This window comes from Paenibacillus tundrae, from assembly GCF_030812775.1.
In the GTDB taxonomy this organism is placed as follows: domain Bacteria; phylum Bacillota; class Bacilli; order Paenibacillales; family Paenibacillaceae; genus Paenibacillus; species Paenibacillus tundrae_A.
Window position 1 is genome coordinate 1 of the sequence record NZ_JAUSTI010000018.1, and the last position, 57,671, is coordinate 57,671.

Sequence of the window (57,671 nt, forward strand, 5' to 3'; positions counted from 1 at the left end):
CTTAAAAAGGATGACCCCTGTAGAATACAGAGATCACCTTCTTCAAGCCATGTAGGTCTTTTTTAGAAATGTCCTTTACATAGGGTACAGTTTATCTCCAGCGGGTACTTGTTTTTTTGCTCAAAATAGTTCAATATTAAGACATATTACAAAAGGTGATCTACTTACAATAGGTTAGATGAACGACGGATCGCTTCATACCAGGAGGAATAGACCATGGAAATCGGAATCAGTACATTTGTGGAGACGAACCCGGATGTAAATACAGGAGAATTAATCAGTCATGCACAGCGGATTCGCGACGTAGTTGAGGAAATTGTGTTGGCAGATGAGGTGGGGTTGGATGTATATGGCGTAGGTGAACACCATCGTGCCGATTATGCCGCTTCATCACCTGCTGTTATTTTGGCAGCAGCAGCTTCGCAGACGAAGAACATTCGGCTGACAAGTGCAGTAACGGTACTATCCTCGGATGATCCAGTACGTGTATTTCAGGATTTTGCAACACTGGACGGCATTTCGAATGGTCGTGCAGAGATTATGGCAGGGCGGGGCTCATTTATTGAATCCTTCCCATTGTTCGGCTATGATCTGAACGATTACGACGAGTTGTTTGACGAGAAACTGGATCTATTGCTGAAATTGCGTGATTCGGAAAAAGTAACCTGGGAAGGCAAACACCGACCTTCCTTCAACAACCTGGGCATCTATCCACGCCCAGTACAGGAAAAACTTCCGGTATGGATCGGCAGTGGTGGTAACCAAGAGTCGGTTGTGCGTGCAGGGTTGCTCGGCTTGCCGCTGGTGCTTGCTATTATCGGTGGTCGTCCTGTGCAATTTGCACCATTGGTAGAACTGTACAAAAAGGCAGCTGCTCATGCAGGACATGATGCATCCAAACTGACCGTTGCTTCTCACTCTCATGGCTTTATCGCAGATACGATGGATGAAGCGGTAGAGAAATTCTTCCCACCAGCACAAGCGGTGATGAACATACTGGGACGCGAACGTGGCTGGGGACACTACAGCCGAGCAACATTTGATGCGGCACGCAGTCTAGAAGGCGCATTGTACGTAGGTGACGTGGATACCGTAGCTCAGAAAATCATCTACCTACGCAAAGAAGTGGGCATCACTCGCTTCATGCTGCACACCCCGCTCGGCACGATGCCGCATAATGAAGTTATGCGCGCGATTGAGCTTTTGGGTAAAGAGGTTGCTCCAATCGTGCGTACGGAAATTGCACGTTGGGAAGCCGAGGGCGGCGAGAATAATCAATAACTAGAGGTATAATCGAGATATTGATCAGGTGTCCTTTAAGTTAGGTAAAGGTAATAGTGTACAACTGTAGGAGCAGATTCTACCGCATCGTGTGGTAGGTCTGCTCCTTATTTTTGTACGCCTGTGAAGAATTAATCAACGGAAGAGCCATTAATCCATATGCAATGCCGCAAATAGGATACTAAACGCAGACGCACTTAATGCAATCAATTGCGGTTTAAGACCCAGTCCTTTGAAGTCGAATACGGTGGGCAACAGCCAGTAGAGCATAAGAAGTGTCCAGCAAGCACTCGCGATACCTGCGATGAGCATTTGTTTGCCTGAAATATCCCGTACCACTGACCCCAACAGACCTGGGAACATCGTGTCACCCATTAATCTCACATTCCAATATGCAATGAGGAAGAAAATAAGTACCACAAGCATAGTACCCATAATCATCATCGTATCTTTACTCAGCCATAGCTTGATCAATGTCTGGTTTTCACGTTTCATGCCACCGAAGCCGATCAGAAAGAATATAAATCCCACAACTAGCCCCGTGCCAGACGCGGTAGCGCAGAGAATTTGAAGGATGATTCCCGCGATACCGACAATCCATACGATCATTCCATCACCTGTTTCCAAGAATGAGGCAAGCTTGAGAAACTGTACAATTGTTTGCTACGTCAGTTCGCTACTTGTTGATTTCATTCTATATTGTTATGACCCATTGTACGCCCCATCTTCGTTAGACTCAATATGAATCCACGGTATGGTAGTGCATCACAAACTAAATAGGAATGGAATAGGTGGCTACTCGTCGGCTTGTTCGTAGTTTTCCCGGTGCTCCTTCTTCATTTGCACGTAATCGGGATCAGACTTGGCAATCTCCCATTGTGCTTTGAAAATAGCTGCGGCCTCTGCTTTTACCTTATCGTTCTGATACGGCAGGATGGAGCCATCCTCTTTTGAATACTTACGTCCGCCTTTATGGTTGGTGTACCTTCTGGCTCGCGTGTACCCCATCTGGAGGAACTTGCGCGCCATGTCCATCCCCACAAAATCCCCTTGTTCTTTATATTCCAAAAATAGCTCATAAATTTTCTGCGAGGATTCGGTTGCAATCTCTGGTGTTTTGAATCGCCAATGCGGAAGGATTTCGCTCTTGTAAGGCTCAACCATGAGTACACCTTGCTCTCCGCGTCCTACGGTATACAGTTCAGGTTGCTTGCGCAGGTCAAGCTCCCTGTAATTCAGATCGTAATCGAACTTTTTCATCTGCTTGTCATCCTCCTTCATAGTCCTAAATTTGAGCCTTTTCCTATCTATACAAACATGCTGTATTCGCTTATCTATTCATTGATAACGTTATACCCTTCGATGCCCCTTATGAAAATTTATTCGGCTAAGCTGAATATGGCAGCAGTGCGTTCCTTTTTCCGAGATCCTGTATTAACGTCTCTATTCCAATGGGAGATTTCCGAGGAACTGATACATCATATAGCTCATTATCCCGATTCTTGTGTCTGAACCGAGGTTAATGGTGGACAAGAGCAATCATCGTTCAGGAGGGATAAGACTATGGGAATGTCCGGCAGATACGTTGTGGTTACCGACAAGTTAGTTGAGTCCATCAAGGCGGGAGAAGTCAGTGTACACGATTGCCCCGTCGATCTTGATATTGATAAAGTGTGGCAGATGTTGCAATTCACGTTGACGGGGAAAATGGCAGAAGGTGAGCCACCTCTCGGTTACGTGGTGCCGCTCGCAGGTGAGCAATATCTGGGGAACTACTCGGATATGGATCTGTTTCTACTTACGAACGAACAGGTATTGGAGGCCTACATGGCGATGGAGCAATTGGATCGCGATGAATTGAAGGCGCGTTTTAGCTTACAGGACATGATGGATAAAGACGTCTATCCTGTGATGGAAGGCTGGGATGAAGAGGCAACATTCCAAGAGATCATTCAAACCTTGGATGAGGTGCAGGCATTGTATCAGGCGACGGCTGGGAGCGGGAACGGAATCATCTTTTATATTTTCTAAGTGGTAACCTTAACCTGTTTGGTTCATCTATATTCGGGTTATTGATAGAAATAAGGCTTATGCCTTAATCTAAAAATCCGGTAGAAGAGAGGGAATAGGATATGACACAAGAACAGAACCAGAACGCTGAGAACGAAGAGAACAAAGCCATTCAAGACGATGAACCGGATCAATTCGAAACGCCTATAACTGCGGAAGACGAAGAGTCGACCAGCGGTAGCGATGAAAACTCTGGAGCATAAGTGAAGAGCTTATCTGATAAATAGTATTGTGACGGAGATCGGAATTATTTTCCGGTCTTTTTGGCATTTTTTTGTTAATCTGGTTTACAACAATTACCTATAGCCTTCATAATAGAAGTGAACCGTATTATTCGAAGGAGGAGATCATATTAAGAATCGAAGGTTAGCTAAATGGATCGCCGTGCCGCTTGTTTTAATGATGGTTGCGCTTACGGGATGTCAGGCTGTAGGCGGAGTTGATATTGGCAAAGCAATGGCTCAGAGCACAACGGTGAAGTCCGTTGAATCCAAACAATCACTGAAAATTAACATTGAACCAGCAACGGAGCTGGCTACTGCCAAAGACCTTGAAATGATTGAGCTTATTAACTCTATTTCTCTAGATATTAGTGATGCAAAAGTGAAAGATGCAAGCACTGCATCCATTGAAGGTGCAGTTGGTTTTCAAGGGAAGAAGTTGCCCTTCCATCTCTCCATGAATGAGAAGGAAATGGTGATTGATATGGAAGGCGCTCAGAAGCCCCTTTACATATCTCTGGACTCACTTGAGGGACAGGACGAACTGCTCATGATCGACACGGAGGCACTTGAGAAGCAGATCGAAGAGCTTTCTCCTAAATTGCTGTCCTTTGTAATGAAGCATCTGTCTAATCCGAAAAACATCTCGGTAACACCCGTGCAGGAGTCCGTAAACGGTGAAACGCTAAGTCTCTCGAAATTGCACATGGAGATTACCGGTGAAGAATTGCTCGCAATGGTGAAGCCGTTCTTGGAAAGTGTAGCGAAGGATGAGCAAGGACTGAAAGACCTGATTGGTGATCTGTATGATGTAGTTGTACCGATTATCACAGCTGTTAATCTGACAGAGCCTACCGACGGCGTTGACTTGAATGCAATGATTCCTGAGTCCAAGGAAGTTGCTGTTGCATCCATGTACGCGATGGTGAAGACAGGTCTGGACGAAATTCTGGTGAGCTATGATCAGGAGCTGGATAAGCTATTGACCGAGACACCTGAGCTGAAAACGGTGTTTGGTACAGAAACTAAGCTTGTACTCGACTATTTCCTGGACAGCAAACTCGACATTCGCAAACAGACTTTTGAGATGAAAGTAGCTCTGCCGGCATCCCAGGATCTTCCACTCCAATCTGTGACCGTATCAGGAGACAGTGAGCAGTGGAATATTGGCGGCGAAGTGACTGTGGATGCAGTAGACACATCTGCAGGCGTACTCGATATTATGACAACAGAGATCACTCCAGGTACAATGCTACGTAATTTCGATTCAAATTCTGTGATGTATCAGTTGTTAAAAGATGAAGTAGGCATCACGAACAAACATGTGATGTTGGAACCAGATGATGAGTACTTTGGTGTGGTAACTGAGAAAAATACAACATTTGTCCCGCTTCGTTACCTGTCTGAGCAATTGGATGCAGAGGTGAAATGGACAAAAGGCTCGGATAAAATCGTTGTCATTGACGATATCACAGGCAACGAAATTGTACTGACAGTAGGCTCCAATAAAGCTACGGTCGCAGGTGAGGAAGTCACACTTACTCAACCGGCTTATGTGAACAAAAGCGGCACAACTTATGTTCCACTTCGCTTTGTAGCTGAAGCTCTCGGAGCAACAGTAGACAAGGAGAAAGAAACAGGCTGGATTTACATCGTACGTCCATGAGTTAGTATGAAGCAAAGACCTTTTCCAATGTGGATTGGAGAAGGTCTTTTTTTCGCTACCCGGATAAAGTAAAGCGTTACTCTCCCTGATGTTGTAACGTTGTTAGTCTTTTTCTGAACCCAGTGCTCCCAGCCGTATAACCCATCTGTGCGTAAAACTCATGAGCAACCTTGCGCTCTGGTCGATTGCCGCTGTTCAGAGAAACTGTTGTCATCCCTTGGACAGATGCCCAATGTTCCGCAGCTTGAATGAGAAGTCGGCCAATGCCGGTGCCTCTATATTGCTGATGAACAACTAGAGCTGCAATGCGACAATGACGACCATTTTGCTCATACATATAGAATGTCTGCAATCCAATCATACCGACAGCTCGCCCGTTTAACTCCGCCACCAGTGTCGTATAACTAGGATCTGAAGCAAGGTACGTATAGCGCTCTAGCATATCTGTATACGTTGTTGGATATCCAAGCTGATCCATGAGAATAACCAGATCTGGAAGATCATCGGGTGAACTGTGCCGTATTGTAACATCTAGGCTCATCCGTTCTTCGCCTCCCGCTGGCGTTGTTGCAGGGAGAGTTCAATAATGGAATCGAGTAGTTTGGCAAAAGAGATACCGGCAGCGTCTGCACTCTTAGGCAGCAGACTATTTCGAGTGAGCCCAGGAAGCGTGTTGACCTCAAGCACATAAGGTATGCCATCTCGGATAATCATGTCCACACGTGCATAGACGCTGCATTTTAACACGCGATAACAGGTTAATGCAGCAGCCTCCACATGTTTATGGATATCGGCAGGCAATTGAATAATGCGTTCCTCGGCGCCGCCGTCATCGTACTTGGAGGCATAATCGAAGAACGCTCCACTTGACCGAATCGAAATGACAGGCAGCATCTTGCCATCCAATATGGCACATGTAATCTCTTCGCCCTCAATATACTGTTCGATCATAACGGTATCATCCCAAGCAAGTGCTGCCTCAGTAGCTTCACGTAGTGCACCAGGTTCATGTACAATCTGTGTACCAATGCTGGAGCCACCTGAGTTAGGCTTCACGACCACAGGATAGGTTAGCTGAGCTACGATTGTGGAGGATAGCTCCTCCAGATCACTGATTTGCAGCCATTCTACCGTGGACACACCGGCTTGCTGCATAATTCGCTTGGAGATATCCTTATCCATGCAGACACTACTTGCGAGCACACCACAGCCTGTATAGGGAATACCCAGTGAATCGAGGGTGCCCTGAATGGTACCATCCTCACCGTATTTACCATGTAGAGCGAGTAGCACGATATCCAGTCCTACGGACTTTTCAATTAAATCCCGCTTATTATTGATGACAACGGGGACAACCTCATATTTCTGTGGATCCAGATGTGTGATCATCTCCTGACCGGTAAGCAGAGAAATGTCCCGCTCCGAAGATGTTCCTCCCATGATGACGCCAACCTTCATTCGTAATCCTCTCCATTCCATGGAATTTTAACAACTACATTCAACCACGCATCACTGCATTGTTCTTGCCGTCTCACCTATGATCCGAATACCTTTGCGTATATTGTCATCGCTTACTCTGGAGAAGCCCAGACGCATCGTGTTTAGCCCCTGTCCGGGTTCCAGATAGAAGGTATCTCCAGGTGTGAAGGTGACTCCTTTTAGTTTGCAGGCAGCAAGTAAATCCCTCGTTCGAAACGCTGCTGGAAACTGTACAAATAAGTGCAGCCCCCCTTCGCCGGATATGCGGCACATGGGGAGATGCTGACGCAAGCAACGAACAACCAGCTCATATTTGCGTTTATATTCGGCCCGAGCGCGCTTTAGATATTTATCAAAATTACCATTACTCAGATATTGATAGAGCAAGGATTGATCCAGCGTTGAGGTATGAATGCTCCGAGCCCGTTTCATACTTTCCAGATAATCGATCAATGCAGCATCTGCGATGACCCAACCGACGCGTAGTCCTGGGAAGAGCACCTTGGAGAAGCTACCGAGATACACCAGTCCATTACCCTTGCCCATGCTGGCGATGAGGGGAGAGACGTGTGAGCCAGAGTATCGAAGCTCTTCATTGAACCCATCTTCAATCATGGGAACGTGATATTGATTCATTAAGCGAATAATTTCAGCCCGTTTGGCGGGTGATGTGACGATGCCCGTTGGGTTATGGTAAGAAGGTACCAGATAAGCGAGATCATACGAATGCTTCATCAGTTCCTGTTCCATTTGCCCTAGATGAAGACCATCTGGCTCCATTTCCACGCCGGTAAGGTGAAAATTATGAAGCTTTAGGTTTTTGATTGCCGTGTGATGGGTGGGATTCTCACATAACGCTCTACCGCTTTTTTTGCGAAGGGCTCCAAGCACAAGGTCGAATCCTTCCGTAAATCCATTCGTTATGAGGATGTCCTTGCCGCTCAGAACCACACCCTTGTTCTCCATATACTGCCGTAGATACTTCATAAGGGGGCGATATCCTTGAGCATATCCGTAATTCAGGAGCACTTCGCCTTCAAGTGACATCCGATCGAGGAAAGCCCTCTTCACATTGTGCAGATCGAACAGCTTCTCATCTGGAGCAATGCTGGTGAACGAGATTTCTCCACGTTCGGCACCAGAGCCGTGCTTCATCAGATCGTATTGCTCTGCCTGGATGGCGTAGTCGCTAACATGATTGTTCCAGTCCATTGTCCAACCCGAAGCTGACTCTGGTGTATCCACCGCAGCGCTGACATAGTTCCCTTTGCCTTTAACTGCATAGATGAGCCCTTCCTCTTCAAGCTCGGCATATGCGAGCAGAACGGTACTGCGGCTTACACGCATAAGCGTGCTCAGTTCTCGGGTCGAAGGAAGCTTCTGGTCTGCCTGGAGGCCGCCTTTGAGTATGAGTCGCTTCATATAATCTTTAACTTGTATATATACAGGGCGGTCGTCCGTCAATTGTAGATCGGAATACATCCCATCACTCCCTCTATGTGCTATCTTGCCATATTATAAATACGCCGGAAAGAACCACGATCCCTTCGTTTCGTGGCACGGGTGGTTAAGTCGCTACTAGAGGTTGTTCAAAAAGTCTGCTTTTGATTACGAAGGATGCCTGACGGCATCTCAGCATCGAATATGGCATTCAGCCGAAATGAGTAGATGCTTACGAAGGTTGTTTCCTTAGGAAACAATGTAGTTGCTCACGTAGTTTTGCCTACGCTCCGCTACTCCATTTCTATCTTCATCCCATCTTCTCGGTACTGAAAACCGCCCTTATTGAACACGAATTATTATTCAAAAGACAAACAAAAAAGCCCTGGCTTCTGCCGGGCTGTCTGGTAAAACTAGATCCTGTTTTTTCTATAGTTCTGCTGCTATAACGTTCTAAGATTGCATGGCATGACTAATCTCTCTAGGATCAAAAGCTACTTGTCCTTCTACGTGTGTCTATTTAGTTCGTACGACTATCATTGCAGGCTTTCTACATAAATCCATTTGCTATACATTTCGTCAATCTAGTACTTGCTACATTTGCTTGCTGCAAGAGGTCGAAAAGATGATAAATCTATAAGCTGTTGGCTAAGTGTAATACTGACTGTACTCTTATGTGGCCACATGACGAATTCAGTATGAAAAAGAGTGCCAATCATAGGGTACAATAGACGTGAGTAGATATAAAGACGTATGTCTTAGTGCCCAATTTCTTCCTCATACCCCTATAGTACCACTTTGAATCAGGGAAGTTAACCTTTTTTTTGAAATATTTGTCGTAATAGTTGAAAAAAGCGTGAATTGTGCGTCTAATAGTGCAAATTCAATAAGAATGGCTGGTTGAATGACATCTTTTACATTGAGATGCATTAGGCATCCGTCGTAATAAAAGTGGAATTTTGGAACAAACTAACAGAATGAAATAGTCTCCTTTTACAATATGTGATAGGATGTAAGCCTATAGATAATGAGGAAGTGAGCCAATTGATTCAAATTACTGTGCCAACACCAGATGTCACCATCACGAAGCAGGCTAATCCACAGCTTAGCCATATTTACGGATTTACTGATTTTCATCTCATCACGCGTGAACAGGGTGGCATTTATATGTTCTACAATGCTGATGAAGAGTTGTTATTTGTCGGAAAAGCGAGAAAATTAAGACCACGCATCAAGAAGCATTTTGAGGACACTGTATCCCCAATCAAGAATCACCGTGAAGAAGTGACGAAGATTGAAGTATGTCTGGTTGAAGATCCGATGGATCGTGAAATCTATGAGACGTATATCATTAACACGATGCGTGCGAAATACAATGTAGATAAAGTGTTGTATAAGTAAGTTTACGAGTACGAGTAAGCTGAACAAGTAAGGTAGGGTGAAACCGCACTGTTGAGGGCTATCCTTCTCAGGTGTGATTTACGGACACGGGTGTGATCTTACGGTTACATCCGTATCTAAATTTCTTCAGAACAAGGCTGTAGTTAAGACCGAGATAACGAGATGTGACTGACTCTCGTGGATTGCAGGAGCTATACCGTATCCTAAGAAATGCGCATTGATGCAAAATTATTCGTAGTGCAGCAACCAACCAGCATCCAACTCAAGGAAGATTAAACAGAAGCAGAAGTAGTCATATAGGAAACAAACAATTAGAGTGTATTACGTTTTTGAGCAACGACATTACATAGAAGAGGTGATGGGTTTGATCGGTCGTAGTGGTAATCCGACACTGAAAGAAAGTACATTTGAAGGCAACAGAGGGTATGGGGATGATCGATATCAGCAATTCATGACGATTAATGGTACAGTTAACAAGGCATTTATCACGTTGATCATTCTGCTAGGTAGTGCATTTGCTACGTGGATGATGTTTTTTAACGGACAAGAGGTGCTTCCACTGGCTTATGGTGGGCTGATCGTCGGTTTTATTCTAGCGCTAATTATTTCATTTAAACCAGTAGCTGCTCCATATCTTGTACCGATCTATGCCGTCGCAGAAGGTATGTTCCTCGGCGCGTTCTCCGCAGCATATGAATCGTTGTACAACGGAATTACGTTGCAAGCAGCTCTGTTGACAATGGCAGTCTTTGTTGCACTATTAGTGGCCTACAAAACAAGATTGATTAAGGCAACGGAGAACTTCAAGCTGGGTGTTGTTGCTGCAACTGGCGGTATTATGATTATGTATCTCCTTAGCTTCGTACTGCGTTTATTCGGAATTACCGTGCCTTACTTGCACGACAATAGTCTGATCGGGATTGGCATTTCAGTGGTGATTGTCATTGTGGCGGCGCTGAATTTGGTGCTTGATTTTGACTTTATCGAGCATGGGGCAGAGCAGGGAGCACCCAAATATATGGAGTGGTATGGAGCCTTCGGTTTGATGGTCACGCTGGTGTGGCTATACATCGAGATTATCCGTCTTCTCAGCAAACTGCGGAGCAGGAACTAAGGGTAGCATTCGTTGGATTAGCTAAACCAAGGCTGTAGGAATAAGCAATAGAGCTAACGCGTGTCTATACACGACGTTGGCTTTTTTTTGTTTATACTCCTTAATTAGAGCGATAACGATCCGAATTCTACAGATATAGATTGACCTTACGAAAAATAGTATGATACCTTAAATGATAATGGTTCTCATTTATCTGGAAGGAGTCATCTCATGGTATTCGATAAGGGAGCACTTGCCGCTAAACCAACAAATGCTGATTCAAGACCAGTGTCGAACCGAAGTGCTAAGGCAGATATCGCTAAAGTTAAGACATATATGGCTCAACATTATAACTTACCATTATCTATCGCTGATCTGGCTGCAAGAGCTAACATCAGTCCCAAATACTTTGTAGATCTATTTAAGAAAACCTATGGTCAGAGTGCCATGGAGTACTTAACCGATCTTCGCATTAATCATGCCAAGCGATATCTGAAGGAATCTGGAGATAAGTTACGCGACATCGCACTGAAGGTGGGGTATAACGACGAGTATTATTTTAGCCGGAAATTTAAAAAAGAAGTGGGCATTTCTCCATCAGATTATGCAAGAAATACGAAGAAACGCATCGCCACATACTCCTCCAATATGATTGGACAGCTTCTGGCGCTCGGTGTCATACCCGTTGCTGCGCCCATCGATCCAAAGTGGACAGCGTATTATTATAATGCATATCGCACAGAGATTCCGTTGCATCTGAAACTGACAGACCCGTATACAAGCTGGCGAATGGAAGCAAATGTGGAGAAACTGGTGCATGTTCGCCCTGATGCCATTATTGGTAGTGACCAGATTAGTGAGCAGGATGAGGCGAAGCTAGCCGAGATCGCTCCGTGCTGTGTCGTACCTAAACATCCATCGGATTGGCGAACACAATTGCGTACAATTGCTGCTTTTTTGGAACGGGAAAAGCAGGCAGAACAATGGATCAATGCATATAATCAACGGGCGCAAGAAGCGCGGGAACATGTACACAAGGAAATGGGTCAGGAAAAGGTACTCGTACTTCGTGTGTATCGTCACCACCTCTACCTCTACAGTAATCCGGGTATACAAGAGGTATTCCATCATGCGCTACAACTGGATACGATGCTGGATGTGAGCGCTAATGTACCTATAACAGTGGAACAGCTTGCTGCGATAAATCCAGATCGCATGCTCGTGATGGTATGTCCAGAAGCGGCATCACGGGCAACATGGCTCAGCCTGCAGCATTCATCTGTATGGAGACAGCTCAAGGCAGCGCAGCATTATCAGATCCACCTGATTGCAGGTGATCCTTGGTTCGACTACTCTGCTGTAGGTGTGATGCGTATGCTAAGCGAAGCCTTGCTTATGTTTACGGGATATTGTCCAAATGGTTATCTGGATACTGTCCATGGTGGTTCACGAGTGACATGACATATAATCCTACTATCTAAATGAGAATGTTTATCAAGGGGGATATATCATGTTTCCACAGAGTCGATCAAAGGGTCAGCAATTTGTTGCTCGCAAATTACGTCATGTACGGGTGTCTATCTTCGTTTTACTATTGCTCATCACGGGTCTATTATCTGCCTGTAGTTCCAATTCGAGTACAGAGCAAACCGGGGAATCACAGCAAGAACAGCCGGCAACAGAAGCAGCAGCACCAGCATCCTCTAACACAGATGTGGAGGAAGATCAGGGTCAGGAGGCAGTGGGGGAGCGCACGGTAAAGGATGAGCTAGGCCATGAAGTCATTGTCCCAGCTCATGTAGAGCGAGTCTTCGCACCCTATCTGGAAGATTCCCTGCTCACGCTGGGAGTTAAACCTGTTGCGCAATGGGCGAGCGGCACGCAGGGGCATGTGTATTTGCAGGATCAGTTAAGCGATGTTCCAACGCTCGACTTCTCCAGCGGGTTGCCTGCGCCTGAGGCATTAATGGCGTTCAACCCGGATTTTATTATTTTGCATACAGCGAATTATGCTGAGAATGGTGTGTACGAGAGCTACTCCAAGATCGCACCAACCTATGTATTTAGCAACGCTTCGGGTGATGTAGAGAAGTCCTTGGAAGTCATCGGCGATCTGCTGGGTAAATCTGCTGAGGCGAAACAGGCAATTGAAGACTATCATGCAGAAGTTGAATCAGCCAAAGCCAAACTGGCTCAAGTGACGGAGGGGAAAAAGGCAGCGATCATCCGGTTTGCCCCGCGTGGCATCACCTTGATGGGAGGAAACTATTTCAGCGGTTATGTCGTGTATGAGCAGCTTGGATTAGGGAAGCCAGCATTGGTGGAGACGGAGAATAGCGCGATGGTATCGACCGAGATCTTACCTGAGATCGATGCAGATTTTATTTTCACAGTAGAGCAAGGCCCTGGTAGCATGAAAGAAATGACGGAGACCGCAGTATGGAAAGGCATCCCTGCCGTAAAAGCAGGAAATGTGTACGCCGTTGAACCAGCCTCTTGGCTAGGCGGTGGATTGATCGCATATCGACGCGTAATTGATGATACGTTAAAGGCATTGACGGAATAATAGAGAGTTGAAGTGGCTCCCATAGAGGTGCTGGTAAGGAGGATTAACGATCATGACATTTCAGTCTAAGCAACCCCAATTAGATACACCTGAACAAGAAAATATACGAAGTGTGGTGAAGATTCCACGCGCCGAACAATGGATGATGAACCCCAGCACAGGAGGTCATGCGTATCAGATTATGGTATATGAGCCAGCGGAGGCAGCCCCTACGTCGGGATATCCAGTCATCTATGTACTGGATGCGAATGCTGTATTCGGTACAATGGTAGAGGCCGTTCGTCTCCAGAGTCGCAGACCCGAGAAGACCGGGGTAATTCCGGCCATTGTTGTAGGCATAGGCTATCCAACAGAGGCGACTTTCTCGCCTCATCGATATGCGGATTATACCCCGGAGGCGACTACGGAATATACACATCAATCGGATGGTACACCTCTGCCGCCACAGGGTGGTGCAGATCAATTTTTGCAGTTTATTGAAGACGAATTGAAACCGAGAATAGAAGTGCAATATCGAATTAATCGGAGCAGACAAGCGATCTTTGGCCATTCTCTGGGCGGGTTGTTCGTTCTACATACACTGCTGACGAAGCCAGAAGCTTTTCGTTATTATATCGCTGGTAGTCCGTCACTGCATTGGAATCAGAAGCTGATGCAGACGGAGGAAGAGGCATTTATTGCCCGTTTGGATTCCGATCCGATTCAGGTCGAGGTATGGATTGGCATCGGAGAACAGGAAAAGGTTCATCCTGCTGGTAATAACGGGAGAGCCTTTAGGCTTACGGAGCGTCTATCTAGCATGAATCATCCAGGTTTGACGATTCAATTCACAGAGTTTGAAGGAGAGAATCACGTATCGGTATTGCCCTTTCTGATCAGCCGCTCGCTTCGCTTGGCATGTAGCCCAGAGACAATCTGAGGTATAAAATAAAGCACAAAAATAAGGGGCAATTGCCCCTTATTTGCGTATCGCTTGAAGTACATTCTGGACGGTGACCACATCGTACTCTGTGGGCAGTGCTGTTCCTACAGAGCAGGCTGCTAGCATATGTCCATCATCCAGTCGCTCGCTGTGAAAACGATAGGCTGGATCCTGCTCACAATGCCAATTTCCCTGATCATTGGGAAGAATGGCGAAGGAGTCCAGCGGTATGGAGAGCCCTTTACCTACGGCCTTAATGTAGCTTTCCTTGAGCGTCCATAGTCGATAGAAGGTTTCAACCTGCATATCGGCCGGCTGGCTGATCAGGTAACGATTCTCCTGCGGAGCGAAGAAACGGTCTGCAATCTGCAGGTCAATCGGTTTCGTTTGCTCCACATCGATACCCACAAGACCATGTCCGCCCGAGATCATAACAATCCAGTCCCCAGAATGGGAGAGGTTAAAGGGGTGGTCTGCATGCTCGTTCAGGAAAGGCTTTCCGTATGCATCTCGGCTAAACGATATATCCTTCGCTTGTTCACCAGTCTGACCTGCTAACGTAACCCGAGCCAATGCTTCACCAAGTACAGAACGATAGGCGTCCGCATGATGTACGTAACGGGCTGCACCCGTACGTCGCTCAGCGGAAACCACAGAGAGCAATAGCTCCCAATCATCTTCCAGCAGTATTGAAGGTACTTGCATAACCTGTATCTTAATCATCATTAATCACCTGTCGATGTATTCGCCATGTAGCAGCAACAATCCTGTTTAACACATGGAGCTACCCGGTAGTGCGGCAGCATCAAATGCACCAGTCAGCCCTAGTAAGCTACACCTTACATGCAAAGTCTCTCCAACCCGCCTGCTTGAACACCGTACGTACGTATAAGGTTATCAGCTTTGTTGTGCCTTCTTCCATTCCTCGTGTGCGGTCTGTACCTGCTTCCACATCTCTTCGCGTTCCATCTTATTGTACCGTACTAACGGTTCATGAAATACATCAGTGAGTGTGTTAATCCACTCGTTGAAGGTTCTAATCTCCATCTTACGAATACCCTCAGCATCATGGATTCGTAGCATACATCCACGTAGTTCATGACTACGCTGGGCATCTCTTTGACGAAGAAGAAATGTATTATGCCAAGGTGACTGGATCGACTGGCTGTAGAATTCATGCTTCGGAATGAACTCATCCAGTTGGCTGACCCAATCCGGGGCATAGTCGACACCTAGACTCGGACCGTTCGGTTCATATTCGAGCCTCCAGCCCTCCGCAGCCACTGATGATGAAATTAGGTTATACGTAAAAGGTGCGTGTCCATAGGTACCATAACGTAAAGGAAGCGGCTGAAATGGCATACCGCCAAGCCCGACATCTACAATCCATGGTTCATCTTGATTTTCTGATCCTGGTAGCAGTACAGATAGTCCTAAATGAAACGAGTTAACACGTGGTTGCTCCCCATGGGGCTGAACACCTGCACGATGCCATCGCACAGTATATCCAAGTGAGTGAAGCAGCACGCTAAACGCACCATTCAAGTGAAAACAGTATCCGCTACGATCGTTCAACATGAGCTCTACAGATTCTCGAAGGTGAATTCCGGCGGGGCGACCTGCAAAAATATCAACGGTCTGCCAGGATAGGTATTCTACATGCGCCGCTTGTAGCTCGGATAGAAATTCAAGTGTTGGCGGCTTTATCTCATCAATACCTATCCGTTTAAGATAGGCTTTGATTTCAGTTGGATTCAACGTGTACATTGGCGTAACCTCCAATCATATGTGGAGCCATCACAGGTTTAGTCGATAATAGCTCCTTCATCTATTGTAGGTATGGCACAGGTTACTGAACACCGCCGTTTCCCTCTACTGTACCGATACAATTTTGTGTAAGCAGAGTCTAAAATTTCGTGAACTTGCCTCTCATTTCACTGTATTGAATATGAATTCGGTTCTCTGGATGTTTGTCTGTTGTATATAGAACCAGTAAGAAGATCCATTCCAGTGGTTTCATGAGTAGATAGACAAGATCCGCTGTCCAGCGGGAACGAATATGTTTACTCACCGGATAGCCATAACGATCATATAAACCACGAACGAGACGATGGAATCGGGGCGTATATTGTTCGAGTATGTGTTCAAAAGCATTTGCAATCATCAGTTGTCGATTCACTTTAATGACGTGACCGTGTCGTATACCAGCTCGCATAGGTTTGACCCATTTGGCATGTCCACCAGCCGCAACGGTGCACAAATAGTGTCCATCTCCCGGAATGATATCGGCTGGTGGGATGGGGAGAAGGGAGTAATTGTAGCTGCTCGTATCCAGGAAGGTTCGAATGGTACTGTCAGGTCGCTGACCAAATAAGACAAGAATGAGCTGGATCACCAGTTGTAGTGGGAACATGAGCATCAGCCAGACGAGCGGTGCAGTGCGGAAGCGACTGATATGACGATACAGGAATTGTTGCCATCCAGGCAGATGCTCCATATCTGTTAGCAAACCTTGCCCCTCAACATGAGCTTGTACAAAACCATCCCACGAGCGTTTCAAGCGACCAACATATAGACAGATGAGCGATAGATAGCTGCTCTGTAGTGTAAGTATAGAAAACGTTATAAGAAGTCCCGTTTCGTTAAACCACGCTAGACCTGTGTGTGTGATATAGATGATTCCCCAGACGATGCTGAGAACAAGAGCGCTGTTACACAGTGTATAGAGGATTGGCGAAAGTTTATCAGAACGTGTGAACAGCAGGATATAAGCCAACAAACCAACCACGTGAGTTGTAATGAATACAGGAAGACTCTGATGGTTAATTGATGCGTAGTTGGAAGCTAAATTGCCTGTTCCTTCATATACAGACAGAGGTTCTCCCCCTTGCACACCTAGAGCATCAAAGCTCATTCCTATAACGAAACCGATGACAGTAAAAACGATTGAAAATACTTCAAATACGGTAAGCAATGTCCGCCCGTTGCCGGATGCTTTTTTGAGGAAACTATTTAGCATAACCCATCCTGATACAGCAGGAACAATCAGAAATAGTGCTAGGAATTGAAAAGTAGCAATCAAGAGATATCCTCCTTCAATAATTCAGTATTTCCTATTGTAGGTTAGCGAGACCTTGTTGGCAATATTAACCATTATAATATTTGGGTCTAACGCCTCATATTAGGGGAGGGAAAACCCTGCTTGGGGTGGGGAGCTGATCGTATAACCGAGCTTACCTCGGAGCGCATACACTTCTTCCCATGTATGGGAGAGTGGATTCACTTTTTCTTGGGTATGTTAACCGTTTAGAGTGGATATAGGTTAGAATAGAGATAGAAAGCAGGATTAGGAGATGTTAATATGGCTAATGATGAAGTGATTTTGACGCAGGAAGGCTTGGAAAAGCTGGAGGACGAGCTACGGGAATTAAAGACAGTTAAGCGTAAAGAGTTGGCCGAGCGTCTGAAACTCGCGATTAGTTACGGAGACCTGAAGGAAAATAGTGAGTATCATTCAGCCAAAGATGATCAGGCATTTATGGAAACCCGCGTTTTGATTCTAGAGAAAATGTTGAAGAATGCACGAGTGATTACGGCGGACAACATGGACTCGAACAAAGTGGGCGTTGGCTCCACAGTATTGCTTAACGACATTGAGTTTGCGGAGAAAATCGAATACAAACTGGTTGGGCCTGCTGAAGCTGACGTTACAGATAACAAAATTTCGTACGAAAGCCCACTTGGTAAAGAACTGATGGGCAAAGAAGTGGGTAGTGTCATTCATGTGAATGCCCCGATGGGTGTGATCAAGTATGAATTGCTCGAAATTCGGATCTAACCACGAACGTCGACGTTTCAATTATGAATAAATTCACCTTGTTGAATAAAGAGAGGATCCGAAGCTAATTATAGCCGAAGAACCTCTCTTTTTTTGGTATATATGAAACATACAGGAGTGAAATTCGAGCTTGATCACATACTATAAATAAACAAGCTTGATTGTAATTCCCTTTAAAGCGTTAGTGTAAAAAAATAACATTCTGATTAATTTCATTTTTTCAATGACCTGACACGATGAGTAGTATATAATTACGGGAAATAATAGAACAGATGGAGTAGATAAGATGAATTTCAGTAAGTCACATCTAGAACAGAACAACTCGGGCAAGGGTGAACGCTTCTCCCGTGCAGGATTCATTTTGGCTGCCATCGGTAGTTCAGTTGGACTTGGTAACATGTGGAAGTTCCCGTACATTACGGGAGAGAATGGGGGCGCAGCGTTTTTCCTGCTCTTTATCGTCTGCCTGTTACTCATTGGTCTGCCTGTATTGCTGGCGGAACTTGCAATTGGTCGAAGTGGGCGCGGAAGTGCAGCTACAGCGTTTATCAAAGCTGGCGGACATAAAGGGTGGCTAGCAGCAGGACTACTGCAAGTGTTGACACCGTTTATTATCCTTTCTTTTTACGTGATCATTGCAGGCTGGACACTCCAGTATGCGATCACATCTTTCAGTGGTAGTCTGTTTAGTAACGCGGATTTTGGTGGGCAATTTGATTCCTTTATCGGTGGGTATATGCCGATTGTATGGCAGTTCGTTTCCGTGCTGATCACAGGCTGGATTGTAGCTAAAGGGGTCTCTAACGGAATTGAGAAGTTTAATAAAGTGCTCATACCAGCGATGTTGGTGTTGCTTATTATACTGATGATTCGGGCCATTACATTGCCAGGAGCAGGTGCAGGGGTTTCCTTCTTCCTGAATCCAGATTTCTCTCAATTAACGACCGAATCGGCATTGGTTGCACTTGGACATGCCTTCTTCTCCCTATCTCTCGGGATGGGTATTCTCGTGACCTATGGTTCCTATGTTGATAAAAATCAGTCTCTTGGCGCAGCGACAGTAGCCGTTGGTGCGGGTGACCTAATCTATGCCTTTATCGCAGGTTTAATTATTTTCCCAACGACATTCTCGTTCGGTATCGCACCGGATCAAGGACCTAAACTGATCTTCGTTGCGCTGCCTGCTGCATTCTCGGCAATGCCGCTCGGCTTCCTGTTTGGCGGATTGTTCTTCATCCTGTTGGCTATTGCAGCATTAACATCAGCCGTATCGTTGCTAGAAGTCCCAGTTAAGTATTTCATGGAAAGATTGTCTTGGAGCCGCAACCTTGCTGTGTGGGTTATTTCACTAGCGGTCTTCATTGTGGGTCTTCCTTCGGCTCTGTCGATGGGACTCGTGCCTGAGTTTAACATTAACGGTACAAACCTGTTTGATTGGATGGACTTCATGGCGTCCAACATTATGCTTCCAGTCGGTGGTTTGCTTGTCACGATATTTGCCGGTTACTTCTGGAAGACAGCAGCAGAAGCTTCAGGTCTGAAATCAGGCTGGTTCAAAGTTTGGCTGTTCATGCTGCGCTATGTGGCACCAATCCTGGTACTTCTGGTATTGCTGCACACATCCGGTATTATTCACTTCTAAAGTGTACAGGATGGTAATGAGTATCAGGATGACTACACAGATTTACCAAGCATAAAACCTCTTGGAAGAATTGCAAAAGCCCTTGTGTTCCAACGACAATTTTGGGACAATACGGAGTAGAGGTTTTTTTGAAATAAAAACCGATGAGCCATATGCTTTTTTTCGAAAAGAGGACTGCGTAATGAACCAATCATCCATTTATGGATTAACATTAGAGCAATTACGTTCCTGGTTGCCGGAACACGGGCAGAAGAAATCCCGTGCTTCCCGGATCTGGGAATGGTTATATCAAGAGCGTGTGCATCAGTTTACAGACATGACCGATGTGCGCCAGGAATGTCTGGATGTCATTTCCGAGCACTTTACGATGAACTCTCTGAGTGAACATGTGAAGCAAGAGTCGGCAGATGGTACAGTGAAATTTTTGCTGCGTTTGCAGGATGGGAACCTGATTGAAACGGTACTCATGCGTCAAAAGTACGGTCTCACGGTATGTGTAACCACCCAGGTGGGCTGTAATATCGGCTGTAGCTTCTGCGCGAGCGGATTGATCAAGAAAAGCCGTGACCTGTCTAGTGGTGAAATTGTAGAACAGATTATGCATGTACAGCGTCATCTCGATGCAGCAGGTCAAGGTGAGCGAGTGACCAACGTTGTTGTGATGGGGATTGGCGAGCCGTTTGACAATTTCGAGAACATGAGCAATTTCATCGAAGTGGTGAAGGATCGTAAGGGACTAGCGCTTGCTGCGAAACGGATTACGGTGTCTACCAGTGGTTTGCCAGACAAAATCAAAGAGTTTGCAGACAGCAATCTCCAGGTCAATCTGGCCATTTCACTACATGCACCGAATAATGAACTCCGCACACACATCATGAAGATCAACCGGGCTTTCCCGATTGAACAACTGATGGATGCAGTCGATTATTACCTGGCTACGACGAATAAACGTATTATGTTCGAATACATTCTGCTACGTGATGTGAACGACCAACGCGAGCATGCTGCCGAGCTGGCTGAACTGTTGTCCAGTCGGAAGAGTATGGTCAGTGTGAACCTGATCCCGTACAATCCAGTGGATGAGCATAGCCAGTATCAACGAAGTACAGAGGAGTCGATTCTTGGCTTCTATGATACGCTCAAAAAGAACAACATCAATGCTACGGTTCGTATGGAGCATGGTACAGATATCGATGCAGCCTGCGGGCAATTGCGGAGCAAACAGATGAAGAATGATGCATCTGAGCCGCAAGCGGGTCGTCTTGCCCTGGGATAAGGTCATACTCGAAGTAAGGGCGATGCTCTGAGAGCATTGACCCTGGCTTCAGTGTCTAAATAGTAAACGCCTCTGTACATCACTAAGAAGTGGTGACAGAGGCGTTTTTCGTTTAATTATTTTCAAGCATGCCCTAGTTTCTTAACCATCAATAGATGCGGAATGCCATCTTCCATAAATACATCGGACGCTGGGGCATAGCCAAGCCGTTCATAGAATCCGGAGGCTTGCACCTGAGCGTGTAACTTGGCTTTCTCTAGTCCTTGGGCCAGAGCCATCTGTTCCAGTTTATCAATGAGAATACGACCAAGACCGTGCTTGCGGTATTCGAGCATGACGCAGATCCGTTCCAGCTTGGCAACATCTTCAACAATTCGCAGTCTGGACGAAGCGGCAGGCACACCGTCTACATAGAGAAGAATGTGTCGGGCTTCCGAACCCAGTGCATCATAAGCATCGAATTCATCTTCAGCAGATACCCCTTGCTCTTCAACAAAAATAGCGGTGCGGATAGCAAAAACAGCTTCAAGTAATTCCTGATTATTGACCTCAACAACAGTGATGTTCATTAATGTGTCTCCTTCGTTCAATCGTAATGGTATGCTGACATGGTAGACTATCCAAAATCATATTTGAGTCAAACCATATGTGATCTACCCAATTTGAGATTATTATTTAAAATTAGTTATATCATTATTTTTGTTGTGAATGCAACATAATATCAAATAAGGACGTGAGTGCAATGAAGGATGTATTACGTGAAATTGGCATGATAGCGCGCTGTCTGGATTCCATCAGCAACGTCGAATTTCAACATTTGAATCTATCACGGGGGCAATACCTATACCTATATCGCATATGTGAGAATCCTGGCATTATCCCGAACCAGCTCGCCGAGCTCATCAAAGTGGATCGAACGACAGTGGCTAGGGCGATCAGTAAGCTAGAATCCGACGGATTTATTCGTAAGCAAGCAGCAGTCGATAATAAGAAGAACAAGGAGTTATATCCAACCGAGGCCGGTCTTGAGGCGTGGGAGTTTATTCGTAGAGAAGGGGCTCACTCTGATCAAGTGACCTTGGCGGGATTAACGGAAGAGGAGATTGAGACGGCCGTATCTCTGCTACGCCGGATGCGTCACAACATTGAGGTTGATTGGCGGTTCGTGAAGAAGGGTGGGCGTAGACCGTATATGGATCAGGAGGAATGATCAGCTCTTCGATCGATCAATTTCGAGGAAGAATACAGGAGGACAAGATGAGGAACATAAGCCGGAAAGGGCTGTTATGGCTGCTTATTGTCGTTGCTAGTATTACGGCAGGGTCAATGATCTATATAAAGGGGTATTGGGTAGTGGATGAACCAACTCCAACAGCTGCATTTGTCCAGCATCATATGACCAATCCGAACGGTACGCTGGCTTCTTACTTGAAGGATGCTATATCGGATACGCCTGATGTTGTAGCAGGTCGGGAAGCGTTGTCCGAGTCCCTGGGGTTATGGATGCAGTATGCTGTTGCCAAGAACGATGAGGAATTATTCAAGCAAAGTTACGATCTGCTAACGACCTATTTTCTAATGCCGCAGAAATATATTGCCTGGAAGCTTGATGCTGAAGGGGAATCTTTGGTGACCACGAATGCACTAGGGGATGATCTGCGAATCATAGGTGCGCTGCTATCGGCTACGGAACTGTGGGAACAGGACAAGGCCAGCGTACTTAAGACAGCTGCAGAACTCACCCAAACATTGAATCAATCGGTTCAGATGGAAGGCAACTATATAGACTTTCATGATTTCTCGAATGGAATTTCATCGGATACATTAAGTTTAGCTTACGTGGATTTACCAGCGTTGAAAGCGATGGAGCAGTATGAATTGCATGAGCCCGGGACGTACGAGAAGTACGAGTACATGCTAAAAGGCATGCCGGATGATGGTTTGTTCTATCCTAAATCGTTTAATGTGAACTCCAAAACATATATCTATGATGACAAGGTAAACCTGATTGATCAATTAATTGTGGCTAATCATCTGGCAACAACCAGTCACAAGCCGGATAAGCTTATTTCTTTTCTAAAAGAAGAGTTTGCGACCCGGAAGCAGCTTGCCGGACAATATAGACGAAGTGACCGTACACCAGTAGTTTCCTATGAATCTCCATCTGTATATGGACTTGCAATTCTACTTGCGATCAAGTCAGGTGATCCAAAATGGGCTAAACAACTGTATAACCATATGATCACATTCCGGAGCCAGGATCCCAATTATCCCGGTGGTTACGTATTTAACGGGGACACGCATGCATTTGATAATCTCTTTCCATTAATTGCTGAGACAGAATTGCAAAAATACCTTCGAAAGTAATCATTCTGTCATCTTATGAGATGGTCAATATGGTAGCATAGATTCTGCATTATTTTGTCGTAAATTGGTGAAATATTCAGTAGGGCATATAAATAACATAATTTACATGCAGAAGGGAGAAAAGATGAGAAATAAAGCACCTATTCGCCGTATTGGATGGGGATATGCCAGCTTGATTGGACTCGCTGTAATTCAGCAACTTGTTGTATATCTCAAAATTTATATGAATCAAAGTTATACCACGCTAGATGTCATTTTTAGTGTTGTGTCATTAGCTGCACTAGTTCTCGGTTTTATATTACCTGTCGGTGTATCTGTTGTTGTCATATTTGTGTACCTGGTTTCTTATTTTGTGTGGTTGGTAACCTATGCCGATGTGAATGTGCTTACATTCTCATGGTGGTTGCTCATTCCCGCTAATGTTGCTGTGGCTGCATTCATCAAGGCCAGTCTTGTGCGGAGCGCACGGATTATGGATCGCTTGCAGGAGATGCAGGATCGCAATCCAGAGATTGATCTCGATACCTCGCTTGGCAACAAGGAGGCACTGACGGATACGGTCATTAAGCAGAGTAATCTTGCCAAACGGTATTCAGAGCAGTATGGATTCAGTATGGCGATGTTTAAAATTGAATTTCTACCCTTGGTTATGGAATCTCTCGGATCAGTGAGATATGCGCAGTTCCTGTTGGAGTTGTCCAATACGATCCAGAAGCAGATCCGATTTGAGGATTACAAATTTTATGTAGATCGCGGACGCTTTGTCATTCTATGTCCGATGGTGAACGTAGAGTATCTTCCCGTGCTAACCCAACGGATCAAAAATGCGATGATGGATCTATCTTTTATTGATAAGAAGGGAAATGAACTACAGACGGTTATTCGCTCAGGAGCACTCATTTTTCAGAAAGAAAATTTCAGTAAGTACGAAGATATTGATGCGGTTATTGCTGCGCTTGAACGGAACACAGAGACAGATCTCATTGGTGAATATATCTAAACTAGCTAGAAGGAGAGATGCTCCGTGAACTATGTAACCTGGTTTATCCCCATATGTATCGCTATTAGCTGTATTTTTATGTTGTGTACAATAAGCTTAACGATTGCCACGCTTCGCTTCCGCTCGAAAGTCTATCGCACATATGATCGGAGGAAATCCAGTGGCTGATATTCTTTTACTGTTATCGATTTTTAGTATCTGGATAGCTGTATTTGAATCTATCCTGATCATGGCGGGGGCCATTCGTTTTATCCGCAAACAGGAGAAGATCGGCGTTGTTATTCCTACCAATATGGATCATTATCCAACGATAACGGTCATGGTACCTGCTCATAATGAAGGTATGGTTATTGTAGCTACTGTGGAACATATATTGCAGATGAATTATCCGGAAGAAAAGGTACAGCTTATTGTTATTGCAGATAACTGTACAGATGACACCGCGGCGAAGCTGCATGCCTTCCTAAGCAAAACCCGTTATGTCCATCGTGATGTGACTGTGATGGAGCGCAAAGGAACTGGAGGAAAGTCCGGTGCATTAAATGACGGATTGGAGCTAGCGACAGGGGAGTATATTTGCATTTTCGATGCGGATGCAGCTCCAGAGCGCAATTCATTAATGTTTTTGGCGCAGAAGTCATTGGAAGACCCTGAGAAGTATGGGGTGGTTTATGGGAGAAACAAGGCTCGGAACAGAGGGCAGAATTTCCTTTCAAAATGTATTAATCTGGAGCTTATTACGGCACAGCGTGTCTATCACACCGGCCTTTGGGAGCTGTTTAAGCTAGGCACAATTCCAGGTACCAATTACATTATTAAAACAGAACTAATCCGTGATATTGGTGGTTGGGATGTTACAGCCATTACCGAAGACACAGCACTCTCCTTTGATATCCTCGCTCGCGGACAATATATTGCACTGGCTCCCCAAGCTGAGGCATACCAACAGGAGCCCGAGAAGCTTAGTGTATACATGAAACAACGTGAGCGCTGGGCCAAAGGGAACTATCAGGTCGTTCTGGATAACTTTCCGAATCTGTTCAACCGCTCCAACTGGCGTAGTAAGGTGTTATTGCTGTACTATGCGATCAGTTATTTCTGGTTTATGATTGCGATCATCGTCTCGGATATTATCTTTATCGTGAACCTGGTGTTTCGGATCATCGGTATATTTAATCCAGAAGTAAGCTCTCCGTTCCAGTTCTCTGGAGATGTGTATGTGTATCTGGTCATCGCTTGGGCGTTAATGTACTACATTTATGTTCTGCAGATTAATCTCGCCCTGGCCTCTGATATTGGACAAAGCAATATACGCAATTTTATATATGCCTGCCTATCCTACTTTACCTATGCACAGTTATTTATCCTCATCTCCATCAAGGCATCTTATTCGTTAACGATGGATAAGATCCGGAAGCGTGAGAGCAAGTGGTATAAGACACAACGTTTTGGATAATCCAATTCATTCTAACGCCGTCAGGCTACTTTCTGAACATTTCGGAAAGTAGCCTTTTGGTATAGGTGGACGGGCTTACAGACTTCAGGTATACTCATGCGAGCAAATATATAGAGGTTGTTCAACATGCACATATAGGAGGCGATGAGGCTGGTTAACAGGGGATCGGATTTCTATGATAATGAGGCTAACTTTGAGAAGTATATGGAGCGACGGCGGTGGCAGGAGAATGCGAACGATACGCTGGAGAAGCCGATTATGCTGGAGTTAATTGGTGATGTCGCAGGCAAAAGCATATTAGATCTAGGCTGCGGGGATGCCAAGTTTGGTGCAGAATTGCTTGGAGCACAGCATCAGGCGTCTAGTTACACCGGGGTTGAGGGCTCAGTCAACATGGTAGATGCAGCCCACGAATCGGTAAAAGGTCTGAATGCTCAGATCAAGCAAGCGTTCCTTGAGGACTGGAATGATGAGGCGCAGACTTATGACGTGGCCATATCCAGATTAGCCATTCACTACATCGAAGATATCGATAGCCTATTCCGAAAGGTATATCACACCTTAAAGGACGGAGGAACGTTCAGCTTTTCGGTTGAACATCCGGTAATCACATCCACCTTACAGCCTTCAGGTACTCGAACGAACTGGATTGTAGATCAATATTTTATCGAAGGTTTTCGGGAGCAACAGTGGTTAGGTGGTTCGGTGAAGAAGATGCACCGTGCACTTGAATCATACTACATCGCTCTACAGAAGGCGGGATTCCGTGTGGAGCATTTACGGGAGTCAGCGCCACAGCGTCAGCATTTTGTGAATGAAGAGACTTATCTACGGCGTCAGCGGATTCCACTATTTTTATTGTTATCGGCTCACAAATAAAAGGATGAACTTGCACAGCTTACTGTGGATAATTCATCTAAGCGCCACCAGCCCAAACTTCTATCCACATGTGGATAAGATGTTTGGGCTGGTGAATTAGAGCTCTATACACAGAAATGTGTGCACAACATAGCAATAGATGTTGATGAAATAAGCTAATTATTGTTCTGCTGCCCTAACATACACACGATCTCCGTGTCGATCAACTTCAACTGGGGCTTCAAAAAATTGACTCAGTACCTCAGCATTCATCAACTCGCTGGTCAATCCCTGGTTTACAACCTCACCTCTACGAAGTAGCAGACTATGGCTAAATACAGGCAAAATCTCTTCTGTATGATGTGTAACATAAATGAGAGATGGAGCATCAGGACGCAGGGTCAGATTGTGAATGCTCTCTAGTAGTCGCTCTCTAGAGAATAAATCGAGGCCATTACACGGCTCGTCCAGAATAAGGATGCGTGGGTTGGCCATAAGTGCTCTCGCAATGAGTAGCTTCTGCTTCTCCCCTTGGGAACACGTACGATACTCGCGATCCCATAGATGTTGGCAGCCGAGCGTGCTCATCAGCTCCTTGGCCTGTTCCAGATCCCCATCGGATAACTTGTCATATAGCCCGATCGTAGCATGCTTTCCACTAATAACAACATGCTGCGTTCGGTCGCTTCCATGTAATTTCTCCTGTAGGGAAGAGCTAACCCATCCAATCGATTTCCGCAGCTGTCGCAAATCGACATCCCCGTAGGCATGTCCAAGCACAGAGATGTTACCTTCAGATGGCCACTGATAACCGGTAATCATGTTAAGCAGTGTCGTTTTACCTGAACCGTTCAGACCGAGAAGCGCCCAATGCTCACCTTTGCGTACAGACCAACTGACATCATTCAACAAGGTAATCGCTCCTCTTCGCCAGGACACACGCTGCACATCAATCATCATATTCATTCCTTCTTTCTGTATCCTCGCTTCATTTATTGTAGTCATAACGCCCTGGGTGTTTCAATAGATATAGATGGGTAAACGATTGTCCCGCTCCACAGTTGAGGCTAATCTCTGCGAGTGAGATTTTGTTGTTGCCAAACAAGATAGACTTTGCTAAGATGATTAAAAGTTAATGTAAGCGTATACATTTAAGTTATAATTACAACGTTGTAATTTTGGGATGTAATTATTATTCCACCATCAAAATGCCATCCCAGATTACCTATTAAGCTTATTTAACCATGTTTGATAGCTACTCTAGAATCATTAGATAGCTGAGGTAGTCTTATTGAGGGATAATTCTATCCATAAATTCAAACGTTGTAATTTTAATCCGAGGGGGAAAGATTCAAGGTGAAAAAACGGATGTCCACGTTGTTCAGCCTAGTCAAACGGGATAAGTATCTGCTGCTTATGTTCTCTCCAATCTTTCTGTATTACGTGATTTTCATGTACGTTCCCATGCCTGGCATTTTGCTCGCCTTTCGGAATTTCATACCCGGTCAGGGAATGTTTAGTGGGGAGTGGGTTGGTCTAAGGTGGTTTGATCAGTTTGTGAACTCCATCTATTTCTGGAGGCTGCTGCGTAACACGTTTCTGCTCGCCTTCCTGCCGCTTCTATTCGGATTCTCCATTCCCATTCTGTTCGCTGTCTGTATCGTTGAGATTAAGAATCGAACCTTCAAGCGATTTGCCCAGACCGTTACTTATCTCCCGCATTTTATCTCCACCGTCGTTGTTGCAGGGATGATTATCAATTTTTTATCCCCTACAGACGGAATCGTCAACACCCTGATCGCCAAGCTTGGTATGGAAAAAGTAAACTTCATGATGGATGCCGGATGGTTCCGTACCATCTTCACTAGCTCCGATATATGGCAGAGCTTTGGCTTCAGTTCGATTATCTACATTGCTGCAATTATGGGCATAGACCCTGAAATGTACGATTCCGGTAAGATTGATGGGGTCAACAAATTTCAAGAGCTGTGGCACTTGACGCTTCCAAGTATCAAACCAACAATCGTCATTTTGCTGCTTCTGTCGCTAGGTGGAATTATGAGTGTAGGTTTTGAAAAAGTATACCTGCTCTACAACGGGGCTACCTATGAGACGGCCGATGTATTGTCCACTTACGTATACCGGATGGGGATTGAAGGCCAGAATTACGGTTTTGCAACAGCTGTAGGTCTGTTTAACTCGATCATCACGTTTGTGCTGGTATTTGCGGCCAATACGATGACTCGGCGGTTGACCAAGATGTCACTCTGGTAAGACCATTCCACCAAAGGAGACTTGATATGCAAAAATCGAGAAGTGATCGGTTATTCTATGCATTTATCTATTTGCTGACCATCTTGGCGGTCGCTGTTACGTTATATCCCTTTCTGTACGTTGTCAGTATTTCATTCAGTTCGGTGGAAGCCATCGACAAACAACAAGTGGTGTTGTGGCCAGTAGGTTTTACCCTCTCGGGGTATAAAATGGTGCTGCAATATAGCGAGTTATGGGTCTCTTTTTACAATACCCTGTGGTACACCGTCGTAGGTACGCTGCTCAATATTGTAGCGACCTGTCTAGCGGCATTCCCTTTATCCAGACAACAGTTTTTCCTGCGTAGAAAGTTGAACTTTTTCATCGCCTTCACGATGTATTTCTCGGGTGGACTCATTCCCGTTTACATGTTGATTACGTCTCTCGGATTGTACAATACACGCTGGGTTATGGTGCTGCCTGTGCTTGTCATTACATTTAACGTGATGATCTGTCGCTCGGCATTTGAAGGCATTCCGAATGAGATTTTCGAGAGTGCAAGTATCGACGGTGCCAACGAGATGACCATGCTATACCGCCTGGCGGTGCCCATTATCAAACCAACGTTAGCTGTTCTGACACTGTATTATGCCGTGTTTCACTGGAACAATTTCTTCTCTGCTCTACTCTATCTCGGCAAACAGGATATGCAGCCCTTACAGATGTTCTTACGCCGAGTATTAATCATGGCCTCACCTGAAGTGATGCAGAAGATGGGGGGCACGATGACTTCGGGTGCACTAGCGGTCTCTACACTTCAAGTCCGGTATGTGTCCATTGTGGTCAGCATTCTACCGATTGTTTCCATCTACCCATTTATCCAACGGTACTTCGTCAAAGGGATCACCCTCGGAGCCGTGAAAGGATAGCCTTACTTGATCACCGTACGACCCAGGTTGTTCATAACAAGGAGGATTAGCGGATGAGAATTAGAAGAGCAGGAAGAAAAAGTATCATTGCAGCCATATTGGCGATCAGTCTGGCAGGATGTAGCGGCGGGGCTGGAACAGGAAATGATGCAGGGAATGCCCCAACAAGCTCAGAACCAGCATTCAATTACACTGGATCAGGGCCGGTGACCGATCAGCCTGATGCGAAGTTGTCCATACTTGGAACGAATGCGTGGACGACCAACGTAGATCTATCTACTGCCGCCATCGTGAAGAAAATTGAGAGCAATGCAGGGGTTGAGGTTGATTGGGATCTGATTCCACCTCAGAACTATGCGGACGCAGTCAATCCAAGGCTGGCAGCAGGTACTGGCTTACCCGATATCGTGTATTTACCTGATCAGGATCAGCTTATGAAATACATCAACAGTGGATTGTTTATTCCATTGAATGAGTTGATCGATAAGTACGGGGTGAATCTCAAAAAAATATATGAGCAATCCCCCTCGGTCAAAGCCAGTTTAACAACGCCAGATGGTAAAATGTATTATGTCCCGCAGCAAACGCTAACCAAGAACTATATGCCTGTAATGATGATCAATCAGCGCTGGCTGAAGAAGCTCGGCTTAAGCGAGCCAACAACATTGGATGAATTCACTGCGATGCTGCGCAAGTTCAAGACCGATGATCCGAATGGTAACGGCCAGGCGGATGAAATTCCATTGTCGATGGAATCTAAGTTTATTCCGATGGCATTTGGGCCGGTATTTGGTTTGGATCTGGCGAATCAATTCTATGCAGATGATCAAGGTAAGGTTCATTTCAGTTATTATGAGCCTGCCTATAAGGAATATCTCACCTATCTGAACGGACTTTATAAGGAAGGTCTGCTCGGTGTAGATTATGCAAGTACAACGAGTGATCAGGTTACATCCCGGATCTCGCAGGATTTGACGGGTGCGACGTTTAATTTTAGTTGGTATATGTCGATGGTCTACAGTCCGCTGTACAAGGATTACGACCCGGCTGAGCCCATTTTCAAAGGTATTCTACCGTTAAAAGGGCCTCATGGCGACCAATTCTATGTTGGACGTACGCCAGTGAGTGGTATTTTCGGGATTACCCGGGACAGCAAAAATCCAGAGTTAGCCTTCCGTTTCCTCGATTATGCAGTTAGTGAGGAAGCACAGACGTATTACACATGGGGCATCAAGGACGACACGTACACCGAAGAGAATGGTGTGAAGACCTTCACAGAGAAAGGCAAAGACAACGAATATATTCAAAAGCTCGGGATTGGGCCGGTCAATCTGCCGAACATTCAATCCACCGATTCTGCTGATTCCGTTGTAGCAGAGTGGCATGCTAAGCTTGATAAGGAAATGGAGCCGTATATTCGTGAACCCTTCCCATTTGTCTATGCTCTGCCAGATGAAGCTAGTGTAGAGAGCATGTCCATGCCGGATATTACGACATATGTGGAAGAAATGAACTTCAAATTTATTAGTGGAGATACAAGTCTAGATCAGTTCGATAGCTATATTGAGACATTGAAGAAAATGAACATTGAGCAAGTTATTGCCGGCAGACAGGCGCAGTATGATCGGTACAAAGCTGCACAGCAATAAGTTTCCCAAGGTATGAGAGGTGTTGATTTCTTTTGATAACCATTAAGGACATTGCCAAACTGGCAGGGGTGAGCTATAGCACAGTATCCAAGGCGCTCAACGGTGATCCTCGAATCAAACCTGCGACGAGACAGAAAGTGCTCGCGGTGGCAGAGAAGCACCAGTATCGAAAAAACATTATGGCTCAGCAGCTCTCCACTGGCAGAAGCAACATCATTGGCTTTGTTCTTGATGAACTGAGCAATCCATTGTTCTCCAACATATCAGGCAATTTACATGCGGAACTCAAGAAACGGGGCTACCAGATGATCCTCGTTGTAGCGGATGATGGGGTGGATATATTCAGTCAATTACGTGTGGACGGCTGTATCCTCTGGGATTACGCACTTGAAGATCGGGAAGCCTTCTGGAAAAAGTTCGCTACCTTGAACATGCCTTGTTTTGTACTCGGTACGGACGAAGCCCCGAATTCTCCTTACATCAAGATTGATCGTAAAGAAGGAATTTACAAGGCAGTACAGCACCTTCAATCCCTCGGACACAGTCGGATCGGATTCATCGGGAACTCCCAGAATATCAAGCTGGAAGGATACCGAGAAGCGTTGCAGCGTACAGGTCTTGGGCTTGAGCCTCACTACGTTTTGCCTGCGCACTCATCGTGGGAGGATGGATATTTTGCCATTCGAAATTATACATTTGGGCCAGAATCACCGACAGCATTTATCGGGCTTAACAACCTGGTGACCCGGGGGGCGCTGCGTGCGCTTCTCGAAGCTGGATATAACGTGCCTAAGGATATCTCATTAATCGGTTATGATGATCTGCCGGATATGCAGTACGCCGAAGTCGCGCTCACCACGATTGGTCCGCCGCTGGAGGAACTGGCGGCACAGGCAGCAGAGTTGATCGTATCGTTAATTCGCGGCGAGCAGACGGAATATCCGGTGGTGATTCAACCGCAGCTGAATCACCGCAGTTCAACGGCAGTTTCTCGGAAGTGATGACCTGAGCATCAATAACATATAACAGGTCGTTTGAGGATCGAGTTTGCAATATACAATACCGTATCACATCCTAGGAGGTTGATTGTATGCCAATACAGACACAGTTATCCTGGTCTGAACGAATAGCAGAGACGATTGTAGAGCAATGTGACAATGACGGTTATCATGCATTTCCTTCTGAACGCTGGGCTTATGTTCAAGGCATGACTCTTATGGCGATGGCGCAAACGGGTGAACAGTATGGCAAAGACGAATATATTGATTTTATGAAGCGACATATGGATCTATATATTCAAAAGGATGGTTCGATCGCAACGTATTCGCTTGAAGAATACAACCTGGATCAGATTAATCAGGGTAAGAACCTTTTTAGACTGACGGAAGATGCTGAAGATCAGCGTTATGAGGAAGCGGCGCATCTACTCGCGGCACAACTGGCGGGACAGCCAAGAACATCGGAAGGAGGCTTCTGGCACAAAAAAATCTATCCATTCCAGATGTGGCTGGATGGACTGTACATGTCCTCCCCTTTTCTCGCACAATACGCGAAAAAGTTCAATCGCCCCGAATTATGGGATGAGGTTGCTCACCAGATTTTGCTGGTTGAGCGTAAGACCCGCGATCCGCGAACAGGCCTGCTCTATCATGGATGGGATGAATCAAAGGAGCAGGTATGGGCAGACTCCACAACCGGGTGTTCCGCACACTTCTGGAGTCGAGCGATGGGATGGTATGCAATGGCGATCGTGGATAGTATAGAGCATTTCCCGATTCATCATCCGAAGCGGGGAACCATCATCGGTATCTTCGAGCGGATGTGTAACGCATTGGTACGCGTGCAGGAGCAGGAGAGTGGTCTCTGGTTCCAAGTGTTAGATCAAGGGTTCCGCAAAGGCAACTACCTGGAAGCTTCAGGTTCAAGTATGTTTGTGTACGCACTTGCGAAGGGTGTTCGCTTGCGTTATTTGGAGCCACAGTTCAAGCAAGCGGCTGAGAAAGGCTGGCAAGGTCTGATATCTCGATTGGTAGAAGAGACGGCAGATGGGGTGAAGCTGAACAGCATTTGTCATGGGGCAGGACTTAGTCTTGATCGAGACGGATCGTACAGCTATTACGTGAGTGAGCAGGTCGTAAGTGATTCCTTCATGGGGACAGCACCGCTTCTACTGGCCGCGCTGGAAATGGAGCGATTGTCATGACCAAACGTGTGCTGCCACCCACATATCTGAGCCAGAGCACTATATATTATACCGTGGCAACCGACGGAAGTGGGGATTACACGACCATTCAGGCTGCGATTGACGCAATTCCTGATCATTCTGAAGCCAAGCTGGAGATTCGCATTAAACCAGGAGTGTATGTTGAGAAGCTGCATATTGAGAAGTCTAAGGTTCACCTCATCGGTGAGGGACCCGAGCAGACGATCATCACGTATGATGATCATGCCCTCAAGACATTCCCGAACGGCGAGCTGTATCATACATTTCATTCCTATACCGTGTTTGTTGGGTCTGATGACTTTACCGCAGATGGGCTCTCGTTTGTAAACTCGGCGGGGCCAGGTAAGCTTGTTGGTCAGGCTCTGGCGATATATGTTGACGGAGACCGAGCAGCCTTCCGGAACTGCCGATTCATTGGGCACCAGGATACAATCTTCACCGGGCCGCTCCCGGAGCAACCGTTAGATCGAAGCTTTTTTGGAGGGCCACGTGATGGAGCGGAGAGGCGTAAGTTAAGACAATACTATGAAGGCTGTTACATTGAGGGCGATGTTGATTTTATTTTTGGCTCAGCGACGGCGGTATTTAAAGATTGTGAGGTCTTCTCTAAGGTTCGTGTATCCGGTGCAGATCAGGTACAGGGAGAAGTGCAGGGCTATGTTACTGCGGCTTCCACGCCTGAGGATGTGAAGTATGGTTATGTGTTTATTGACTGTGATCTAACCAGCAACGCACCTCCTGAATCGGTGTATCTTGGACGGCCATGGCGTAATTACGCGAAAGTATGCTTTCTCAACTGTTGGATTGGAGCCCATGTGAAGCAGGAAGGCTGGCATAACTGGAATAAAACCGATGCAGAGAGCACCGTGGTATTCGCAGAGTATAACAGTTCAGGGCCAGGAAAAGCACAGGCAGGTGGTCGTGTACGATGGGCTGATCTCCTAACGGAGCAGGAAGCGGCTGAATACACGATACCTCTTATTTTGTCGGGTGAAGATAATTGGCAACCTTTCCGTGCTTCATCCCCGATTGAAAAGCCCAGTGAATAGCTGCTCTCGTATCAGTTACTCTACTACACTAAATGTTTAAGCTATCGCACGAAAAGCCTCCATACCTTCCGCCATAGCGAAAGGAGTGGAGGCTTTGTGGATCTTATTGGATCGATATTTAATTCAACGGATTAGAAATCAAAGTTATCTGGATCAGGTCCAACGCGTTGATCTTCATTCAGCGCATTGATTCGTTGCATCTCTTCAGAAGATAGCTCGAAATCAAAGATCGAAGCGTTCTCTTCAATGCGATGCGCCTTAGTGGATTTTGGAATAGTAACGACACCGTTCTGAAGATCCCAACGCAGAATGATCTGTGCAATTGACTTGCCTTTTGCTGATGCAATCTCTGAGAGCACCGGGTTATCCAAAAGCTGACCTTGCATGAGCGGGGACCATGCTTCAAGTTGAATGTTGTGTTCTTCACAGAAGGCTTTCAGCTTCGTCTGCGTCAGACGAGGATGATATTCTACTTGATTCACCATAGGAGTGATCGTAGCGTCCTGCATGAGATCTTGCAGATGATGGATCTGGAAGTTACTTACCCCGATCGCTCTAATCCGGCCTGCTTGGTAGAGTTCCTCGATGGCTTTCCATGCAGCTTTATATTTGCCTGCTTTTGGCCAGTGAACCAGATATAGATCCAAAACCTCGAGTCCTAGCTTATTCATCGTTGTATCGAAGGCGGCAAGTGTCTCTTCGTATCCAAGGTCAGCATTCCATACTTTGGACGTGATGAAAAGGTCTTCGCGCTTAAGATTGTTCTCTTGCAATGCTTCAGCAATTGCTTGTCCTACGCCAGCTTCATTGCCATATACAGCAGCCGTATCAATACTGCGATACCCGTGTTTAATGGCATGTTTAACTGCTGCGATTAACTCGGCTCCTTCTTCTACTTTGAATACGCCGAGTCCAAACCAAGGCATGTGAACGCCATTATGCAATGTTGTTGTCGATTGTAAGTGTTGTGCTGTTGTCATGAAAATTCCTCCTTGATGTGTATACAATTCGTTACTTCTTGTAGAATTGTTATTAATTCATGATACAAAATCAAATCATAGTAGATCAAATTGCAATCAACGTATATTATATAATTATACACTGTTTTGAAACCGGTTCCCTACTCAAGATAAGCTCTTTAAATTGAAGAGTATCTAGCGTTAGTAGACTTTAATGAGAGAAATTACTTATGTGCCGGTACATGCATTTCTTTACGGTCAAGCAATCTTGCCCAAGCGGTTAAGATTACCGCAGTGAGTACCATGAGTGCTCCTACCCATGTTGTATGGATCAAGCCTATGGAATCCGTGATTACACCACCGAGATAGGCGCCGATTGCAATACCAGCGTTAAAGGCAGCGATGTTAAAGGCTGAGGCTACATCTTTTGCCTGCGGTGCATACCGCTCCGCGAGTGACACCACATGCATCTGTAATCCCGGGACATTCATAAAAGCAAGCATACCCATCCCTAGGATCGTAACCAATGCTGCTGTTTTGAAGGGAACGGTGAAATATAGTATACCCAGAATGACGGTTTGGATCATAAACATGTAGAAAAGAGCCTGTAGTGGACTGCGGTTGGCTGCTTTTCCTCCAAGAATATTACCAATCGCAATGGCGATCCCGTACACAAGTAGAATGAGTGCTACGGTTGGCTCCGCGTACCCGCTAATATCATGTAATAGTGGAGACAGATAGGTGAAGACAACAAATGTCCCTCCATATCCGACGGCTGTAATAACAAAAGCAAGCAGCAATCTTCCGTTGGTTACAAGTTTCAGTTGGTTCCGGAAGGCAGTGCGTGTTCCGCGCTCCAGTGTGGAGGGCACGAGCAGCAGGTTACCAATCAACGCGATGAGCCCAATGACCACGATGAGAATAAAAGCTGCACGCCAACCCCAGTGCTGACCAATAAGCGTACCTAGCGGTACACCGGTTACGGTCGCAACGGTCAACCCGGAGAACATGATGGCGATTGCACTGGCTCTACGATTGGCAGGTACAAGATCCGCTGCAATCGTTGAACCAATCGACATGAATACACCATGGGATAGGGCTGTGATGATTCTAGCAATGAGCAGCAGCGTAACCCCGCTAGATAAGGCCGCAAGCGTGTTGCCTGCGATAAAAACAAGCATGATTGCAAGTAACAACGTTTTGCGTGAGACGGTAGACGTTAGAGAGGTTAGGATAGGTGCTCCAAACGTCACGCCAAGTGCATATAAGGTAACGGTTAATCCCGCTGTGGTTACAGATATGCCTAGATCATCTGCAATAAGCGGCAACAGACCTACGCTGATAAATTCAGTGGTGCCGATGGCAAATGCACTGATTGCGAGTGCCAGCAGCGCGAGTGTACTTCGTTTAGTAGAACTTTGTAACATATATAGCTCAACTCCCTGGAATGTGGATTTACGTACTGGCAAATGCTATTATGAGATATTCCATATCAAATGAATAGTACGTACTTTTTAGTACCATACGTACTTTTTGGTGCCTATACCGTTCATAAAATTCGCCAGGGAGGAGACATACCATGGAGAGGAAGAAGTACAATATTTCTGTTGAAGCAACCCTTGAGGTCATCGGTGGTAAATGGAAATGTGTGATTTTATGCCATCTGACCCACGGGAAGAAACGTACCAGTGATCTTAAGCGCATTATGCCTGCTATAACGCAAAAGATGCTGACACAGCAATTGAGAGAGCTTGAGGATGATGGCATTGTGAATCGAATCGTCTACAATCAGGTTCCACCGAAAGTGGAGTACGAATTAAGCGAATATGGTCGGAGTTTGGAACCGATACTCAATGCACTTTGCAATTGGGGCGATCAGCATATCGTAAGGGAATATGGTGATAAAGCGTTGATGTTGGAGGACAATGGGTTGAATGATTTTGGTTCTGAAGACCACAAGGAGCTGATGAAGCAATGAATTATGAGATTCTGCATCAAGGTGCGTTTGCTATGCTCAAAGTTAATCTAGAACGCGGAGAACGGTTCAAGGCTGAGAGTGGAGCGATGGTATCTATGACTCCTACGATTGAGCTGAGAGGTTCTGCAGAAGGTGGCATGTTCGCAGGGTTTGGACGCATGATTAGTGGGGAGAAGTTTTTCTTTCAAGAACTGACGGCAACTGGAGGATCAGGAGAGGTTCTATTGTCTCCTTCAAGCATGGGCGATGTGCAAGTCGTTGAGTTAGACGGTTCATACTCCCTCTATGTGCAGAAGGATGGATTCCTCGCGGGTACTGAAGGTATTCAGGTGAATAGCAAAATGCAGAATCTCAAAAAAGGTCTCTTTTCTGGAGAAGGGTTCTTCATTATTGAGATCAGTGGTCGGGGAACCGTATTTCTATCTTCGTATGGTGCAATCCATGCCATTCATCTGGCTGCGGGCGAAGAGGTCATCGTGGATAATGCACATCTCGTTGCATGGCCTCATTATATGAATTATCGCATTGAGAAAGCATCACAGGGCTGGCTATCCAGTGTGACTAGTGGAGAAGGGTTGGTGTGCCGGTTCAGGGGAGAAGGAACGATCTTGATCCAGAGTCGCAATCCGCAAGGGTTCGGACAATGGGTGAAGCAATTTATCCCTTCGCGTTAAACGGCCATGAAAAAAGATACAAAAGTTGCAACGGATCAGATGGCAAAATCGTTATAAGAATAATTAACCTGCAATGCCTAGATATAATGGTTGTCCAAACCCATGATATAGCCTTGGTAAGGGGGTTCATGTGACGACCATTAATCTGTAATATTCTCTAGTATATGTAATGAAGTAGAATTCTAAGGCATCGGTGATGGAGGAATTGAGATGAGTTCACAGTTTAAACATGCAAATGAAAGTCCAGGACACCTGTTATGGCAGGTTACGACCATGTGGAGTAAAGAAATGAGAAGGGTTCTTGAGCCGCTTGGGTTAACACACCCACAATTTGTGCTTCTACATGGATGCTTATGGTTGAATGAACGCGATGAAGAGGGTAATGGTGTTACTCAGGTTCAAATTTCTCAATTTACGAATGTCGATGTTAATGTAACATCTCAAGTTCTTCGTGCGCTTGAAAAGAGAGGGCTGATTCAACGTACTCGTCATAAGACGGATACAAGAGCAAATATCATTTCTACAACGCCAGAGGGCACAGCTCTTGCTAATCAGGGAATTCAGGTTGTAGAGGCTGCAGACAAGGCGTTTTTTGATCTGGTAAGTGATCGTAAGGAAGAGTACATGGATATTTTACGTGAGTTTATTAATAATAAATCCGAATAACGGACGTATTGGATTTTTTTGTACATTATTAAACTACATGTTGTAGTGAGAGCAGAAGATTATTCTACATAAAATGATACTCAACCATTGAAAACCTCCCTGACCTTGCAGCCGGGAGGTTATTTATTTTGTTTTATGATGAACTATGAACGGATGTAAGTTTAGTGTTCATGATTATTCACTCAGCCGGTAGGTTGCAAAAGGCTCCCTATGACGGAACGAATCACTAAGCTGATCCAGTTCAGCCATCATGTCGGATGTCAGTTTGAGATCAAGGCTCTGGAGATTGTGCTCCAGTTGTTCTGTACGTGTGGCTCCAACGATCACCGTTGAAACTGCCGGACGTGCCAGTAGCCAAGCGAGGGATAATACACTTGGGGAGCAACCATGTTCCGCCGCTTTCTCGCTAACTTGTCGTCCTAAATGAATATTGTGCTCCAGCAGAAAACGATTGAAAGATGGATCGGTGTCTGCCCTAGAGCCGGATGGTACAGCTTGTTCTCCATTGTACTTGCCAGTTAAGATACCGCCAGCCAGCGGGAAATATGGGATAATGCCGACACCTTGATCCAAGCACAGCGGTACCAATTCTAGCTCAGGTGTACGGTCAGCGAGAGAGTAGCTCGTTTGCGTAGAAATATAACGAACATAACCCTTCAACTCGCTCGTGCCGAGAGCTTTCATCAGCTCCTATGCGGCATAGTTGGACGCTCCGATGTATCGGACTTTACCGGAGGATACCATGTCATCCAGCGTGCGCAACGTTTCATCCAGCGGTGTGTGCGGATCGAAAGTATGGATCTGGTACAGATCAATATAGTCCGTCCGCAGACGACGGAGACTATGCTCCAGCTCTTGTTGCAAATGATAGCGGGAGGAACCCCGCCCATGAGGACCATCGTGCCGGGGTAGTCCGGCCTTGGTAGCAAGCACAGCGTTTTCCCGTTTACCTGCAAGGGCTTGTCCAATAATTCGTTCGGATTCCGTGCCAGCATAGATGTTAGCGGTATCGATGAAGTTAATCCCTTGATCCAGTGCGGCATGAATAATACGGGTAGATGTCGGTTCGTCGGCACGTTTGCCGAATGCGTTGGTGCCCAGACCGAGTGCGGATACGCGTAGACCGCTGTTGCCTAAATGTCGAAATTCCATCATGTATCGCTCCTTTCTGTGCCATATCTTATCATGGCGATTATAACCTAATCTATTGAAATGATGTTATTAATATAGTTAAATGATTCTTAGAAACCGCTCTTATAGAGTTAAAGGAGAAATCATGGAAAACAGTGCAGCTCACTTAACCAGACGGAAGCCGAAGAAACCGAAGAAGAGATGGAAGAAGCCCCTAATCATTACATTGAGTGTGCTTGTTTTGTTAGGAGGGCTTGGATTCATTTATCAAAAGCAACTGGTCATACTAGCATTCAACATGTTTGCCTCAGATACGGTGAAGGAAACACTGGATGATTCCTTCAAACCAGCGGGTAATGAAGACGCACCCGTTGTGGAACATACAGATCCATTCTCGCTGTTGCTGCTCGGGATCGATCAACGTGACAACGAACCAAGTCGTTCAGATACGATCATCTACTCCGTCGTTCGCCCAGAAGATAATAAAGTACTGTTACTGTCCATTCCGCGTGACTCCTATACAGAAATTGTAGGTCGGGATGTAAAATCGAAAATTAATTCAGCGTATGCTCATGGTGAGGCTAAGATGGCTATGGATACCGTGGAGAAGCTGCTGGAGAACAAAGTAGACTTCTATGCGGCCATTAACTTCAATGGTCTGAAAGATATCGTAGATGCGGTAGGCGGAGTAGAGCTGCCAATTAAGAAAAATATTGAAAACAAGCTAAAGACGCACGAAAAGCTGTTCGTCGAAGCGAACAAACCGATCTATAACGGAGAGGAAGCGCTGGGATATGTGCGATACCGTGAAGACTCCGATTTTAACCGGACGATGCGTCACCGGATTTTCCTGAGTGCATTCATGAACCGTGCGCTTGAGGTCAAAAACCTAACCAAGATTCCAGATGTCATTAAAATTGCTGGATCAAACTTTACGACCAATATGAACTCTGATTTTATTGTTAAATTTGCCGAGTCATTGTACATGAAAGATAGCATTCCGACGATCAGCAATTATATGCTACAGGGTACGGGTGCGATGCGTGGCGGTGTCTGGTATTACGATCTATCGGAAGAAGATCTGCAACATGTACGTACGATGATTGCCAGCTGGCTTGATCCAGATGCAACCGAAATTATAGAGCCAAGCACAGACGATACAACAGAATCGACAGATGCGGCATAAAAGGGTGAATCAGACTCTTCTTGCGATCCTAGAATGGATTCGAGTACAAATTGTGTGGAACGTAAGCCTGAAGAAGCTCATTGCTTCTTGGGCTTTTTTTATTTTGTCACAAAGGATGGGGTAGGGATTAGCGGAGTTATTGCAACATTTACATCTTTTTCAGATCACAATAGAGTAAAATATAGGGAAACAAATCAACATCGACCAATGGAGGAAAGGTATGAAGGAGTTCAAGGATCGGCTTCATCAGGTGCAAGAGCAACAGAAGCAGTTGGTTAAGGAGTATAGCGAACTGCTTCAGGATTACCAATCCGATGATCTGATTGTACAGAACGAACAACTGCGTGAGCAGTCTGAGGCGTATAAGCTCAAGCTGAAGCAGTTGGAGATCCGGGCGCGTCAGATGGAAGAAGAGAATGTTCGCCTTCGGATGGCGCTGTCTGAACAGATGCTGGATGAGAAATTGAATCTGATCCGTGTATCGAAGGAGAAAATGGAGACGTATTTCCGAGGAAAGACGGCTGTACATCACGATCGGCTAGAGGCTCACGAGCATCGTACCAAAGCGAATCTTAATTCCATCTATAACCGAGCTGCGGAGGAGCTGCAAGAAGATGAGCATGAGATCAAGGAACGTATTGCATATCTAGCCGGAGAAGTAAGAGAGCGAATAGAGCGACAACGGCAAACGCTGTGGGAGCGGGAAGAAGCGATACGTCAGCAAATGCATCAAGGATATGATCATATGGCTGAGGAAGAGCTGAGTGAGGAGACGATTAAGCAACGCATTCGCCAAAACCGAATGGAGATGAAGATTGGCTTAAGCTGGATCAACAAGTTGGCCATTTTACTGCTTATTCTGGGTGTGGGTGCAGCATTCCGGTACTCCTATTCCACTTGGTTCAGCGATCAGATGAAAGGTGCTGCCTTTTTCTTATTAGGTGTGCTTATGCTCGCTGGGGGAGAGTGGTTGTTCCGTCGTAAGCGGCAGACGTTTGCCATGGGACTGTTAGGTGGAGGCATATCCATCTTGTTTGGGTCTATTTTCTACAGTTATTTCTTGCTGCATATCATTGGACTGTATACGGCTCTAGGGTTATCCGTACTGGTATCGGCTGTCTCTGTCGTCCTGTCGCTGAGGTATCGATCCAAAACGATCTGTACGCTAGGACTCGTCGGAGGTTATTTACCGTTATTTTCGTACATGGGATACTTCGGGCTGGAAGGACGCGCCGTTTATGCGGCGATGATCTATTTACTGCTCTTAAATGGCATTATCGTACTGATCTCGTTCGGTAAACGTTGGCCTATTGTGCACTATATCAGCTTCTTGTTCAATACACCGTCGATGCTCATTATGCTATGGTTATCGCCGAGCAATCTTGTGGGCATGTTGTATTCGATTGTGACATTTGCGTTGTACCTGGGCATTACGCTGGCGTATCCGTTCAAACATCGGGTGAAGCTAACCTGGTGGGACTTCGCCTTGCTCGCTATGAATACAAGTATCAGCTGTCTCATGCTCTATGTGCTGTTCAGGGCAGAGGGCTGGGACGATGCACAAGGACTGCTGGCTCTAGTATTCTGTCTGGTCTATTTCGGGCTGGCGCGATTCGTTCGTCGCCATATGGTGCAGGAAAAACAGACGATACTTTTGTTTTACATCACTTCGTTAACCTTTGCGGTTCTAATTATACCGTTCCAGTTTGGAGCGGAATGGTTGTCCTTGGGTTGGTTGATCGAAGGAATTCTACTCATCACCCTTGGTCATCTGAAGCGATTCAAAGCGGTTGAACGTGCCGGATGGGGTGTAGTGCTTCTCTGCATCGTTACCTTTATGTATATTGATGTGCTGGTGATGTTCATTATGGGAATGCAGTCTCACTTTATGTTGAAATATTCTTGTATCACACTTGGCACACTTGCGATTACGCTGTATTATTCATTTGTTAATCAAGGAGCGTTGTCTGCTCCAGGAATGCTGCGTTACCATGCAGTGGAGCGTGGCTTCCTGAGAGGATTCCAATACGTTACACTCGTGAACCTATGGTTCTATGTTCTGTATGAATCGAATGAGCTGTATAGCAGAGCTGTGGATGACAGCTTCCCGTTATACCTGTTCTACAAATTCATTCTGTTTGCCTCGCTGACGATTGCGCTAGCTTATGGACTGAGCAAAGTGAAGCCATTACAAGGTCGATTTGTACGCTATTACACGAACATTCTACATGCTGTGGGTTACTGTATAGCGCTAGCAGTAACGTTAAATTTGCCAGCCTTACAACCTGATGTTCAGCAACATACCGCTGCCGAGATCGTGGGGCTTATTGTACTGATCATCTTCAATGTGGGGGTATTCTTCGCTGGCAGAGATCTGTTAATTACAGCTATCCGTGGACAGTTTAAAAGTATTGAGTGGTACCCTGTCATTGCAGGGGTCTACCTATTAGGGGTAATCACCGTTTTCATGACGGTTCAGTTCCAATGGGGAGATGTGGGGCTGCTCTTTAGCCTAATCTACCTGATACTTGCCATCCTCTACATTGCTTACGGATTCCGTAGAAAATATGTGATGATTCGCCGTCTGGGTCTAGGTCTAACCCTACTGGCTACGGGTAAGATGGTATTCTATGATGTTAGTTTGCTGACCGCAGGCAGTAAGATTATCGCGTATTTCAGCTTTGGTATCTTGCTTCTGGGTATCTCTTATCTGTATCAAAAGGTATCGAGCAAGATGGAGGAAGCTCACGCTCAAGAGAATAAGCCAAATGAACAGAATTCATCTGCCGAATCCGATAAGGAACAACATAACGATGAGGTCTAACGACTAATAAACACAACAATAAGCTCCTTGATCTGCCTAGCAGACTGAGGGGCTTATTGTCTGTTATGAGTAATCGTAGAGATGACAATCGTGAAACGTTTATTGGAGTGAACGCGTTATAATAAAGTAAGTTTATTCATGAGTATGTTGCTGGTATTTAGGGCTGGATGCTCGTATGTATCCATGACGTTTCCATCGTTGCTTGCTTGCCATTCAAGGACTCTCCGCGTTCACCGTTCATATGGGACAGAACTGTAAGTGTGATGGATAGGGCAAAAGCAAGCAGCACATATATGCAAATGTTCTTTTTGTTCATATTTAGGTACCTCTCTTGTTGGTAAGCTAGTGACTGTCTATCATGAGAAAAAAAGCACAACGTCTGGTATAGTAGAGAAAAGCATAGAACGACGCCATGTATACACTATATAAATTGTCATGAATGCAAACAATGGAACAAATCTGATGAAGTTATCATTATTATTTGAACGAACATATATGTTCGCTCAGCATTTACAGTGGAATGGAGAGGACAGAAACAAACTGAAGAAGCGAAGCGTTCGCCTGAAAGCTTTCTGCAAGAAAGCTACATCGGAAGCATACGCTATCTCCGGATTTTCCCTTTGAGAAAAGGGATTCAAAAAAATCTGGGGATAACAGCGATCGGAAGGTTATTCTGTCATCGGAGTGGCAAGTGTACATCTTTTTAATTTAATTAAGCCTAGTGAGTAGAGAGAGTGAATTTTGAAGGTGGGGGAATAACATGCGGGAGACGGCAAAAATCGTCATTCGTACACCTGGACAGGAAAGTGACGGTTCCTTTGCTTATGTACGGCAAGGGCGCTCTATAACGGTAGGGCGTTACACAGGCGGTAGTGAACTGGATCTGTCCGTGTACAATCAGATGATTTCTAAACGGCACTGCCGTATTCATTATGATGCACAGTTTCAACTGTGGGTCGAGGATCTGGATAGTAAAAATGGAACAGAGTTGAACGGGCAACGCCTTGTTCCATATGAGAGATATCCTTTTGCAGAAGGGGACAACCTGACGCTAGTGAATGGACTGATTCAGCTTCGGATCGAGAACGACTTGGAGGAGACGAGAGAATATCGCCTTTCTGATCTGCTCGGTGAAGGAATTAAAGTGCACGATCATATGCAGACCGTACAGGTTGGTGAAGTGGAGATTCCGCTATCGAAGAAGGAATTCCAGCTATTCAAATTACTTTATAGTCAGCTAGACCATTTTGTGACGCGGGAGCAGATTGTCAGTCAGGTATGGCCTGAACGCAGCATATTGGAAAGTGAGCCGGTGGGAATCGATGAAATTAACTCCTTAATCTACCGGACGAACCGGAAGCTAGGTACTCATTTTACGATTAAATCCGTGTATAAAAAAGGGGTGTACATGAAGTCTCATGTACCGGATTGTACGAAGTAGGATGCTTCCGTAATCCTGATGGATTGGGAAGTAGCGCTATTGATGATCAACATCTTCAATTCCCAAAGGATGAGATTATATGTCCATAATTCCATTCATTCCATGGCTGCTCGCCATGATTACCTTAATTGCTGTCCTGTCGATCGTACTTGTTAGCTGGAGAAATGGCATTTCCCCGATGCCCACGTCCCGATTGGTCAGACGCGTTGTCATTGAGGAAGTGAATCGCATTCCAGGTTATGGCGATGTAATCGAGTCAGGCTCTGGATGGGGCACACTCGGCATGGATGTGGTGCGGTATTGTCCGGGTAAACGACTTACAGGTATTGAAAATTCTCTGCTACCTCTGTGGGTGTCTCAAGGAATAGCTTATCTGAGTGTGTGCTTCCGGGAGGCCAAGGGTCAGAAGCAATCCATGAAGGGTAGGCTGCGGTTCATCCGGGGCAATATCTATAATAGCTCGTATGAACATGCTGATTGTGTCATCTGTTATTTGTTTCCCGGAGCGATGGAGCGACTGCTGGACAAGTTCACACGTGAATTGCCGCCAGGTGCGAGAGTGATTAGTGTCTGTTTTGCATTGCCAGGCAAGGTGCCGCTTCGCACGATCACTTGCCCGGATGCACTACGTACGAAGGTGTACGTCTATGTGTTCTAAGGCAGTAGGATGGATGCATCTCTGCAAGGTACGAGTGGTCATATGTTAATAGGTATGAATGAACAAAACAAAGGCTCCGAATACACTTTTTGAGTGGATTCAGAGCCTTTCGTTTAACTTGCAACAGATTCATTGTTGTTCTAGTTATTGCACAGATTCAAATTTGAGCTAACTCGTTTTTTTATTTTGCTGAATCGGTTGTACTTGTGCTACCAGAAGTAGTGCCGGATTGTCCGCGGCCTCTTCCACCTCCGAAACCACCTTGACCATTACCTCCGCCAAAACCGCCCATGCCGGATCGAGCTGTAGTAACACCTGATTCATTAACCCAAGTTACATTGCTTGTTGATTGGAATGCAACAATTTTTGTTCCGCCACTATAGGTGCCGTCTGTATACAGTCCATCCACGGCTGTGCCTGTAGAAGTTCCGCCAGAGTAGATGACATAAGATCCGTCTGCCTTCAGGTCAGGAAAGCTAACGACTACAGATTGGTAATCTTTCGCTGGAGCAAACGTTAGAATGCTGTTGCCTTCACTGTCTTCGACATGTACGAGTGTTCCTGCTTGTTGAGTGGAAGGGAATGTCATGACAATTGCATTTTGAGTGGACGCATCGGACGTACCTTGTACCATACCTGAGCTTCCAGCTGCGATCAGATATCCACCGCTCATCTCAAATGAGCCATCATAGTCAAGTGCTCCATTGCCATTGTCTGTTGGACCATTGACGATTACGGTACCACCTGTCATATAGATCGAACCGTTTGCATCGAGCCCGTCACCACCTGCATTTACGGTGAGTGATCCGCCGTTAATATGCAATTCGTTGTTGCCAGATGATTCACCCGGTATACCACCAGGTCCACCGTTTTGTTGTGTTGCATTCGTGCCAGTCTGATCGGTATTTGATGTTGTATCAGCTGTATCTGTGTTTTGATTCGCTTCAGTAGTTGCTGTAGTTGTAGTTTCTTCACCACCAGCTGCATTAACGCCATCATCGGATGCTGTGACATCTACATTTCCATCATTCAGTGTAATGATTGCACCTTCAAGTCCTTCATAACTATTCGCAATCGTGATCTCTCCACCATTAATGGTAAGTGCCTGATCTGCATGGATTCCGTCATCGCCAGACTTCAAGCTGAATGTTCCGCCATTTACTGTGACATTACTATTGCTGTGCAGAGAGTCATCCATGGAATCAATCGTATACGTACCACCGTTAACCGTCAGATCAGTACCTGCTTTGAGTGCTTTGGCGCTGATGGATTCCTCTTCCGTTGTCGTGGTGGCTGTGTCTGCATCGGCATTGGTTTCCGTCGTTGCTGTATTGGCAGAGCTGGATGAAGCTGCGTTGTTGGTGCCTGCTGCGGCATTCCCGCCAGCATTATCCGGCATATCGGCAGGACGCTCGCCATCCGGCGGTGTACCCATATCGGTAGGTGGTGTCCCCATGTCTGTTGGAGGTGTGCCTCCACCAAATCCACCGCCCTCATCGCCAAACGGTCTTTCCTCTACTTTTGCTGGTGCATTTGCACTTCCACCAGCAGTGACGATATGGTATGTGCCGCCATCCGTATCAAGGGCAGTCTCAGCCTGAATACCGTCGCTACCACTTTCAATGTTGAAGGTACCATCTGCAATGGCAACAAAGCCTTTAGAGGGATCGGTATCGTTGGTGGATTTAATTCCATCTCCTTCTGCATCGATTGTGAGTGTGCCTGCCTGAATCGCAACCATGTCTTTACCTTTAATACCGTCATCGGCAGCCTTAACATTGATCGTGCCGCTGATAATTTTCAGATCATCCTTACTTGTAATGCCCTCATTGTAGTTACCTGTGACTGTTAATTGCCCTGTGCCGTTAAACGTTAGATCTGCTTTGCTGAAGATCGCTGCATCTGGCTCGTCCGTCGTATCATCGGCGTATACGTAGGTTTTGCCATCCGAAACTTCATTTTTAGTTCCTTTTTCAAGGGTAATGACGGCTTTGCCAGCCTTCTGAATGTAGATCCCTGCACTATCGTTATCGTAAATCTTTGCCCCGTTTAATACGATGTGTACAACACCTTTATCCGCAACGTTGACGACAATCTGCCCATCCGTCAGTTCGCCGCTAAGTACGTAAGTACCGGCTTCCGAGATCGTTACCGTACCATTTGCTGCTTTGGCTCCCGATCCAGTCACTGCTGCGGTTGTCCCGTTCAGTTTGATAATCGTGGAGTCCGCTTCCGTCCAGCTCACATTGGTATCATCTGCATCGAGAGAGACGAGGTCGGCGAATTTGACCGAAGTTTGTTCACTTACGGAAACGGTTTTGGTGGTTCCTGTCGTTGTTGTTGCCGCATTGGCTGTTGTATTCGTTGCTGCTGGGGCGCTGCATGCTGTCACCAGAGCAGTAATCATCGCTATAGACCACAGTTTGCTACCGGCTATCACTTTCTTCTTCATATTGTATCGATCCTTTCAAATTTAAATTAATAAGACATCCTTTGTAAGCATAAGCGGCTCTTTAATAGTCGGTGGTTGGGCTCATCGTTAAGGAGATATCCAGGTTGCCGTTCCGTGTACGGATCGCGTCGAGGAATTCCTTCTGGCTAACACTTTCGTGGATAGTTACGCTGTATACCAACTCGTACAGACTACCCAGTTCGGTCGTTCTGATTTTTTTGAGATCAAAGGGTACGTTGAATGTATGGAACACTTCGTTCAGTGCTTCTTCATAGCTTAGATTTTCAGGAATAGTTACTTTCAGTGTTTTCTGCTGGCTCTTCTTACCGCCGAAGTTGAAGCGACTCAGGACAAACATCAATACACACAGGACAACTGTGAACAGAACCGCGTATCCAAAAGCCCCAACTCCGCACGCTAGACCAGATGCCATCGTGAACAATACGTATGCGATATCTTTCGGGTCACCAGGCGCACTCCGGAATCGGATAATGGAGAAGGCACCTGCCAAGCTGAACGCTCGGGCAATGTTACTGCCAATGAGCAGGATGATGATGGCGACAATGACGGGCAGAACAACCATGGTTAAGGTGAAACTCTGGGAGTAGGTGCTCTGATTGGTCTTCATGTAGGTGAGACTAATGATGAGTCCCAGAATGATGGCAAGTCCGATGGTAATAACGGAGCTGCTAAAAGTTAGTGTTGCATCGTCTAATGCGGAGCTGAATAGTGAATCAAGCATATAGGACACGCTCTCTTTCTCTAATTGATTGTTCTTGTTCCATTGCTGGCTGGTTCGAAGTCTGTACCTGGTACGAGGACACGTTCTGTCTGGTAGTTCAGGTTCGTTGTTCTCACCAGATGTCTGTATTCGTTGCCGTATTTGGAGAATCCAGTACGGTAGAGTCCGTGCTCGCATAACAATTGAGACAGCCAGATCGGAACGGTTTTCTCGGCCTTCACTTCCATGAGCCATCGACCGTCCTTCACGAGCGGCTCGCCGTAATCTCCCTGTTCCAGCTTCAGATCGTATCTGCGGCTGCGAATGTTGGTATCAAAGGTAATGCGGAGATCGCGGCTGTTTTTGTCAAACAACGCTTTGCGTTCATACGCTAGATACACTTTCGGTTCAAGATCATACAGCCGGAGGAAGTATTTGATCTCTTCAACGACCTGTTTGTTCATGTAATCAGCGAGTTCCGGCGCCTGCCCAGTACGAACGAACTCGTAGGCTTCATCCAGCTTCAGGGCTGTTCTCCGCTTGTTGACCAGGCCGAATACTTTCTTTTTGATCTCTAAGTACACTTTGGCTTTATCCTCAGGTACACCGTATGCTCTTAGCCGCAGCTTCTCTTTGTATTTCGGTTTGGAGAGACTTGCACGAATCAGTGAATCTTGCGGAGTATCGAAGTAAAGATTACTAATCGAGTAAAACTCGTGTTTTTTGTTATACGCATCTAGCTCCATATATTTCAGCAGGTCGCTGTAAAAATGTTCATACTGCTCATCTGTCAGCAGATATTTGCTCTCATATCGGTTGAACACCTCAATAGCCATATCACATCATTCCTTTCCTTGTGTCGTTGTATGTTGTGGTACATTTTGTCTTGCTGTCATGTCTGTATCTTAGAGCTTTAACCTTGAATGAATCTTAAATGATTTTACATTCTGTTAATCTTTTTTTACCTTCCTATAATAGTGCTCAGCCAAAACATACATTAAGATTGGTTCAAGGTTCCGCAGATATAATCATTGGTATAATAGATGAACATGTCTACAACCAATCCATATAGAGGGATGAATACAGATGAGAATACTAATTGCGGAAGATGAGATTCATTTGGCAGAAGCCGTATCACAGATATTGAAGAAAAATAATTACTCCGTAGATATGGTGCATGACGGAAGATCGGGACTTGATTATGCACTCAGCGGCATTTACGATTTACTGCTGCTCGACATTATGATGCCGGAGATGGATGGAATTACGGTACTTAAGACATTGCGCAGTGAAGGTAACCATACACCGGTGATTTTACTGACTGCCAAGGGAGAGATTGACGATAAAGTCACCGGGCTCGACTATGGAGCCGACGACTATATTGCGAAGCCATTTGCTACAGAAGAGCTTCTAGCTCGGATTCGGGCAGCACTGCGACGTAAAGGTGAGGTTGTTCCTGAGGATGCTCTCAAATTCGGAGATATTGAGCTGAATACCGTGCAACTGAAGCTTTTGGTGGAAGGCAAAGAAATGAAGCTTAATCTGAAGGAAAACGAACTGCTGGAGCTACTAATCACACGTAAATCCGCGATCACCTCCAAGGAGCAGATCATTGAGAAGCTGTGGGGATTCGATTCGGAAGTGGAGTATAACAATGTGGAGGTGTACATCTCGTTTTTGCGCAAAAAATTAACCTTCCTGAATTCCGCTGTCCGCATTAATACCATTCGGGGTGTGGGTTATGTACTTGAGGTGACAGCCTGATGTTCAAGAAGCTCAGAAATCGGTTTCTCATTGTGAATCTGGTATCCATCTCGATTATGATGCTGGTCGCCTTCGCAACGATTTATACAATTACCTATCAGAATGTGCAGCGCGAGACCAATATGGAGCTGTATAAGGTATCTGATTTCTATCACGGTCCATATAATTCTTCCAAAATGCCGCGTAATGAAGATGGGTTCTCCGGTGTGTCAGGGTCAGGCACCTCAGGTACGTCGGGTGCTTCGGGTGCGTCAGGCATAGGGTCACCGCCAGTGGGCGGACTTGGAGAGAATGGAGGGGCGATGGGAGAAGATCCTAACTCTCCGCCCGCACGTTCCGTATCATTTATGATCCAGACAGATCGTGATTGGAAGATTACTAATACACATTCTCGCTTTGACATGGATGCTACCTTTTATGAAGAGGCTCTGGGAAAGATCGATCAGGATAAGCTGAGCGGGGGTAATCGTCAGACCGGACAATTTGCGCTGGATAGCACCGAGTGGGCCTATGTAGTTGATTCAAGCAGCAATGGATATATGATCGTGTTCATTGATGTAACGGCACAACAGAGCATTCTTACGAACCTGATCTATACGTTTGCGGTTGTGGGGCTCGTGATGCTGATCGTCATTTATTTCCTAAGTCGCTACTTCGCCAATCGTTCGATTAGACCTGTACGTGAGGCGTTCGAGAAGCAGAAGCAATTCATTGCCGATGCATCACACGAGCTGAAAACACCACTTGCAATCATTAATACCAATGCCGATGTGTTGCTTGCCAATAGCGAGGATACCATTGAACATCAGTCCAAATGGCTACATTACATTAAGTCGGAGACAGAGCGGATGTCCAAACTGACGAGTAGTCTGCTGTATCTGACCGAGATTGATGATTCCAGGTCTACGATGATTCATGCCAAATTCAATATGAGTGAGGCAGTTGAGACGATTATTTTGACGATGGAAGCAATGATATTTGAGAAAAATATCTCACTCGACTACAGCATAGAGCCAGAGCTTATGGTTCATGGCAACAATGAACAGATCAAGCAGGTCATTCTGATCCTACTGGACAATGCCGTGAAATACGCTAAATCCAAGGGTGCAGTGAATGTCACGTTGAAGAAGCAGAATAACGAAGTAGTGCTTGCGGTGTCTAACACTGGAGAGGGTATTGCCCCTGAGCATCTGGAACGAATCTTCGATCGTTTCTATCGAATGGATGCCTCGCGTGCTCGTCAACATGGTGGACATGGTCTTGGACTTGCGATTGCCCGTTCTATTGTGGATCAACATAAAGGGCAGATATATGCCCGAAGTGTGGTTGGAGAAGGCGCAACGTTCTACGTACGACTAACCTAGATGATTAGTGGAATGAAAGAAATCTGAGGTAACAGCGAGCGGAAGGTTGTGCTGTCATCGTAGTGCTCTTGAAAAAGAGATTACCACCAAGCATAAGATGTGCCAGTAACGGGTTAACCTATGCTACAATAACAACAGCATGTATGAATCAAGGAGCTGACTGAATTGACTGAGACGAATGCAATTAATGAACAAGAAATGATGCAATATATTGCAGATAAAACAAAAGCGAGTCAAGCGAACATTGCGCTTGTTCTGAAGCATGAGCAAGCTTACATCAATAAGGCACATGAGAATGCCAAAGGTGATGTAGATATCGATGGCGATGATCTGGCCGATTACATTGTGAGCCGCAAAGACGTGAAGCTGGACGAGCTGACCGTGGAGAACATCCTGGATGCTGAAATGGATTACCTGATGGACAAGGGCCACGCAGGGTACATTGATTAAGTTGTGAAGTATGGTAACAGTTGAAAGACCTGCAACGAGAATGCAATAAGCATATCTCGAAGCAGGTCTTTCAACGTATCTATCTATTTCATTGATCAGACTGTATATGGTTTATTGACCAACCATGCCGCCGTCCACAGTGTAGAGGGAACCTGTTACATAAGAGGCTTCTTCGGACAAAAGGAAGTTCATTACAGCAGCGACTTCTGCCGCTTCGCCGTAGCGACCCATTGGAATGGTAGAAACTGTTGCTGATTGATAGTCATCCACATTGCCAGAGTTTGCTTCAATCTGACGCATCATACGTGTGTTGATTGTGCCTGGCAATACGGCGTTAACTCGGATATTGGAAGATGCCAGTTCATTCGCAGCAGTACGGGTAAGACCCACTACAGCATGTTTAGACATAATATATGGAGACATCCCTGGAGCGCCCATTAAGCCTGCAAGGGAAGATGTGTTCAGAATCGCTCCGGATTTTTGTTTTTTCATCACAGGAATGACATTTTGCAAACCTAGGAATACACCACGTACATTGACATTGTATACGAGGTCGAGTGCTTCAACACTCAGTTCATCAATGGAGCCAGTTGGTCCTTCAATACCTGCATTATTCGCGAAGTAATCAATTCTTCCAAAGGCATCAAGTGCTTTTTGCACATAGTTTTTAACGTCTTCTTCTTGAGATACGTTGGCTTTTACCGCAATGACATGCTCTTGGTCTAGATTAAGATCTGCAATGGTCTGCTCAATCGCTTCTTGATTCAAATCGACCAGTACCAGATTGATTTTGCGCTCAGCAAGGCGGCGTGCTAATTCTTTACCAATTCCTCCGGCTGCACCAGTAATTACGGCTGTATGTGTATAAGATGTACTCATGATTTATTCCTCTCCTTCAGGTAATGTGATTCAGGCAATCATTCCTTAAAAAATGATTCAGCCTGTCGTCTATACTTCCTGTCTTAATGTTAAGATATACATAAGAATGTGACAATCGTCATTGACAACGCAAATGTCAGCTATCGAACACAGATGTAAGCGGTGTTCATTTAGGCTACAATAATGGACAAAGGAGGCGGGAATGTTGATTATTGAACATCCTCAGGATCGCAGAGCACGAAGAACGCAGGATGCTATCATCGCTGCGACGGTTTCTTTAATATTGGAAAAGGGAGCGGACGCTGTAACGATTCGGGACATTACGGAGCGGGCGGACTACAACCGAGGTACGTTCTATTTGCATTTTCCAGGCAAGCCGGAGTTACTTGAATTTATTTTGGAAGATTTCATGCAAGGCGTGGGACAAGCGTATGCAGAACCATATGCGCATTTAACAGAAGTGGATATGACCGCATTGCTGCCATCGACAATGCCGGTTTTTAATTATATAGAAGCACATCAGGACATCTTCCGTGCTTTAATCACGATGCACAGTGATATGAGTTCCAGGCTATGTAATATGTTTCGTACCTACTTAACGCAGGATTTTGTTCTTGTCACCGAAGATAGCGAGCACGTCATTAATTATGACATTATGCTAAGTTACCTCGTATCGGCAACAGTTGGTGTCATTATGCACTGGGCGGAGATTGGGTTTAAATATTCTGCACATTATATGGGTGAACAGTTAACGGCGTTGATCAACATCAAACCGACCCGTCTGCTGATTGAACCAGGGCAGAAGGGTCGGACGATTCACGAACGTATGCTGTTAGATTGAGATAAGAAGGAGGATGGCTATCCAGTCATAGAAGCGTTGGTTGCGCGTTGCAGTTGTATCAATTGTTCGCGCACACGTACAGCCTCTCCGATGATAATAAGAGCCGGATTACTTACATCTTCAGAAACTGAAAGTGATTGCAGTTCAGCGAGTGTGCCCGTAATGATTCTTTCCTGCGAGGTAGTACCCCGCTCTACAAGTGCGGCTGGCGTGGACCTGTGTTTGCCATGATGCAATAGCTCCCGTTGAATATCAGATAACTGGCTAATTCCCATGTAAATGACCAGCGTATCCACGCTGTGAGCTAGTAGATCCCAGCGAACGGATGATACGTTACCATCACTGCCGGTTCCGGTGACACAGGCGAAGGATGAAGCCAGCCCGCGGTGGGTCAGTGGAATCAAGGTGGATGCGGATGTGCCGACTGCAGAAGTGATGCCCGGAATGACTTCAAAGGCAATGCCGGCCTGTGCCAGTACAAGTGCCTCTTCACCGCCGCGTCCGAAGATGAATGGATCACCGCCTTTGAGGCGAACAACTCGTTTTCCTTCGGTTGCATGGGTGACGAGCATACGTCCAATCATCTCTTGACTCATCGAGTGCAGCCCAGGGGCTTTGCCGCAATAAATGCGCAGTGCATCTTCACGAGCCTCGGCAAGCAGTTGGTCATTAACGAGACGATCATAGAGAATAACATCTGCCGTTTGAATTCGTTTCAAGGCTTTTACCGTGATCAGTTCAGGATCACCAGGGCCAGCACCAATAATACTGACGAATGATGTACTCATGACCGTGTCCCCACCTTCTGTGCTGAATCTGTACCTGTTAAGCCTGAACGTCCGCCCTGAATGGTTGCCAGCTTGGAAGAAGAGTGGGAGGAAGTCCCCCACGTATGTGCTGCATACAGACCTAAACCTGTGAAAATGGCTCCGCCAATAAGATTTCCGACTAACACGGGAATCTGGTTCCATAACCACCAATCTGCGATGCTTACATTAGCGCCGAGCATCATACCAGCCGGAATGACGAACATATTCACTACGGCGTGCTCGAATCCCTGCGCGAAAAATATCGTGATGGGCAGCCACATCGCAACGATTTTACCAATGGTGGACGTAGAGGTCATAGCCATCACTGCACCGAGGGTTACCATCCAGTTACATAATATCGCTTTGATCACAACGAGACCGATACCTGCTGTGCCTAAATGCTGATACCCCAATGTTTTGGTTTCACTTGTCTGAATCAACGTTTGAATGAGTGGACTGCTCAGATCTGTGCCCATTTTGGTAAGAGTCAGCCCGTATAGAGCAGCGTAGAATAAACATCCTAAGAGATGACCGACAATAACCCAGCAATAATTACGCATCATGCTCATCCATGTGACTCGTCGTTTCAGTAGTGCTAATGGAATCATGGCGAAGTTGCCTGTCACAAGTTCCAGTCCCAGAAGAATGATAATGACGAATCCTGCTGGGAAAATCAGTGCACCTGCCAAACCAACGGAAGTTTGAGATACAGCGGTATAAGCAAGTGTTGTTGCAAAAGCGAGGATAGCTCCAGCCAAGAAACCACGAATCAGCATCTGCATCCGATTCATTCTGGCTTTATTCTCACCTGCTTCCACCATTGATTGCAGTACTTCTGCCGGTTTAACAAAATCCATAGTGCACTCCTCCTTGCTGTCAGGCCACCGCAAATAGTGACGATCTAACCTGCGATAGTAATATAAATTTCACCACTAGCTCCATCAATCTCCGTTTTATACGTATTGAGACAACCGTCATCCGGTTCATGTACTTTGCCGTTACGAAGATCAATCTTCCAGTCATGGAGCGGACAATGAACAGACGTCCCGCATACCATGCCTTCGGACAACTTGCCACCCTTATGAGGGCAGCGATTTTCTACCGCATGCAGGCTACCGTCGCTGAGCTTGAAGACCGCGATCTCCGTATCCTCTACCATAAACGTACGTGCACCCTTTTCTTCAATATCTGCAAGGTGTCCAATGTGCAATCTATTCATCGCTGTTCCTCCTATTCTAGTGGGCTGCATTTTGAGCGCTCGCCAGGGGTGTGAAGTTTTTGCGTAAATTCTCATCCTCAATGATTTCTTTCCAAGGATCAACGGTGCGACCAAGCGTTGCTTCAAGCCGCTCAACCAGTGCCAGACGTACGTCACGATCTTCCAGCGCTGTCTTTACATGATCCAGTCCTACGCGTTCAATCCAAGCCGCTGTTCTCTCGTTCCAACGTGCATTCTCTCTATAATATTGCAGGTAAGCGTAAGTCCACTCTTCGACCTCAGCATCGGTTTTCACTGTACAGAGAAGCTCGGCAGCACGGACTTTAACGCCGCCATTACCGCCGACATGCAGTTCCCATGCCCCATCAATAGCCACTACACCAAGATCCTTAATGGTTGCTTCTGCGCAGTTCCGTGGGCAACCAGACACAGCAAGTTTTACTTTGGCTGGAGCGACCATCTTGTCGAGTTTTTTCTCGAGTCGAATTCCCATTTCAATGGAGTCTTGGGTACCGAAGCGGCAGAAGGTGTTACCTACGCAAGTTTTGACGGTACGGAGTGCCTTGCCATAACCGAATCCGGACGGCATATCAAGCTCTTCCCAGATTTTTGGAAGATTTTCCTTCTGTACACCGAGGAGATCCAGTCGTTGCCCGCCTGTGAATTTCACCATCGGTACATCGTATTTCTCTGCAATGGTAGCGATTTTGATCAGCTCTGCCGGAGAAGTTACGCCGCCGTAGATCCGTGGGATAACGGAATACGTACCATCCTTCTGAATATTGGCATGATAACGCTCGTTGGTGAATTTGGATACGCGCTCGTCTTCATACTCTGTATGCCAGATCATACCGAGATAATAGTTGAGGGAAGGACGGCATTTGGAGCAGCCTTCAGGTTCGTTCCAACCCAGGACGTTCATGACTTCCTTAACACTTTTCAGTCCCATTTCCTTGATCTGTGCAACCAGTTCAT

55 protein-coding genes and 1 pseudogene (1 of these 56 running past the window's edge) are annotated in these 57,671 nt (G+C 45.8%); 34 read left to right on the forward strand and 22 right to left on the reverse strand.

Annotated elements, in window-relative coordinates; all coding sequences use genetic code 11:
- Window positions 1–216 precede the first annotated feature (216 nt).
- Window positions 217–1,281 carry an LLM class flavin-dependent oxidoreductase gene (locus J2T19_RS23380; RefSeq protein WP_307220095.1) on the forward strand — a complete coding sequence of 355 codons (1,065 nt, stop codon included), beginning with the start codon at window positions 217–219 and terminating at the stop codon, window positions 1,279–1,281.
- A 150-nt stretch (window positions 1,282–1,431) separates the two neighbouring features.
- On the opposite strand, the gene J2T19_RS23385 is transcribed toward J2T19_RS23380, so the two are convergent.
- Window positions 1,432–1,890, reverse strand: coding sequence for a hypothetical protein (locus J2T19_RS23385; RefSeq protein ID WP_307220097.1), 459 nt, complete (start codon window positions 1,888–1,890; stop codon window positions 1,432–1,434).
- Window positions 1,891–2,076: 186 nt separating this feature from the next.
- Window positions 2,077–2,541, reverse strand: a complete 465-nt coding sequence (locus tag J2T19_RS23390) for a DUF4385 domain-containing protein (RefSeq protein ID WP_307220099.1) — start codon at window positions 2,539–2,541, stop codon at window positions 2,077–2,079.
- A 303-nt stretch (window positions 2,542–2,844) separates the two neighbouring features.
- Here J2T19_RS23390 and J2T19_RS23395 point away from each other — a divergent pair, with 303 nt between their 5' ends.
- From J2T19_RS23395 to J2T19_RS23405, 3 genes are all read left to right on the forward strand, one after another.
- Window positions 2,845–3,312 (forward strand): YfbM family protein, encoded by a 468-nt coding sequence (locus J2T19_RS23395; RefSeq protein WP_307220100.1) that lies wholly within the window; start codon window positions 2,845–2,847, stop codon window positions 3,310–3,312.
- Between the two features lie 101 nt (window positions 3,313–3,413).
- On the forward strand, window positions 3,414–3,554 hold the full coding sequence (locus tag J2T19_RS23400) for a hypothetical protein (RefSeq protein ID WP_307220103.1): 141 nt from the start codon (window positions 3,414–3,416) through the stop codon (window positions 3,552–3,554).
- Window positions 3,555–3,735: 181 nt separating this feature from the next.
- Entirely contained in the window at window positions 3,736–5,238 is a 1,503-nt protein-coding gene (locus J2T19_RS23405; RefSeq protein ID WP_307220105.1) for a copper amine oxidase N-terminal domain-containing protein, read from the forward strand.
- 76 nt (window positions 5,239–5,314) lie between these two features.
- On the opposite strand, the gene J2T19_RS23410 is transcribed toward J2T19_RS23405, so the two are convergent.
- From J2T19_RS23410 to pdxR, 3 genes are read right to left on the reverse strand one after another with little or no spacing between them, the layout of a single operon-like run.
- Entirely contained in the window at window positions 5,315–5,779 is a 465-nt protein-coding gene (locus J2T19_RS23410; RefSeq protein ID WP_307220107.1) for a GNAT family N-acetyltransferase, read from the reverse strand.
- Window positions 5,776–6,696, reverse strand: coding sequence for a D-alanine--D-alanine ligase (locus J2T19_RS23415; RefSeq protein WP_307220262.1), 921 nt, complete (start codon window positions 6,694–6,696; stop codon window positions 5,776–5,778). Before J2T19_RS23415 ends, J2T19_RS23410 begins: the two co-directional genes overlap by 4 nt.
- Before the next feature lie 51 nt (window positions 6,697–6,747).
- Window positions 6,748–8,199 carry a MocR-like pyridoxine biosynthesis transcription factor PdxR gene (pdxR, locus tag J2T19_RS23420; RefSeq protein WP_307220109.1) on the reverse strand — a complete coding sequence of 484 codons (1,452 nt, stop codon included), beginning with the start codon at window positions 8,197–8,199 and terminating at the stop codon, window positions 6,748–6,750.
- Between the two features lie 1,002 nt (window positions 8,200–9,201).
- On the opposite strand from pdxR, the gene J2T19_RS23425 reads away from it, so the two are divergent.
- The 5 genes from J2T19_RS23425 to J2T19_RS23445 all read left to right on the forward strand — a co-directional run bounded on the left by J2T19_RS23425 (window position 9,202) and on the right by J2T19_RS23445 (window position 14,136).
- The gene (locus J2T19_RS23425) at window positions 9,202–9,558 is read left to right on the forward strand and encodes a nucleotide excision repair endonuclease (protein WP_128104094.1); all 357 of its coding nucleotides are present in this window, start codon (window positions 9,202–9,204) and stop codon (window positions 9,556–9,558) included.
- Window positions 9,559–9,922: 364 nt separating this feature from the next.
- Window positions 9,923–10,672, forward strand: coding sequence for a Bax inhibitor-1/YccA family protein (locus J2T19_RS23430; RefSeq protein WP_128104093.1), 750 nt, complete (start codon window positions 9,923–9,925; stop codon window positions 10,670–10,672).
- 210 nt (window positions 10,673–10,882) lie between these two features.
- On the forward strand, window positions 10,883–12,112 hold the full coding sequence (locus J2T19_RS23435) for an ABC transporter substrate-binding protein (RefSeq protein ID WP_307220112.1): 1,230 nt from the start codon (window positions 10,883–10,885) through the stop codon (window positions 12,110–12,112).
- A 49-nt stretch (window positions 12,113–12,161) separates the two neighbouring features.
- On the forward strand, window positions 12,162–13,217 hold the full coding sequence (locus J2T19_RS23440; RefSeq protein ID WP_307220114.1) for an ABC transporter substrate-binding protein: 1,056 nt from the start codon (window positions 12,162–12,164) through the stop codon (window positions 13,215–13,217).
- A gap of 52 nt (window positions 13,218–13,269) precedes the next feature.
- Window positions 13,270–14,136, forward strand: coding sequence for an alpha/beta hydrolase (locus J2T19_RS23445; RefSeq protein ID WP_307220117.1), 867 nt, complete (start codon window positions 13,270–13,272; stop codon window positions 14,134–14,136).
- 39 nt (window positions 14,137–14,175) lie between these two features.
- On the opposite strand, the gene J2T19_RS23450 is transcribed toward J2T19_RS23445, so the two are convergent.
- The 3 genes from J2T19_RS23450 to J2T19_RS23460 all read right to left on the reverse strand — a co-directional run bounded on the left by J2T19_RS23450 (window position 14,176) and on the right by J2T19_RS23460 (window position 17,221).
- Window positions 14,176–14,862 carry a 4'-phosphopantetheinyl transferase family protein gene (locus J2T19_RS23450; protein ID WP_307220119.1) on the reverse strand — a complete coding sequence of 229 codons (687 nt, stop codon included), beginning with the start codon at window positions 14,860–14,862 and terminating at the stop codon, window positions 14,176–14,178.
- Between the two features lie 174 nt (window positions 14,863–15,036).
- A complete protein-coding gene (locus J2T19_RS23455) occupies window positions 15,037–15,906 on the reverse strand; it encodes an arylamine N-acetyltransferase family protein (RefSeq protein ID WP_307220121.1) in 870 nt (289 codons plus the stop codon).
- 139 nt (window positions 15,907–16,045) lie between these two features.
- Complete coding sequence (locus J2T19_RS23460) at window positions 16,046–17,221, reverse strand: DUF6688 domain-containing protein (RefSeq protein ID WP_307220122.1); 1,176 nt, start codon at window positions 17,219–17,221, stop codon at window positions 16,046–16,048.
- 279 nt (window positions 17,222–17,500) lie between these two features.
- Here J2T19_RS23460 and greA point away from each other — a divergent pair, with 279 nt between their 5' ends.
- The 3 genes from greA (at window position 17,501) to rlmN (ending at window position 20,895) form a co-directional block, all read left to right on the forward strand.
- On the forward strand, window positions 17,501–17,977 hold the full coding sequence (gene greA / locus J2T19_RS23465; RefSeq protein WP_128104086.1) for a transcription elongation factor GreA: 477 nt from the start codon (window positions 17,501–17,503) through the stop codon (window positions 17,975–17,977).
- Between the two features lie 286 nt (window positions 17,978–18,263).
- Window positions 18,264–19,619: a sodium-dependent transporter gene (locus J2T19_RS23470; RefSeq protein ID WP_307220124.1), complete on the forward strand. Its 1,356-nt coding sequence runs from the start codon at window positions 18,264–18,266 to the stop codon at window positions 19,617–19,619.
- A gap of 181 nt (window positions 19,620–19,800) precedes the next feature.
- Complete coding sequence (gene rlmN, locus J2T19_RS23475) at window positions 19,801–20,895, forward strand: dual-specificity RNA methyltransferase RlmN (protein ID WP_307220126.1); 1,095 nt, start codon at window positions 19,801–19,803, stop codon at window positions 20,893–20,895.
- Window positions 20,896–21,017: 122 nt separating this feature from the next.
- Here the strand turns inward: rlmN and J2T19_RS23480 are convergent, their stop codons facing one another.
- On the reverse strand, window positions 21,018–21,464 hold the full coding sequence (locus J2T19_RS23480) for a GNAT family N-acetyltransferase (protein WP_307220128.1): 447 nt from the start codon (window positions 21,462–21,464) through the stop codon (window positions 21,018–21,020).
- 173 nt (window positions 21,465–21,637) lie between these two features.
- Here J2T19_RS23480 and J2T19_RS23485 point away from each other — a divergent pair, with 173 nt between their 5' ends.
- From J2T19_RS23485 to J2T19_RS23505, 5 genes are all read left to right on the forward strand, one after another.
- Window positions 21,638–22,105 (forward strand): MarR family winged helix-turn-helix transcriptional regulator, encoded by a 468-nt coding sequence (locus J2T19_RS23485; RefSeq protein ID WP_307220130.1) that lies wholly within the window; start codon window positions 21,638–21,640, stop codon window positions 22,103–22,105.
- Window positions 22,106–22,152: 47 nt separating this feature from the next.
- On the forward strand, window positions 22,153–23,262 hold the full coding sequence (locus J2T19_RS23490) for a glycosyl hydrolase family 8 (RefSeq protein ID WP_307220132.1): 1,110 nt from the start codon (window positions 22,153–22,155) through the stop codon (window positions 23,260–23,262).
- Between the two features lie 124 nt (window positions 23,263–23,386).
- Window positions 23,387–24,262: a diguanylate cyclase domain-containing protein gene (locus J2T19_RS23495; protein ID WP_307220134.1), complete on the forward strand. Its 876-nt coding sequence runs from the start codon at window positions 23,387–23,389 to the stop codon at window positions 24,260–24,262.
- 160 nt (window positions 24,263–24,422) lie between these two features.
- Window positions 24,423–25,718: a glycosyltransferase family 2 protein gene (locus J2T19_RS23500; RefSeq protein WP_307220136.1), complete on the forward strand. Its 1,296-nt coding sequence runs from the start codon at window positions 24,423–24,425 to the stop codon at window positions 25,716–25,718.
- Window positions 25,719–25,862: 144 nt separating this feature from the next.
- On the forward strand, window positions 25,863–26,597 hold the full coding sequence (locus tag J2T19_RS23505; protein WP_370874939.1) for a class I SAM-dependent DNA methyltransferase: 735 nt from the start codon (window positions 25,863–25,865) through the stop codon (window positions 26,595–26,597).
- Between the two features lie 159 nt (window positions 26,598–26,756).
- Here the strand turns inward: J2T19_RS23505 and J2T19_RS23510 are convergent, their stop codons facing one another.
- Window positions 26,757–27,542 carry an ABC transporter ATP-binding protein gene (locus tag J2T19_RS23510; protein ID WP_307220138.1) on the reverse strand — a complete coding sequence of 262 codons (786 nt, stop codon included), beginning with the start codon at window positions 27,540–27,542 and terminating at the stop codon, window positions 26,757–26,759.
- Window positions 27,543–27,932: 390 nt separating this feature from the next.
- Here J2T19_RS23510 and J2T19_RS23515 point away from each other — a divergent pair, with 390 nt between their 5' ends.
- The 6 genes from J2T19_RS23515 to J2T19_RS23540 all read left to right on the forward strand — a co-directional run bounded on the left by J2T19_RS23515 (window position 27,933) and on the right by J2T19_RS23540 (window position 34,680).
- Complete coding sequence (locus J2T19_RS23515; RefSeq protein ID WP_307220140.1) at window positions 27,933–28,850, forward strand: ABC transporter permease; 918 nt, start codon at window positions 27,933–27,935, stop codon at window positions 28,848–28,850.
- Between the two features lie 26 nt (window positions 28,851–28,876).
- Window positions 28,877–29,758 carry a carbohydrate ABC transporter permease gene (locus J2T19_RS23520; RefSeq protein ID WP_056703312.1) on the forward strand — a complete coding sequence of 294 codons (882 nt, stop codon included), beginning with the start codon at window positions 28,877–28,879 and terminating at the stop codon, window positions 29,756–29,758.
- Between the two features lie 53 nt (window positions 29,759–29,811).
- Window positions 29,812–31,407, forward strand: a complete 1,596-nt coding sequence (locus J2T19_RS23525; RefSeq protein ID WP_307220142.1) for an extracellular solute-binding protein — start codon at window positions 29,812–29,814, stop codon at window positions 31,405–31,407.
- Window positions 31,408–31,439: 32 nt separating this feature from the next.
- Entirely contained in the window at window positions 31,440–32,408 is a 969-nt protein-coding gene (locus J2T19_RS23530) for a LacI family DNA-binding transcriptional regulator (protein WP_307220144.1), read from the forward strand.
- A gap of 89 nt (window positions 32,409–32,497) precedes the next feature.
- Entirely contained in the window at window positions 32,498–33,610 is a 1,113-nt protein-coding gene (locus J2T19_RS23535) for a glycoside hydrolase family 88/105 protein (protein ID WP_307220146.1), read from the forward strand.
- Complete coding sequence (locus J2T19_RS23540; protein WP_307220148.1) at window positions 33,607–34,680, forward strand: pectinesterase family protein; 1,074 nt, start codon at window positions 33,607–33,609, stop codon at window positions 34,678–34,680. The genes J2T19_RS23535 and J2T19_RS23540 overlap by 4 nt, the downstream gene beginning before the upstream one ends.
- 131 nt (window positions 34,681–34,811) lie before the next feature.
- On the opposite strand, the gene J2T19_RS23545 is transcribed toward J2T19_RS23540, so the two are convergent.
- Complete coding sequence (locus J2T19_RS23545; RefSeq protein WP_307220150.1) at window positions 34,812–35,660, reverse strand: aldo/keto reductase; 849 nt, start codon at window positions 35,658–35,660, stop codon at window positions 34,812–34,814.
- 203 nt (window positions 35,661–35,863) lie between these two features.
- A complete protein-coding gene (locus J2T19_RS23550; protein ID WP_307220152.1) occupies window positions 35,864–37,066 on the reverse strand; it encodes an MFS transporter in 1,203 nt (400 codons plus the stop codon).
- Window positions 37,067–37,218: 152 nt separating this feature from the next.
- Between J2T19_RS23550 and J2T19_RS23555 the strand changes: the two genes are divergently transcribed.
- The 3 genes from J2T19_RS23555 to J2T19_RS23565 all read left to right on the forward strand — a co-directional run bounded on the left by J2T19_RS23555 (window position 37,219) and on the right by J2T19_RS23565 (window position 38,957).
- A complete protein-coding gene (locus J2T19_RS23555) occupies window positions 37,219–37,617 on the forward strand; it encodes a winged helix-turn-helix transcriptional regulator (protein WP_307220154.1) in 399 nt (132 codons plus the stop codon).
- On the forward strand, window positions 37,614–38,291 hold the full coding sequence (locus tag J2T19_RS23560; RefSeq protein ID WP_307220155.1) for a TIGR00266 family protein: 678 nt from the start codon (window positions 37,614–37,616) through the stop codon (window positions 38,289–38,291). Before J2T19_RS23555 ends, J2T19_RS23560 begins: the two co-directional genes overlap by 4 nt.
- Window positions 38,292–38,501: 210 nt before the next feature.
- Window positions 38,502–38,957: a MarR family winged helix-turn-helix transcriptional regulator gene (locus tag J2T19_RS23565; RefSeq protein WP_307220158.1), complete on the forward strand. Its 456-nt coding sequence runs from the start codon at window positions 38,502–38,504 to the stop codon at window positions 38,955–38,957.
- A gap of 174 nt (window positions 38,958–39,131) precedes the next feature.
- On the opposite strand, the pseudogene J2T19_RS23570 reads toward J2T19_RS23565, so the two are convergent.
- A pseudogene (locus J2T19_RS23570) lies at window positions 39,132–40,109 on the reverse strand (aldo/keto reductase).
- A gap of 124 nt (window positions 40,110–40,233) precedes the next feature.
- Here J2T19_RS23570 and J2T19_RS23575 point away from each other — a divergent pair.
- The gene (locus J2T19_RS23575) at window positions 40,234–41,274 is read left to right on the forward strand and encodes an LCP family protein (protein ID WP_307220160.1); all 1,041 of its coding nucleotides are present in this window, start codon (window positions 40,234–40,236) and stop codon (window positions 41,272–41,274) included.
- Between the two features lie 220 nt (window positions 41,275–41,494).
- On the forward strand, window positions 41,495–44,098 hold the full coding sequence (locus J2T19_RS23580; protein WP_307220162.1) for a DUF2339 domain-containing protein: 2,604 nt from the start codon (window positions 41,495–41,497) through the stop codon (window positions 44,096–44,098).
- 157 nt (window positions 44,099–44,255) lie between these two features.
- On the opposite strand, the gene J2T19_RS23585 is transcribed toward J2T19_RS23580, so the two are convergent.
- The gene (locus tag J2T19_RS23585; protein ID WP_307220164.1) at window positions 44,256–44,414 is read right to left on the reverse strand and encodes a hypothetical protein; all 159 of its coding nucleotides are present in this window, start codon (window positions 44,412–44,414) and stop codon (window positions 44,256–44,258) included.
- A 444-nt stretch (window positions 44,415–44,858) separates the two neighbouring features.
- Between J2T19_RS23585 and J2T19_RS23590 the strand changes: the two genes are divergently transcribed.
- A complete protein-coding gene (locus J2T19_RS23590; protein WP_307220166.1) occupies window positions 44,859–45,539 on the forward strand; it encodes an FHA domain-containing protein in 681 nt (226 codons plus the stop codon).
- A 79-nt stretch (window positions 45,540–45,618) separates the two neighbouring features.
- Entirely contained in the window at window positions 45,619–46,197 is a 579-nt protein-coding gene (locus J2T19_RS23595; protein WP_307220169.1) for a class I SAM-dependent methyltransferase, read from the forward strand.
- 181 nt (window positions 46,198–46,378) lie between these two features.
- Here J2T19_RS23595 and J2T19_RS23600 read toward each other — a convergent pair whose 3' ends face one another.
- The 3 genes from J2T19_RS23600 to J2T19_RS23610 all read right to left on the reverse strand — a co-directional run bounded on the left by J2T19_RS23600 (window position 46,379) and on the right by J2T19_RS23610 (window position 50,206).
- Window positions 46,379–48,649: a carbohydrate-binding domain-containing protein gene (locus tag J2T19_RS23600; protein ID WP_307220171.1), complete on the reverse strand. Its 2,271-nt coding sequence runs from the start codon at window positions 48,647–48,649 to the stop codon at window positions 46,379–46,381.
- A gap of 61 nt (window positions 48,650–48,710) precedes the next feature.
- A complete protein-coding gene (locus J2T19_RS23605; protein WP_239291115.1) occupies window positions 48,711–49,391 on the reverse strand; it encodes a DUF4956 domain-containing protein in 681 nt (226 codons plus the stop codon).
- A 20-nt stretch (window positions 49,392–49,411) separates the two neighbouring features.
- Window positions 49,412–50,206 carry a polyphosphate polymerase domain-containing protein gene (locus tag J2T19_RS23610; RefSeq protein ID WP_307220173.1) on the reverse strand — a complete coding sequence of 265 codons (795 nt, stop codon included), beginning with the start codon at window positions 50,204–50,206 and terminating at the stop codon, window positions 49,412–49,414.
- Between the two features lie 250 nt (window positions 50,207–50,456).
- Between J2T19_RS23610 and J2T19_RS23615 the strand changes: the two genes are divergently transcribed.
- The 3 genes from J2T19_RS23615 (at window position 50,457) to J2T19_RS23625 (ending at window position 52,948) form a co-directional block, all read left to right on the forward strand.
- Entirely contained in the window at window positions 50,457–51,134 is a 678-nt protein-coding gene (locus J2T19_RS23615) for a response regulator transcription factor (RefSeq protein ID WP_307220175.1), read from the forward strand.
- Complete coding sequence (locus tag J2T19_RS23620; RefSeq protein WP_307220177.1) at window positions 51,134–52,498, forward strand: sensor histidine kinase; 1,365 nt, start codon at window positions 51,134–51,136, stop codon at window positions 52,496–52,498. The genes J2T19_RS23615 and J2T19_RS23620 overlap by 1 nt, the downstream gene beginning before the upstream one ends.
- Before the next feature lie 198 nt (window positions 52,499–52,696).
- A complete protein-coding gene (locus J2T19_RS23625) occupies window positions 52,697–52,948 on the forward strand; it encodes a hypothetical protein (protein ID WP_128104660.1) in 252 nt (83 codons plus the stop codon).
- Between the two features lie 111 nt (window positions 52,949–53,059).
- Here the strand turns inward: J2T19_RS23625 and J2T19_RS23630 are convergent, their stop codons facing one another.
- On the reverse strand, window positions 53,060–53,827 hold the full coding sequence (locus J2T19_RS23630) for an SDR family NAD(P)-dependent oxidoreductase (RefSeq protein ID WP_056703368.1): 768 nt from the start codon (window positions 53,825–53,827) through the stop codon (window positions 53,060–53,062).
- A 205-nt stretch (window positions 53,828–54,032) separates the two neighbouring features.
- On the opposite strand from J2T19_RS23630, the gene J2T19_RS23635 reads away from it, so the two are divergent.
- On the forward strand, window positions 54,033–54,668 hold the full coding sequence (locus tag J2T19_RS23635; RefSeq protein ID WP_307220180.1) for a TetR/AcrR family transcriptional regulator: 636 nt from the start codon (window positions 54,033–54,035) through the stop codon (window positions 54,666–54,668).
- Window positions 54,669–54,685: 17 nt separating this feature from the next.
- Here J2T19_RS23635 and cobA read toward each other — a convergent pair whose 3' ends face one another.
- The 4 genes in view from cobA to nirB are tightly spaced (at most 44 nt apart) and all read right to left on the reverse strand, a layout consistent with a single transcriptional unit that may run on beyond the window.
- Window positions 54,686–55,456, reverse strand: a complete 771-nt coding sequence (cobA, locus tag J2T19_RS23640; RefSeq protein ID WP_307220183.1) for a uroporphyrinogen-III C-methyltransferase — start codon at window positions 55,454–55,456, stop codon at window positions 54,686–54,688.
- On the reverse strand, window positions 55,453–56,334 hold the full coding sequence (locus J2T19_RS23645) for a formate/nitrite transporter family protein (protein ID WP_307220185.1): 882 nt from the start codon (window positions 56,332–56,334) through the stop codon (window positions 55,453–55,455). Before J2T19_RS23645 ends, cobA begins: the two co-directional genes overlap by 4 nt.
- 44 nt (window positions 56,335–56,378) lie before the next feature.
- Entirely contained in the window at window positions 56,379–56,696 is a 318-nt protein-coding gene (gene nirD, locus J2T19_RS23650; protein WP_056703377.1) for a nitrite reductase small subunit NirD, read from the reverse strand.
- 16 nt (window positions 56,697–56,712) lie between these two features.
- On the reverse strand, window positions 56,713–57,671 hold the 3' end of the coding sequence (gene nirB / locus J2T19_RS23655; protein WP_307220188.1) for a nitrite reductase large subunit NirB. Its footprint extends 1,483 nt past the window's final position; only the last 959 of its 2,442 coding nucleotides appear in the window; its start codon lies beyond the right edge, outside the window; the stop codon is at window positions 56,713–56,715.

Coding starts and splice junctions, on each gene's coding strand:
- J2T19_RS23380 (WP_307220095.1), top strand. CDS start 217: ATGGAAATCGGAATCAGTACATTTGTGGAGACGAACCCGGATGTAAAT.
- J2T19_RS23385 (WP_307220097.1), bottom strand. CDS start 1,890: ATGATCGTATGGATTGTCGGTATCGCGGGAATCATCCTTCAAATTCTC.
- J2T19_RS23390 (WP_307220099.1), bottom strand. CDS start 2,541: ATGAAAAAGTTCGATTACGATCTGAATTACAGGGAGCTTGACCTGCGC.
- J2T19_RS23395 (WP_307220100.1), top strand. CDS start 2,845: ATGGGAATGTCCGGCAGATACGTTGTGGTTACCGACAAGTTAGTTGAG.
- J2T19_RS23400 (WP_307220103.1), top strand. CDS start 3,414: ATGACACAAGAACAGAACCAGAACGCTGAGAACGAAGAGAACAAAGCC.
- J2T19_RS23410 (WP_307220107.1), bottom strand. CDS start 5,779: ATGAGCCTAGATGTTACAATACGGCACAGTTCACCCGATGATCTTCCA.
- J2T19_RS23415 (WP_307220262.1), bottom strand. CDS start 6,696: ATGAAGGTTGGCGTCATCATGGGAGGAACATCTTCGGAGCGGGACATT.
- pdxR (WP_307220109.1), bottom strand. CDS start 8,199: ATGTATTCCGATCTACAATTGACGGACGACCGCCCTGTATATATACAA.
- J2T19_RS23435 (WP_307220112.1), top strand. CDS start 10,883: ATGGTATTCGATAAGGGAGCACTTGCCGCTAAACCAACAAATGCTGAT.
- J2T19_RS23440 (WP_307220114.1), top strand. CDS start 12,162: ATGTTTCCACAGAGTCGATCAAAGGGTCAGCAATTTGTTGCTCGCAAA.
- J2T19_RS23445 (WP_307220117.1), top strand. CDS start 13,270: ATGACATTTCAGTCTAAGCAACCCCAATTAGATACACCTGAACAAGAA.
- J2T19_RS23450 (WP_307220119.1), bottom strand. CDS start 14,862: ATGATTAAGATACAGGTTATGCAAGTACCTTCAATACTGCTGGAAGAT.
- J2T19_RS23455 (WP_307220121.1), bottom strand. CDS start 15,906: ATGTACACGTTGAATCCAACTGAAATCAAAGCCTATCTTAAACGGATA.
- greA (WP_128104086.1), top strand. CDS start 17,501: ATGGCTAATGATGAAGTGATTTTGACGCAGGAAGGCTTGGAAAAGCTG.
- J2T19_RS23470 (WP_307220124.1), top strand. CDS start 18,264: ATGAATTTCAGTAAGTCACATCTAGAACAGAACAACTCGGGCAAGGGT.
- rlmN (WP_307220126.1), top strand. CDS start 19,801: ATGAACCAATCATCCATTTATGGATTAACATTAGAGCAATTACGTTCC.
- J2T19_RS23480 (WP_307220128.1), bottom strand. CDS start 21,464: ATGAACATCACTGTTGTTGAGGTCAATAATCAGGAATTACTTGAAGCT.
- J2T19_RS23485 (WP_307220130.1), top strand. CDS start 21,638: ATGAAGGATGTATTACGTGAAATTGGCATGATAGCGCGCTGTCTGGAT.
- J2T19_RS23490 (WP_307220132.1), top strand. CDS start 22,153: ATGAGGAACATAAGCCGGAAAGGGCTGTTATGGCTGCTTATTGTCGTT.
- J2T19_RS23495 (WP_307220134.1), top strand. CDS start 23,387: ATGAGAAATAAAGCACCTATTCGCCGTATTGGATGGGGATATGCCAGC.
- J2T19_RS23505 (WP_370874939.1), top strand. CDS start 25,863: ATGAGGCTGGTTAACAGGGGATCGGATTTCTATGATAATGAGGCTAAC.
- J2T19_RS23510 (WP_307220138.1), bottom strand. CDS start 27,542: ATGAATATGATGATTGATGTGCAGCGTGTGTCCTGGCGAAGAGGAGCG.
- J2T19_RS23520 (WP_056703312.1), top strand. CDS start 28,877: ATGCAAAAATCGAGAAGTGATCGGTTATTCTATGCATTTATCTATTTG.
- J2T19_RS23525 (WP_307220142.1), top strand. CDS start 29,812: ATGAGAATTAGAAGAGCAGGAAGAAAAAGTATCATTGCAGCCATATTG.
- J2T19_RS23535 (WP_307220146.1), top strand. CDS start 32,498: ATGCCAATACAGACACAGTTATCCTGGTCTGAACGAATAGCAGAGACG.
- J2T19_RS23540 (WP_307220148.1), top strand. CDS start 33,607: ATGACCAAACGTGTGCTGCCACCCACATATCTGAGCCAGAGCACTATA.
- J2T19_RS23545 (WP_307220150.1), bottom strand. CDS start 35,660: ATGACAACAGCACAACACTTACAATCGACAACAACATTGCATAATGGC.
- J2T19_RS23550 (WP_307220152.1), bottom strand. CDS start 37,066: ATGTTACAAAGTTCTACTAAACGAAGTACACTCGCGCTGCTGGCACTC.
- J2T19_RS23555 (WP_307220154.1), top strand. CDS start 37,219: ATGGAGAGGAAGAAGTACAATATTTCTGTTGAAGCAACCCTTGAGGTC.
- J2T19_RS23560 (WP_307220155.1), top strand. CDS start 37,614: ATGAATTATGAGATTCTGCATCAAGGTGCGTTTGCTATGCTCAAAGTT.
- J2T19_RS23565 (WP_307220158.1), top strand. CDS start 38,502: ATGAGTTCACAGTTTAAACATGCAAATGAAAGTCCAGGACACCTGTTA.
- J2T19_RS23575 (WP_307220160.1), top strand. CDS start 40,234: ATGGAAAACAGTGCAGCTCACTTAACCAGACGGAAGCCGAAGAAACCG.
- J2T19_RS23580 (WP_307220162.1), top strand. CDS start 41,495: ATGAAGGAGTTCAAGGATCGGCTTCATCAGGTGCAAGAGCAACAGAAG.
- J2T19_RS23585 (WP_307220164.1), bottom strand. CDS start 44,414: ATGAACAAAAAGAACATTTGCATATATGTGCTGCTTGCTTTTGCCCTA.
- J2T19_RS23590 (WP_307220166.1), top strand. CDS start 44,859: ATGCGGGAGACGGCAAAAATCGTCATTCGTACACCTGGACAGGAAAGT.
- J2T19_RS23595 (WP_307220169.1), top strand. CDS start 45,619: ATGTCCATAATTCCATTCATTCCATGGCTGCTCGCCATGATTACCTTA.
- J2T19_RS23600 (WP_307220171.1), bottom strand. CDS start 48,649: ATGAAGAAGAAAGTGATAGCCGGTAGCAAACTGTGGTCTATAGCGATG.
- J2T19_RS23605 (WP_239291115.1), bottom strand. CDS start 49,391: ATGCTTGATTCACTATTCAGCTCCGCATTAGACGATGCAACACTAACT.
- J2T19_RS23610 (WP_307220173.1), bottom strand. CDS start 50,206: ATGGCTATTGAGGTGTTCAACCGATATGAGAGCAAATATCTGCTGACA.
- J2T19_RS23615 (WP_307220175.1), top strand. CDS start 50,457: ATGAGAATACTAATTGCGGAAGATGAGATTCATTTGGCAGAAGCCGTA.
- J2T19_RS23620 (WP_307220177.1), top strand. CDS start 51,134: ATGTTCAAGAAGCTCAGAAATCGGTTTCTCATTGTGAATCTGGTATCC.
- J2T19_RS23625 (WP_128104660.1), top strand. CDS start 52,697: ATGATGCAATATATTGCAGATAAAACAAAAGCGAGTCAAGCGAACATT.
- J2T19_RS23630 (WP_056703368.1), bottom strand. CDS start 53,827: ATGAGTACATCTTATACACATACAGCCGTAATTACTGGTGCAGCCGGA.
- cobA (WP_307220183.1), bottom strand. CDS start 55,456: ATGAGTACATCATTCGTCAGTATTATTGGTGCTGGCCCTGGTGATCCT.
- J2T19_RS23645 (WP_307220185.1), bottom strand. CDS start 56,334: ATGGATTTTGTTAAACCGGCAGAAGTACTGCAATCAATGGTGGAAGCA.
- nirD (WP_056703377.1), bottom strand. CDS start 56,696: ATGAATAGATTGCACATTGGACACCTTGCAGATATTGAAGAAAAGGGT.